This is a genomic window from Chitinophaga sp. ARDCPP14 (assembly GCF_051362515.1).
Classification (GTDB): domain Bacteria; phylum Bacteroidota; class Bacteroidia; order Chitinophagales; family Chitinophagaceae; genus Chitinophaga.
On the sequence record NZ_JBKIXB010000020.1, the window covers coordinates 1 to 54411 of the forward strand.

Consider the following 54411-nt stretch of genomic DNA (forward strand, 5'->3'; position numbering starts at 1 on the left):
TTCGAGAATATATAGAATATTATAATAACGATAGAATCAAATTAAAACTAAATGGCTTGAGTCCAATACAATATCGAACTCAAGCCGCCTAATCAAAAAAGTCTAAACTTTGGGGAGCAGTACATATACTCGCTTTTATCTCCCTTAATTATTATTTTAAGAAAATCTAAAAAATCAAAAAAAAATCCAAAAGTAAAAATCCAGCTAATCAGTATAATCAGCGTAATCCTGAGCCAAGACAAAATCCGCTATTTCCGCTTCAGGAACACGAAGCCGTTCTTCTCACCAATCACCTCCAGGTTAGGGTGGCGCCGGTAAGGCTCACTATCCGTAATACGGCAAATGAAGTAGGCGGGCTTGTCGATCCGGCCATTCAGGAGCCAGTCTTCGTTGTAATAGTTTTTATTGGAATGTGGCAACTCTCTTGAATAGTAATGCTGCGCATAACTGTGGTATCCCAACGCCTTTACATATACGTCTTTCCCTTGCAGGGAAATGAAATAGTCTATGGCAGCGCGCTGTGAATAGGCTTCTATCTTGGGCACAAAATGTACTACTGTTACCTGTATCACCAATATGGAACTGATAAGCAAACACATCAATCCTTTGCTGATCTTCCGGCGTATCAGTAATACACTGCTTATAATAACAAGTATAATATAACCCGCGCCATATCCGGCTTCTGCTACCGACCAGGGCACGGCTGCCTGCAGGTTGGCTACCGCGAATTTATCACCGATGTACGGGATCAGCATGTCTTTGTAAACACCTACCAGTGGCAATACTGCAATTGCCAATCCGAGCACAATACCGATGAAAAGTATCAGGGCAATATTCCAGCCACGCAGCCGCTGCTTTCCTTCAGAGAGCAGGTATACCTGCCAGGCCGCAAGAAAAGACAGTGGGAAATAACACAGCGAAGAATAATGTACAATCTTTGTTTTTACAATAGAGAAAAGGATCAGTACTACCCAGAATAACACCCACATCCATACTTTGAAATCCTTCAGTTCAATGGCGGCAGGAGTGGAGTAGATCGTTTTTTTCCTGCTTTGTAAATAGGTGAAAAGAAACGTGCTCGCCGGAAAACAGCCTATCAGCAATACAATCCAGTGATAATAGAAAGGGCCGCCATGACCGGCATCTTCCGTAGTAAGCAGGCGGATCTGGTAAGCCACAAATTCATTGACAAACCACCAGCCATGCGCTGCAATCTCATATCCAAACCACAACAGCGTGGTAATACAGGCAAACAAGGCAATTAAACCAAGGTGGGAAAACCGGATACTGATCTTTCCTTTATTCCAGATCCAGTATATCAACAGGCACAATAAAGCTACCAGTATGGCTACTGGTCCTTTGGTCAATACAGCCAGTCCGAGGAATAAGCCACTGAGAATGGCCATACGGAAAGGTTTATGGTTATACCCGATGCGATAGGCAAAGTAAATGGAAAGGAAGATGAAGAAATTGAATGTAGGATCTATGATACCTGACTTAAAATAAAAATGCGGTAACCAGGAGCCCGCATATACCAGCGCCCACCAGAAACCGAATCTTTCATCCACTGTTTTTTTACCGATGGCAAATAAACTGATCAGTGTGGCAATGCCGATGATGGCATTAGGAAAACGGGCAGCAAAATCATTTACCCCAAAAAGGTGCATACTTCCCGCCTGCATCCATATAAATAAGGGTGGTTTTTCCCAGAAAGGACGAAAATCGATCTGCACCTGGCTGTAGTTGTGGCTTACAATCATTTCGCGTGCTGCTTCCGCAAAGTTGATTTCATCCCAGTCGAATAAATGTACGGCCCCAAGAAAAGGTATAAATAGTAAAGCGGCCACCAGGGCAATCAATAGGTATTTCATTGAAAGTATTTAAAAAATTGGATTACGAACGGTCAGCTTGTGACCGTTCGTAATGATGCCTTGCTATGTGGTGGCATTGGCCTGTAAAAGCGCCTCTGCACATACTTCCGGCGACGACCTGGTGTCCCGGAAACTGAAAAGTCCATACACGATGACAGTACTTAAAGTTCCCACAATGCTGCCAACATATACATCTATAAAGAAATGCTGCGCCAGGTAAATGCGGGAATAACCGGCGCCAAGCGCCATTATTAATAACAGCAATCCCAGCTTTTTATTGCGCACAATTACGGCCAGAAAACTGAACATGCCAAAAGCCGCTGCGGAGTGACCAGAAGGAAAACTGCAACTGCTGTGCACATTAACCCATCTGACCGTATGCACCAGCGTAGCCGTTTCATCTCCGAAATAGGAGATGGGGCGTGGTGCATTATAATAATGTTTGGCCATCTGTACTACGATGGTGACCAGCAGCAGCACTGCCAGCCCGATAAAGAATAGCCTGAACCGCTGGGTTACCAGCATCAGGAACAGCACTATTCCAAACATAATTCCGTCACCGAGGTAGGTAAGCCCGGTAACAATAACATCGCCCCAGCCGGAATGTTCTCTGTTAATACTGAGAAACAGGTCCCGTTGGCTGTAAGTGGCTAACATCACTCCGCCCACTATTAGCCATAGCAGGAAGGGCAGAAAGAACCAGGAGTTCTTTCTGAACAGTGTAAACAGCGTTTTCAAGTCTGTAGGTTTTAAATTGTAGGTTGCTTTAAATCTCTTTAAGAACTTCTTTCTTTCTAAATCTTTGTAAGAACTTTTTTATTTGTTGAATAACGCGAAAATAGTACTCTTTATTAAAAAGCTGTGAGTCATTCATAGCCTTAACAATAAGGAAACCTGCAATGGGGAGTAACACCATATTTGACAGCCACATGCCCGACCAGGTGAACATCACGCCATTTCTCGCCATCTTTTCACCTATCATGAAAAATACGTTAAAAATCACAAAGAAGATCACGGCAAACACCAGTGGTGTGCCCAATCCTCCTTTTCTGATAATGGACCCCAGCGGGGCGCCTATCAGGAACATCACGATACAGGCAGCAGCAAGCGTGAATTTACGCTGCCATTCTACTTTGTGCATCAGGATTACACCATGCTTGTCTTCAAACTCCTGGGTAGGCTGTTCGAGGGCGCTCTGCGTTTCACGGACATTCTGCTCTGCTCTTTCCAATACGGTACGGAGGCTCTTCTCCGGTATAATATCTTCAAATTCTTTTGCTTTCAACGGCGGGGCGCTGGCAGCCCAGGCGGAATCCTTCCATTTGAAGAAAGGGTAACGTACAGTAACATACGAATTTACGGTCTTACTGTACTGGTTCTCTATTTTCTGCAGGGAATCTATCGCTACATCCAGTTGCCTTACGTTCAGCATTTGCTGGTTGGAGGCAAAAAGATCCATGTTGAGGCGGTTAAAAGCAAATGAACTCAGGTCAAATGCTTTGCTGTATTTTTTAAAGCCCAGCCTGATCATGTCGCCGGGAACCGTGTATCCGCGGTTGTTCCGCTCTTCATAACGCCAGCCATTGTCCAGGATGAAATACAGGAAACGCTTGTTGGCCGTAAGTACCATCTGTCCTTTTTCCGCGAGGATGATGCGGTCGCCGCCACCACTCTGGTGGTCGAAGATCATCACCTGGTGGATGGTTTGGTTGTCTTTATCCTTTTGGGCTACCTTAATGGTATAGCCGGGAATATCTTTATAAAATACGCCTGCCTTGATATTAAAGGCTGGCTTGGAGTTGGTAATGTCGTAGAGCAGTGATTTGGCCTGGAGGTTGGCAACCGGGATCACATAGTTGGCAAACAAAAAGGCCAGGAAAGCGATTACGGAGCACACCAGCAGCAGCGGGCGGATAAAGCGCAACAGGGAAATGCCGGAAGATTTTAACGCTACCAGCTCGAAGCTTTCTCCCAGGTTACCAAAGGTCATAATGGAAGACAGCAACACTGCAAGGGGAAGGGCCAGGGTTACCAGCGTGGCGCTGGTATAGGCAATGAGTTGTATGATCACACCCGTATCCAGGCCTTTACCTACCAGGTCGTCCACGTATTTCCAGAGGAACTGCATTACCAGTACGAATAAGGTAACAAAGAAGGTAGCTACAAAGGGACCCAAAAAGGTTTTTATAATTAGTTTGTCGAGTTTTTTCACTGATAATGCGGTATTAAAAAGATGGAATCCCGATCTTCGTATTCTACTGGCCAGGATACTCCTAAACGGTAAAGTTAGCACGAATTCACAAAGGAGTGTTAGGGAGAACCTGAAAATACCGTTAAAATTTATATGGAAAGTTTTGAATTAACACCGGAAGAAGCAGCCGTTATAGAAAGCACGCACTTTATTCTTCTGAAAAACAGTGCAATAGGGAAGGTAATGGTGTTGATGGGGAAGCTGCAGGAAGCGCTGGCAGCGTACGACCGTAACAGTAGTTTCCCGTTTAAGCCTGAGTGGCTGCTGCAGGGCGGTAAAATTTCAAAGGGGGAGCAGTACAAGGGGCTGCCCTGGGTAATGCTGGACTACCCGCGTTATTTCAGTAAAACGGAAGTTTTTGCGTTTCGCACCATGTTCTGGTGGGGGCATTATTTTAGCGCTACCCTGCACCTGGCAGGTAACGTGAAGCGCTATTACAGTCCTGTTCTTGAAAGCAGTTACACAAAACTGGCGGAAGCCGGATTTCAGGTATATGTTCAGGAAGATCCCTGGGAGCATGATTTCGAAAACGGAAATTACTGTTTCATAAACACCTTAAGTTTAGATGAGTGGAAGACGCTGATTAGCCGGAACGATTTCATCAAAGTGGCTAAACCTTTCGTGATCGGTCATTGGGGCAAAATAATTACTGATGTAGTGGAGGCCTATGCTGCGCTACTCAATATACTTGAAAATAAAGGGGCTTAACTGCCGATGCGGTGGAAGAGATCTTTCACCTGGTATTCCCATAGTTGACTTTGGTCCTTCACTTCTTTCTTCTCTGCGAAATCTTTTACTACCAGGATAGTTTCATTCGTTACTTCAGAAATTTGTATGCGGAACTCAAAATATTCCTCTTTGGGAGCATGCGTCCAGTGCAGCCGGATGTACTCATCCTCTTCCTGTTCCAGTACTTCCGCTTCTTCAGCAGTACCGTTCCATGAAAAGGAAAAAACATTATCCCTGAAATCAACCCTATCGGCGAACCATTCCTGCAAACCGGCAGGGGTCGATAAGAATTCATACAGGATACCGGGTGAGCACCTTACCGGAAATTCTAACTCATAAAGCACTTTCTTAGACATCTCTCAAATAATTAGTAAATCAATATCATCCAGTTGCAATTATAGAAAATATTTTACTCTGTCAAAATAATTTACGGTTTTTTTTTATAGAATACATAAAAACTTTACACGTCTTAATAAAACTATATATATTACATTTATAATAAATATAAAACAGCCACATATGATAGCGCTGTCTGCTTCGCCTCTATAGTGGCGAATTTCCGCGACATTTGCAAGCCCTTAATGATCAATCGATTTTATTTGGAAATGATTTAAAAACAATAGATTTTTTTTGGTGGCTATCTAAAAAAAGTTATTTTTGTCAGGCATTCATCAAATCTTAACTTTTTATTAACCTGTAACTGTTCCGACTCTATGTCAATGCGCCAACTTAAAATCACTAAATCCATTACCAACAGGGAATCACAATCCCTGGAGAAGTATCTGCAGGAGATTGGGAAAGTGGATTTAATTACGCCGGAAGAAGAGGTAAACCTGGCTATCCGGATCAAGCAGGGCGATCAGAGAGCGTTGGAGAAGCTTACAAAAGCAAACCTCCGCTTTGTGGTATCCGTTGCGAAACAGTACCAGAACCAGGGACTGTCGCTCAGTGACCTGATCAACGAGGGGAACCTCGGGTTAATTAAAGCTGCTCAACGTTTTGATGAAACGCGCGGTTTTAAATTCATTTCCTACGCCGTTTGGTGGATCCGTCAGTCTATCCTGCAGGCTTTGGCAGAACAATCCAGGATTGTTCGCCTCCCGCTTAACAAAGTGGGCCTGAGCAACAAGATCAGCAAAGCGTACTCCCAGCTGGAACAGGAATATGAAAGAGAACCATCTCCCGATGAACTGGCTACCATCCTCGAAATCAATACGGAAGAAGTGGAAGCAACCCTCGGTGTTGCTGCCCGCCACGTATCTATGGACGCGCCTTTTATCGACGGGGAAGATAACTCCCTGCTGGATGTACTCGAAAACCCGAATGCCGTTAGCGCAGACGAAGAACTGGATCACCACGATTCCCTCCGCCGCGAAATCGAGCGCTCACTCTCTACTTTAACAGACCGTCAGAAAGATGTGATCATGCTGTACTTCGGCATCGCCGTTGAACATCCCATGTCACTCGAAGATATTGGCGAAAAATTTGGCCTGACCCGCGAACGCGTACGCCAGATCAAAGACAAAGCCATCACCAAATTAAGAACTACCTCCAGGAGCAAGTTGCTGCGCAACTACCTCGGATAACGCGGATGTTGTCTTACTCAGGATTACGCTGATTAGGCTGATTACCTTGAGTTTTTAGTTGATTTTGTAAAGATTTTTAAAGATTAGCGAAGATGGCTGCGGTAAATCCGCAACGGTCTTCGCTAATCTTTTTTAATCCCAAATGATCAAATCCGGGTAATCAGCCTAATCAGTGTAATCCTGAGTAAGACAAACTCCGCGTAAGACAAAATCCGCGAGAATCCGCAAAAAAATATACTTTTGCAGTCCGTTTAAAATACCAACAATGTTTGAATCATTATCAGAGAGACTAGACTCCGCGTTTAAACAGCTTAAAGGGGAAGGCCGGATTTCAGAAATAAATATCGCCTCTACCGTTAAAGAGATCCGTCGTGCATTGGTGGATGCGGATGTGAACTATAAAATTGCCAAGGAATTTACAGATAAAGTAAAGGATAAAGCGCTGGGAGAAAAGGTATTAACAGCTATTTCGCCCGGACAGCTCATGGTGAAGATCGTAAAGGACGAACTGGCCGAACTTATGGGCGGCACCGAAGCAGAATTCGACCTCAAATCCAATCCTACCGTTGTACTGATCGCAGGTTTGCAGGGTTCGGGTAAAACCACCTTCTCCGGTAAACTGGGCAACTTCCTGAAAACAAAGAGAAATAAGAAACCCTTGCTGGTAGCAGCCGATATCTACCGCCCTGCAGCGATAGCCCAGCTGAAAGTACTGGGCGAGCAGATAGGGGTGGAGGTTTACAGCGAACCGGAAAATAAGAATGCCGTTCAGATCGCTGAAAACGCCATCAAACACGCGAAAGCCAATAACTTCAACGTTATCATCATCGATACTGCCGGCCGTTTGGCGGTGGACGAAGTGATGATGAACGAAGTAGCCGCCGTAAAAGCTGCGGTGAAACCACAGGAAATCCTGTTCGTGGTGGATTCCATGACCGGCCAGGATGCGGTAAATACCGCCAAAGCGTTCAACGAACGCCTCGACTTTACCGGCGTAGTGCTCACCAAACTGGATGGCGATACCCGCGGTGGTGCGGCACTGACCATCAAATACACGGTGGAAAAGCCTATTAAGTTCGTAAGTATGGGTGAAAAACTCGATACCCTCGATGTTTTCTACCCCGAACGTATGGCCCAGCGTATCCTCGGAATGGGGGATATCACCACCCTGGTAGAACGCGCCCAGGAACAGTTCAACGAAGAACAGGCCAAAAAGCTGGAAAAGAAAATCCGCCAGAACCAGTTCGATTTCGACGATTTCAAGGAACAACTCCAGCAGATCAAAAAAATGGGTAACCTGAAAGATCTGATGGGCATGATCCCCGGCGTCGGGAAGGCAGTGAAGGACCTGGACATCAGCGATGACGCTTTTAAGGGCATTGAGGCCATGATCAACTCTATGACGAAGGCGGAGCGTGCCGACCCGGATATGATCGACGGAAGCCGCCGCAAACGCATCGCAAAAGGCGCCGGAAAAAACATCCAGGACGTCAACCAGTTCATGAAACAGTTTGAACAGATGCGCCAGATGATGAAAATGATGAATAAATTTGGCGGTGGTGGTAAGGGTTTGAAAGGAATGGTGAGATAAACGGATCAGATTGATATAAATATTTTTTGCAAATACCAACTTACTGATTACATTTGCATCCCTAATTAAACAATATTTCCTAACTCGCAAAAAATAACTCGACTTATTTATGCCAGTAAAAATCAGACTGCAGAGACATGGCGCGAAAAAAAGGCCTTTCTATTTTATCGTAGTAGCCGACGCCCGCGCACCAAGAGATGGTAAATTCATCCAGAAAATTGGTACTTACAATCCTTTAACAGTTCCGGCTTCCATCAACATCGATACCGAAAAGGCATTGCGTTGGTTGCAGAAAGGTGCACAACCTACCGACACTGTTAGAAGAATCTTGTCATTCAAAGGTGTATTGTATTTGAAACACCTGTTAAGAGGTGTTACTTTGAACCTGTTCGACGAGCCTACTGCTTACCAGAAGTTCGCACAATGGCAAGCTGAACACGAACAGAAAGTTTCTGCCCGCCGCGACGGTCACAAGAAAGCAAGGATTGCTGCTCCAATCGTAAGAAAGGTAGAAGACACTCCGGCTGCTCCAGCGACTGAAGCACCAGCAGCAGAAGAAGGTAACGAAGCATAAAACGGCAACGTTTTAACAATACCTGAAAAAGGAAATATTTGCAACTGCAAATGTTTCCTTTTTTAATTTTTGTTAATAGCCTCATCAGCAATCAGTTACCTGATCCGCTAAAGTCCGACAGCAAAAAATTATGAGTAATTATTTCAGTATAGGTAAACTGGCCTCCGCGCACGGTTTGCAGGGCGACCTGGTTTTAAGGCACAGCCTCGGCAAAAGATCCGCGCTGAAAGGTGTAACCGTTATATTCCTGGAAGAGCGGAAAAACAGCTTCATTCCCTACTTTATACAGCAGGTAACCGTAAAGGATACAGAAAGCGTATACATCAAGCTGGAAGGTATAGATACCAAGGAAGCCGCACACAAACTGATGCCCGCTCAGGTATACCTGCAGGAAGAAGACTTCAAACAACAAACCGCTTCCTCTGCACCCCTCGCTTTGCTGGGATTTGCTGTGGAAGACCAGCAATATGGCCCCTTGGGCACTATTGAGGAAGTCATTGAAATGCCTATGCAGGTACTCGTAAAAGTATTCATCAAGGGCAAAGAAGCCCTGCTGCCGGTCAATGAGCAGTCGCTGGTGAAAGTAGACAAGAAGAACCAGACGGTACACCTCAACCTCCCGGATGGTTTGATTGAATTATACACCGGTTGATCTGACGGATTCAACTGTTATAAAGGGCACACAATCATGCGAATAGATATAATCACCGTATTACCGGAATTGCTCGAAAGCCCGCTGTCACACTCTATCATGAAGAGGGCACAGGCAAAAGGCTTACTGGAAGTACACGTACACCCGCTCAGGCAGTACTCCAACCTGAAACACAACCAGGTAGACGACTACCAGTTTGGTGGTGGCGCAGGAATGGTAATGATGCTGGAGCCTATTGTGAATGCGATTGAGTCGCTCCAGGCAAAAGTGCAGTACGATGAGGTGATCTATCTCACCCCCGATGGCGAAACGCTGAACCAGAAAATGGCCAACCAGCTGTCGCTCAAAGGCAATCTGCTCCTGCTTTGCGGGCACTATAAAGGTATCGATCAGCGCATCCGCGATCACTTTATCACCAAAGAGATCTCCATCGGCGATTACGTGCTGAGCGGGGGAGAGTTGGGCGCCGCCGTACTGGTGGATGCCATCGGACGCCTCCTGCCCGGCGTGCTGAATAATGAAACCAGCGCCCTTACAGACTCCTTCCAGGACAATTTACTGGCGCCGCCGGTATACACCCGCCCGGAAGAGTTCCGTGGATGGAAGGTGCCGGAAATCCTCCTGAGCGGAGATCACAAAAAGATCGACGAATGGAGACACCAGGAATCAGTAGAAAGAACAAAACAACGCAGGCCCGACCTGTTATAACGTAATGATACATAGGTCATATAGAGCGCTTTACCATTTGACAGGGATAATTTCTTGATTTTTAATTTGGTAAATGCTATTTCTTGACTTACTTTTGCACTCCCATAAATATTTGAAAGATGAACGCAATTTCGTTTGTTCACGAACAACTGACAGCTAACAAACAGTACCCGAAGTTTAAAGCAGGCGACAACGTCACTGTCAACTATAAAATCGTGGAAGGTAATAAAGAAAGGATTCAGTCCTTTAAAGGTGATGTGTTGAAAATCCAGGGTACGGGATCAACAATGTCTTTCACTGTTAGAAAAATTTCTGATGGCATTGGTGTGGAAAGACTGTTTCCGCTTTACTCTCCTCATATCGATGGTATCGTGTTGAACAAGGTAGGTAAAGTAAGAAGAGCTAAGCTTTACTATCTGCGCGAACGTGCTGGTAAGAAAGCCCGTATCAAAGAAAAAAGGGTTTAGTATAAATACAGGGAAATTTGTTAAAAGCGGGACCATTACCGGTGCCGCTTTTTTCGTGTGCTTAAAATGGTATTAAAACTAGCGCAGGATTGCCCATAACGGTAAAAAAGCCGATTATATCTGCTATCTTTGTTGACTGAACTTTTAAACATTGAGAAGATGACTGCTGTTTTTTTAAATTCATCATTTTTGATCCTTCAGGACATTGGAATGTCCGAGCTGCTGTTGATTGCCGTGGTAGTATTGCTGCTCTTCGGAGGTAAAAAAATTCCCGAATTAATGCGTGGCCTCGGTAAAGGTATCCGCGAGTTTAATGACGCAAAGAACAATGTGCGCCAGGAAATCGAAGAAGGAATGAGGGAAAAGCCCGTTCAGGCTGCAGCACCGGCCACTACAGATGCACCACATACCAGCACTGAAGAAGCTCCACTGCCCAAAGTATAAATTGTAGCCAACTCCCTAAAGGAGTATTTTTCTGTTAATTTAATTTAACTGGTTTAGTCTTGTCTGAATTCAGCAGTATAATCACTTTCCATAAAGCATTATACGCCGGCAGCACAAGCTGTGCGGAGAGGGTGCGTTATTACCTCGACCGTATAGCTCAGTTAAAACACTTGAATGCCTTCCTGGAAGTATATGAAGAGGAAGCCCTGGAGAAAGCGCGCGAGCTTGATACCCGCCTCAAAAACGGGGAAAAATTGGGCGCACTCGCGGGTGTGGTAGTAGGTATTAAAGATGTGATCTGCTATAAAGGCCATAATGTAAGCGCCGCTTCCCGGATACTGGAAGGGTTCAATTCCCTGTTCTCTGCCACCGCCATCGAAAGATTGCTGGCAGAAGATGCTATTATCATCGGTAATCTCAACTGCGATGAATTCGCAATGGGGTCTACCAATGAAAATTCTGCCTATGGCCCCACGCTGAATGCCCTGGATAATACCCGCGTACCAGGCGGCTCCTCCGGGGGCTCTGCCGTAGCAGTCCAGGCAGACTTATGCCAGGTAAGTCTCGGTAGTGATACCGGCGGCTCTGTCCGGCAACCGGCCGACTTCTGCGGCATAGTTGGCCTGAAACCCACCTATGGACGTATTTCGCGCTACGGACTCATCGCTTACGCCTCTTCATTTGACCAAATAGGCATTTTTGGCAAGAATATTGCCGATGTGGCGTCAGTTCTACAGGTGATTGCGGGTCCGGATGAGTTTGATAGTACTGCTTCCCAAAAAGAAGTACCGGATTATAAAGCAGACCTGGAAAACAATAAAACATTCAAATTTGCGTATTTAAGGGATGCACAGTACCACGATGGGCTGGACGCAGAAATGAAGAACGGCTATATTGATTTCTTTGAAAGTTTGCAGTCTTTGGGTCATACGGTATCAGGAAAAAGTTTTGAATACCTCGACCATGTAGTTCCGGCATATTATGTACTGACTACAGCGGAAGCATCCTCCAACTTATCCCGGTTTGATGGGGTGAAATATGGACACAGAACCGCTGAAAAGAACCTGGATCTGACAGAATTTTACAAAAAAAGTAGATCCGAAGGGTTCGGAAAAGAGGTAAAACGTCGTATATTACTGGGGACTTTTGTCTTGAGTGCGGGCTATTATGACGCATATTATACTAAGGCACAACAGGTTAGGCGTCTTGTAACAGAAAAACTCAACGATATATTAGAAGAATACGACGCCATTTTAATGCCAACTGTGCCATCCACAGCATTTAAATTAGGGGAGAAGACTGATGACCCTATAGCTATGTACCTGGCTGATATTTATACGGTACTGGCAAATCTGGCAGGGGTTCCGGCTATATCCGTTCCTTTGTACCGGCATTCAAACGGAATGCCATATGGTGTACAGATCATCACAAAGAAGTTTAGCGAAGCAAACTTGTTACATATAGCGCATCAATTGATGGCTAAGGAGCAGGTTACTGTTGTTTAAAATAAATTGTATGAGAAAAATCTTTTTACTACTGCTGTTGCCAGCAATAAGTTTAGTGAGTGTGAGTGCAATGGGGGGCAATAGCAATCCTAAAGAGATGGCGTATCCGGTATTTTCACCCGATACCTCTGTAGTAAAGCTGAATCACAAGGTACGTTTACCAAAAGATACTGCTTTATTGCCATCGCCAACATCCGTGGCAGTGAAGAAAGCTGCACAGAGCCTGCCTAACACCATTCGCAGTGCGAAAGTGTATGAACAGATCAACAATAACCTGGTTGCCGGTTATGTAAGTAACTATGCCACCCGGTATAGTCAGCATCTGCAAATCATGATCGATAAAGGACAACCCTATTTCAATATGATTGAAAAGGTGTTCCGCGATAATGGTATCCCTGAGGAAATGAAATACCTCGCAGTAATCGAATCCAGCTTTAATACCAATGCCCGTTCCAGGGTAGGAGCAGTAGGGGCCTGGCAGTTTATGGCCGGAACCGCCCGTATCTTTGGTTTGAGCGTAGGTAAGAAAATAGACGAAAGAAAAGATTTCTATAAATCTACCCTGGCCGCTGCCCAGTTCCTTAATCAGCTGTATGCACAGTTCGACGACTGGTTACTGGTAGTTGCCGCTTACAACTGCGGCGCAGGTGGCGTTCAACGCGCTATCAAAGCCAGCGGACGTACCGATTTCTGGGGCATGCAATACTTCCTGCCTGCAGAATCACGTAACCATGTTTACAAATTCATCGCTACCGGTTATATCCTCGATAAGTTCAATAACTTCTTCGGTGTAAGTGAAGATAACACCATCACTGTAAATGTGCCTGTAGCGGATAACCTGTCTGCTCCCGTTGCGAGAGGCCCGTTAACAGAAGAGGAGATCTTCAATACGGTGGAAATCAATGTAACCGGCAAATACCGCCTGGAAGCAATTGCAAAGAAACTGGATATGAACGTGGCCGAATTGGACCGCTTCAACCCGGGCTTCTCCAAAGCAATGGCCAGCGCCGAAAATAACTACGACCTGCGCATCCCTAAAGAAAAGATGAAGCAGTTCATGGCAGAAAAAAATGAAATGCTGAAAGAATCTGTTCAGATGACCCTGGACGATAAAGCAGTAGGTGTAGATAAATCCAAATTCCCGCCGCCGGTGAAAATGGCAGAAAAGAATACCACCGCTAAAAAAGCACCTGCTACCAGCAGCAAAAAACATTATTCTTCCAAAAAGCATCATTATACCGCTAAAAAGAAGACTACTGCTAAAAAGAAAACTACCACAAAGAAATAATCACCCGCAAGGGTATACGAAATAAAAAAGAGACCGGTGATCATCACTGGTCTCTTTTTTTTATTATCAATAATCTCATATCAGATAGTAAGCAGGCCTTTACGTTTTTCACTAAAGGCTACCAGGTCCAGTAACGGTCCGGTCATAAAGGTGGTGGCCAGCGCCATCAGCACCATCATGGCAAATATCTCCGGCGATAAGATCCCCAGGTCAAACCCGATATTCAATACCACCAGCTCCATCAATCCCCGGGTATTCATTAATGCGCCAATAGAAACCGACTGCCGCCAGCTTTGACCCATTAAACGCGCTGTAATGGTACTGCCCCCAAATTTTCCCGCTACAGCCACCAGCATGATCATCCCAAATACTACCCAGAGATCACCCTGGTTCAATAAACCAATATGCGTTCTTAACCCGGTATACACAAAGAAGATAGGAAGCAGTAGTAATACGCTCACATCTTCCAGCTTATCTGTCAATAGCTGCCTGATATTGGTGCCATGCGGCATGATCACACCCGCCAGGAACGCGCCAAACAAGGCATGTATCCCAATCACTTCTGCCACCCATGCAGATATCAGCAGCATAAAAAATATCAGGGATACTGCTGCTTTCTGATGGCCTTTCGCCATTTGTGCCTGCATGGTTCTGTTCAGCCAGGGGCGGACGAGCAGTAACATCACGGCTACAAATGCAATTGCCAGTAAAATGGTCACGAGGGCGCTCACTATCCCGCCAGCGTTCACAATGGCCACCACTACCGCCAGGATACACCAGGCGGTAATATCATCTGCGGCAGCGCAGGTAATGGCCATGATGCCCAGGGGCGTGTTGGTTAGTTTCCGTTCCTGTACAATCCGCGCCAGCACCGGGAAAGCGGTAATGCTCATGGCGATGCCCATAAACAGCGCGAAAGATAAAAAGCTGACATTGGCAGGAGCAAACTGTGTAAAAAGGAAATATGCCAGCCAAACGCCAAGGAAAAAAGGAATAATAATACTGGCATGACTGATCATCACCGCGTCATGCGCTTTATTCCTGATTTTACTGATATCCAGCTCCATCCCAACAATAAACATAAAGAAGGCAAGTCCTATCTGGCTGAGGAACTGGAGGTTTTTCAACGAATCTGCCGGAAATAAAAAGCCGGAAAATGAAGGCGCCACCCAACCCAGCAGGGAAGGACCCAGCAACACACCCGCGATGATTTCACCTACCACTGCCGGTTGCTTCAGTTTATTGGCGATCAGTCCGAATACCCGCGCTGCCAGCATGATCAGGATGATTTGCAACAGCAACAGTCCCAGCGGGTGTTTCAGATTTTCCAGGTAGCGCCACCAGCCGCCGGTGGCCATAGCCGCCGCTGCCGGTGCAGGAGTGATAACCGTGTGCGCATTCACCGGTAAAGATTGTCCCTTCTGAAGGATTACCCATATCAGCGCCGCAAAAATGCCAATAATCACGGGGTACCAGAGAAAGCGTTTAGTCATGACAGGAAATTATTAATGGTTAGCTGCAAGATATAAAAAAGCAAAAAGCTATTACGGGGATAGACCGCTGCAGCAAGTTAAATCTTCGCATACGGTTATCGCTGTAATAGCTTTTTGTGGATATAATTAGCCGGCAGTTTAGCTGATAGCGGCAATTCCCGGCAGTTCTTTTCCTTCAAAGAACTCCAGTAATGCGCCACCACCGGTGGAAACATAACTTACTTTATCTGCAATCCCAAACTGGTTTACTGCAGCAACAGAGTCACCGCCGCCCACCAGGGAGAAAGCTCCTTTGGCAGTAGCCGTTACAATGGCTTCGGCCACGCCTTTGGTACCAGCCTGGAAAGCAGCCATTTCAAATACGCCCATTGGTCCATTCCATAAAATAGTATTGGAGGCAGCAATGGTTTCGCTGAAAAGGGCTACAGACTTAGGACCTATGTCGAGGCCCATCCATCCCGCAGGAATATTATCGTTGGAAACTTCCTGGGTATTTGCATCTGCTGCAAACTTATCCGCTGCAATGGAATCTACCGGCAGTAACAGTTGTACGCCCTTTTCCTTTGCTTTGGCTACCAGTTCATTCGCCAGGTCCAGTTTATCATTTTCGCAGAGGGAGCTGCCAATTTCTTTGCCCTGGGCTTTCAGGAAAGTGTAGGCCATACCGCCGCCAATGATCAGGTTGTTGGCACGGTCCATCAGGGTTTCGATGATCAGGATTTTATCGCTCACTTTAGCGCCGCCCAGGATTGCAGTAAAGGGAGATGCTGCGTCGTTGAGTACTTTTTGTGCGCTGTTTACTTCTGCTTCCATCAGCAAACCGAACATACGGTTCTCTGGTGCAAAGTATTGTGCAATCACTGCCGTGGACGCATGTGCACGGTGAGCGGTACCAAATGCGTCGTTTACGTATACGTCGCCCAGTTTAGAGAGCTGTTCAGCGAATGCGGCATCACCTTTTTCTTCGGCTTTGTGGAAACGCAGGTTTTCCAGCAGCAGTACTTCGCCCATTTGCAGGTCGGCTGCCGCTTTTTCTGCCACAGGACCTACGCAGTCTTCCGCGAATTTCACGGTTGCGCCACCAAGTAAGGAAATGAGGTGGTATACCAGGTGTTTCAAAGAGTATTTATCAGTAGGACCATCTTTTGGGCGACCCAGGTGAGACATCAGGATAACGGCGCCGCCATCTTTCAGGATTTTCTGGATGGTAGGAACTGCTGCGCGCATACGGTTGTCATCCGTGATCTCGAATTTATCATTCAGGGGCACGTTGAAGTCCACGCGGATCAAGGCTTTGCGGCCGTTGAAGTTATAGTCAGAAAATTTGCTCATAATGTATCAATTTAAGATAACGAGAAGGGGTAAATTAAAAAACCGCGGTACCAACAGCGCAAAGCGAGTATATAACCAGGTAATGCTGGCCAATTGCTGCTATGGTGTAGTTCCGCGGAATTTAAAGGCTCCCGGTTTGCACCGGGAGTACCTGTTATAATTATTATTTGCTGATCAAACCGGCGAAGTACTTCACAGTACGCACCAGCTGAGATACATAGCTCATTTCGTTATCGTACCAGGAAACGGTTTTAACCATCTGGTGCTCACCTACAGTCAGTACTCTGGTTTGTGTAGCATCAAACAGGGAACCGAAGTGGATACCGATGATGTCAGAGCTCACAATTTCATCTTCGGTATAACCGAAAGATTCGTTGGAAGCAGCTTTCATAGCAGCGTTAACTTCGTCAACCGTTACTTTTTTATTGAGGATGGTAGTCAGCTCAGTTAAAGAACCGGTGATGGTAGGAACGCGTTGTGCACTACCGTCCAGTTTGCCTTTCAGTTCCGGTAATACCAGGCCGATAGCTTTTGCAGCACCGGTACTGTTAGGTACGATGTTGGCCGCAGCAGCACGGGCACGGCGCAGGTCACCTTTCGGATGCGGCGCATCCAGGGTGTTCTGGTCGTTGGTGTAAGCGTGAACGGTGGTCATTAAACCGGTAGCAATACCGTAGCTGTCCTGCAGTACTTTCGCCATAGGAGCGAGACAGTTGGTGGTGCAGGATGCGCAGGAAATAACTGTTTCGCTGCCGTCCAGGATTTCGTGGTTTACGTTGAAAACAATCGTTTTCAGATCACCTGTAGCAGGAGCAGAAATAACAACACGTTTAGCGCCGGCAGTAAGGTGAGCGGCCGCTTTATCCCTGTCAGCAAAGAAACCGGTACATTCGATCACTACATCGATGTTATGTTCTTTCCAGGGAATTTGAGACGGATCTCTCTGTGCATATATCTTCACATCTTCACCGTTCACATTGATTGCGCTTTCAGAATGCTTAACGTCTGCATCGAATCTACCCTGTGCTGAATCGTATTTCAGCAAATGCGCCAGCACGTTGGGGCTGGTGAGGTCATTGATAGCTACCACATCAATGCCGGGCATTTTGTAAATCTGGCGGTATACCAAACGGCCGATACGACCGAAACCATTAATACCAATTTTGAGAGTAGTTCCCATTTTACATCGTGATTTGAGTATGAAAAAATCGAGAGCGAATTTACAATCAATACCCTTATTAATCAATATAATTTTAGGTTATGAAAATATTTTTTGGAAATTTAGAATAACATCCTACATTTGCAATCCGAAAATGATGCGCCGCGTTGGTCAAGGGGTTAAGACGCCTCCCTTTCACGGAGGAGTCACGGGTTCGATTCCCGTACGTGGTACAAATAAAAAGGGTTCTTCCAAACAGAAGAACCCTTTTTTATTTACGCTTTCTCACTCTTAAAAAAGCTTACGCCTGGTTGAATCCGTCAGCCCATCTTTGTGAAGCAGCACGGAGATTCCTTTCATTTTCATATAAGGAACGCTCAGGTAAATGAATCCCTGTCTCCCTGCTTCAGGTCCCCACGAATTTTTTGCTTTATAATAGATATTGCCGTACTGGTCTTTCAGCTTGCCGGTAATATGCACAAGGTGGTCGTCTGTAGTGCTGAAATCCTCAAAGGAAGATTGCCGCATTTCCTGGGTCACTTTCTTTTCCGGCCGGGCTTCCGTAAGTATCAGCTCCTTATCTTCCTGCTTTTCAGGTAATACAGCTAATTCTGCAGTAAACGTCGGCTCGGTCCCGTCCAGGTCGAGGGCGAGGGAAAACCCTGCTTCGATCGCGTGATCTATGTTTTCCATAAATTCATCGAGGGGCAGGTTGTAAAACCGTTCATTGGCCCAGTTCGCCGGGATACTCAGCACAAAGGGTTTATAGAAAGGAACATGCGTAAAAGATGTAATGGTGAGGTAATTACCCGGGTTTAACTGCGTATAGGCAAGAAAGCTCATAGAGGTGTATGTCTTTCCTTCATACGGGAATTCATCCGGCGCCTTTCCTAAAAAACTATCCAGTTTGGCAGGTACTTCCTTTTTCCATCCGGTGCCCAGCTTATTGGCAGGGTCAGCATATTTTTTTACGGTGCTTTCCAGCTCTTTAAACATCACGGAATGGTTATGTTCCGTATGTCCGTTTAGCAGACCGGTATATACCGTTTGCGGTAATACCCCGAATTCAACTGAGCTGATGATGGGATCATGATTAAGGCCGCCTTCAGTAAAGCGCGCAGTGCCTTGCCGTAGGATATAATTCCTGGCTTTCAGTAAATAGGCGCATCTCACAAAATACATTTCCGAAAGATCAATTTTTTCTCCTTTCAACCGGATGATCTCGGACTCCAGGAAGGAAGTGGTGGAAAAACTCCAACAGGTACCCGAGGCGTTCTGGCTGATAACCGGTAATGCAGGAACCTCCGTTAAAACAGAGAAAACGTAGCTGCTTTTTCGCTGCGGCAACGTAGCAGCCTTTTCAGGTTTACTGTTACAGGCCTGGATAGCGGGCAGCAAAAGCAGGAATAATAAAGCAAGTAGCAGATCTTTTTTCATAACGGGGCTTACCATGTTTCTTTTCTCTTTTTCAGATAATAATAATACCCGGCGAAACCTAACGACAAGCTGAAGGCCAGCATGCCTGCTGAAAGCCATCCGGATGGAAAGCTGTTCACTACTGCGCAACCGATACCGGCACTCAGTAACAGGAAAAAATATTTCGCTGCATAGTCTTTACTTTCCACACCAATCCGCAGCATCTTTTCTACTTCAGTGACATCAATCCCCCGGCTGATCATCTTGCTTTTAAGACGATAATTAAGCAGCATCCGGATCAGCGTTAGCAAAAAAACCGTTACTACATAGAACAGCAGGATGATGATGACGGTACGGATAATTACATCGGGAACATAGGTGCCATTGGCAAGCGTGAAACCGCCATCAGCACTTCCGGAAGCCGTGTGCGCATTTAAAAAACGGACTAAAATTATTTTCCTCATCTGCGTAAATTGTTTAGTAGTGATGAAGCCGGCATGCCCCTGATGCGTTATTTATCATTAGACCTTCATACCGGTTTTCAGGTTGCAGTTTTACTCAAGATTTAATGTCCTGATCTTTTTCCGGTAAGTGTTATATAGTTCCATAAACTGCATGATCAATACGCCGGATAGCAGCAACAATCCCGGTACAAGGCCCACCGCAGCGATGCCCGAAAAGATCCAGCTGATCGTACTCCAACACGCTATTAACCCTGCGGCCACCAGGCCGATGGCGCCAAACAGCAAGCCATATAGATACAAGGCCTCTTTTCTGTCGGGCGCACTAGCTGCAGACAACAGATCAGGAATGAGATGCGCTGTTTCGAAATCCGGTAAGGGAACTTCGCTTTCTTTGATATGGCTATACAGCATTTGGTAAGTCCTGATCTGCATTTGACAGTGGAGGCAATCCGCAATGTGTCTGGCAGCCGCCGGGTCCGCGAACTCTTCAAGTGCATAGCGCTGGAGCTGTTCTTCACTTAAATGTATCTTGCTCATAAATGCTCTTTTGAGTAATAATCAAGTAATCGTTCCTTCAATACTTTTCTTGCGCGGAACAAATAGTTTTTAACTGTTCCGGCAGGAAGTCCTGTGATGTTCATGATCTCATCAATACTGAGCTCTTCTTTATGAAATAAAGTAATAAGTGTACGGTAGACAGGTGGTAACGCAGCACTAAGCTTTTCCAGGATCTCTGCTCTTTCTTTCAGGGAAAGTAGCTGGCTGGCATCTAATGTATCCTTGTTGATTTCCTGCCAGGCGCTTTCGCGTAAAAGCAATTTATCATCATCAGGAATGTCGGTCAGCTCCGGCCTGTATTTTTGCAAATGGTCTAAACAGGTGGTGTAGCTGATTTGCGCAACCCAGGTAGACAGCCGGGATTGAAAACGGAATTTCGGAAGATACCTGAATACCTTGAGATAGATATCCTGCATTATGTCTTTTCTGTCCGACGGGTTACTGATCATCTTAAAGATAATATTTGCTACCAGTTTTTCGGTGCTGCGGAGCAATAGGGTAGCCGCATGAGGGTCGCCCTCCATGATTTTTTTTATCATGTCTTCATCCGAAAGAATAGGAGGGCGCCCTGGGTACATCGTATATATCAGACGTCATAAACAAAAAAAGGTTGCAGGAAGCAGTTGTTTCTAATGCCGGGTTTCTCAGATTTCTTCCAAGTGTTTAACAAAGATCTTACCCGTTCAGTCATTTTATATGCTACGAAATATCTGTTGGATATTATTTTAAGAGAATGGATAATGCCAGGCGAACTTCCTTGCGGCAGGTAAGATGCTCTTATTTTTAGGTATCTTTAGAGATCAAGTTGTCTGCTATGAAAAAAAAGAAAGTCGCTTCCCTGTTGGTGAGTATGCATCCGTTACAACGGGTGCTGGTAAGTTTGGGATTCACGCTCCTGGTGTTTATTGCGTTTTTATTACTGAAGATAACAATGCATCCGTTGGTGCTGACTGCATTGTTATGGAATATCTTCGCCATTTCCTATATCACCACCGGGTGGATTGTTTTTTTCAACCGTACCATTGAAGAGATCCGCACCTGGGCGAGGATAGATGATGGCAGCCGCACTTTCGTTACATTAACAGTGGTAGTAGCATCTGTAGCGAGCCTGGTACTGGTGTTGTTAATGATGTTGTCAAAAGAGCTGACCGGTCTTTCAAAGATCCTGTATCTCCCGGTGGCCGTTTCCGGCATGCTGGCTTCATGGACAATGGTACATACTACGCTCACTTTTCATTATACCCATTTGTATTACGACGATGCAGAAGATGACAATACCAAACAGGCAGAAGGACTGGAGTTTCCCAAAGAAAAAAAACCGGACTATATCGACTTCGCTTATTTCGCTTTCGTGATCGGTATGACCTTCCAGGTTTCCGATGTGGAAATCACCGGCAGAGTGATCCGGCGCACGGCATTGGCGCATGGTTTATTGTCCTTTTTGCTGAACACGTTTGTAGTAGCATTAACGATAAATTTAATTGCAGGATTGAAACAATAAGTCGGCCTGGCTACCGTGTTTTCTTCATAATCTTCTTACCTTTGATAAAGAATCGAAAAAAAGTTTTGGTTTGTAAAACATTTTCCTATCTTTGCAATCCCAAACGAAAATGCCGCGTTGGTCAAGGGGTTAAGACGCCTCCCTTTCACGGAGGAATCACGGGTTCGAATCCCGTACGTGGTACAAAAAAGAAGGACTTCTGCAAAGAAGTCCTTCTTTTATTTCAGACATTTTATGCTCATTCCCCCGCGAAAGTTTTGCTACAAAGTTGCCTCCTGCAACAAATTCACAACAACATTTAGTACATTTATTCCAACAGCACTCCTTTCCCTGAAACTGAAATGATTAATGGTCCTATAAAGGCACACGACCAACGATGGCAAACTGTAGTCAGGTATAGCTTTTACCTGCTGTGGATGATATTGTCCCTCACCAACGCCAATGCCCAGAAACGGGGAAATGCTACCTACAACTTCACCCACCTCGATATCAGCAACGGCCTGGCCAGCAACCACGTTTCCGCAGTAATGCAGGACCGGAAAGGGTTTATTTGGATTGCCAGCACCGCATTACAACGTTACGACGGCACTAACCTGGTAACAGTGGCCAGTTTCGACAGGGTACCCGGCTCTATCTATTACGACGACATTTGCCTTTGTGAAGATAAAAAAGGCCGCATCTGGATGGGAACACCCGATAACATCCGGGTATATGACCCCGCCACCGACCAGGTAAGAGCCCTCCTGGTAGCCGGCAGGGACGTCCGGCCGGAAGGACTGCAATGCAGCCAGATCCTGGAAGATCATGATGGCGTAATATGGGCCACCACGCACGACGGACTGCTACGCTTCGATGAAAAGTTATTTCACTTTCAGAAAGCGTCCATCATCCCTGAAGAAGACCGCATCCAGATGATGGATGCCATCATGGAAGACGAAAGCGGTAACCTCTGGATCAGCGGAAAACACGGTGTATATATCCTTGACCGCCAACGGAAAAATTTATACAATGCCGCCAATAACCCGCAGCAACTGCCGGTACTCAACATCGATAATACCTTCAAGAAAATATTTACCGATCCCTATCACCAGGTATGGCTGGCCGGCAGACACGGACTTTTGTATAACTACGATCCTGCTTCCCGCCAACTCTCGCATTATACCTTCGATGCGCCGGAAGGCAAAAAATATAATGAAGCCTATGATGCCATCTTCGACCTGGTAACCGACAGCGATAAAAACCTCTGGATAGCCACCGAAAAAGGCGGCATATTCCGCTATAACCGCGAACTGAAACGCTTTGATCTGAACATCGCCGCCGACAATGCAGACGAAAAAGGATTTCATTATACCTACGAAGCGAATTGCTTTCTCAGCGACCGCGAAGGCCACCTCTGGATCGGTACCGACCTGGGAATAAATATCCTTAGCCTGCACAACAAAACATTCCGTATCCTCGACAACAGAACCACTTTCGCCAACACCCAACAACACCTGCCGGCAACGGAAGTAACCGGCGTTTTCCAGGCTTCCAACGGCGATGTGTACATAGGATACTGGGGAAAAGGCTTCAGTCGCTTAAATGCCAACCTGGAACTGATCAGCAACTATGTACACGACAATGGCGACCCCGCATACACACTCCCGGAGGAACGCGGACTGGTATGGACTTTCGCAGAACTGAAAGACGGGACCATCCTCGTCGGACAGGAAAATGCATTTGTCTCGCTGTTTAATCCCGCCACCGGGAAATTCATAAAACACCTCACGTCGCCCGTACTCTACGAACAAACAATACTCAACCTGAAACCACAACACGATACCACCGTTTGGATAGGACTATACAAACGCGGACTCGCCAGCTGGAACCCCCAACAAAATACTTTTCAACACTATCATGAAATAACAGATTCCCTGAAAAGACCCGTTTCTGTAATGGATATCGTTCCGGATGGAGATTCCCTCCTGTGGCTCGGCTCCAGCAGTGCAGGTCTTATACAGTTTAATACCCGCTCACGCCGCATTACCCACCGGCAAACATTTGAACTGGATGCAAAAGTATACAGCAATATTACCTCCCTCCGCCGTTTTAACGATACCACATTACTGGCCGGCACCGATCACGGACTCTGGGTTTATAACACGCTGCGCCATACTTATAAACCGCTCCTCATTAACACTAAGCTGTTTGATCAGTGGGTACTGAGCATGGAAGAAGATGGGCCAGGCAAAATATGGTTTACCACCCAATACGGATTTTATCGCTATCATGTGGCAGACAACCGGGTGGAAACCTTCATCGAGGGTGATGATATCATCGATAACACCCGCAAAGTAAGACGCCGCATCGTAAAACTGGATGATGGCAACCTGCTCGTAGGCGCTTCTGATCATATTGTTACCTTCGACCCCACCAGCCTGCGCGTAGCGCCGCCACCACCGGATGTTACTATTGTAAACCTTAAAGCACTCGACAGTATTGTACTGATCCATGCCGCACTGCAGGACAGCGTGCCGGTTACACTCAGCTATAAACAAAACTTTATCAGCATAGAGTTTAAAAGCCTGCAATACCACCAAGAAAAGATCCGGTATTACTATCAGCTGGAAGGCGTAGATGAAAACTGGGTGCTTACTGACAATTTATTGGTAGCAAAATATACCAACCTGCCTCCCGGTAATTATACCTTCCGCGTGCGTGCCGTAAATACCGCGGGCACCTTCTCTGAACATATCACTGCATTACAGATCTTTATTAAACCCGCCTTCTGGCAAACCTCCTGGTTCCGGCTATTATGCCTGCTGCTGGCAGCTTCACTGGTATACCTCTACTACCGCCTTCGCATTGCAGGTATTAAAAGAGAAGCAAAACAACGCGAAGCTATTCAACAACAAATTGCCCAGCTGGAAATGAAAGCGCTGCGCGCCCAGATGAACCCGCACTTTATTTTTAATGCGCTGAACTCTATCCAAACCTTTATGATGAAAAGCGAAACAGAACAGGCCCTGGCCTACCTGAGCCGCTTCGCAAAACTAATCCGCAACGTACTCGATAATTCACAACTCAATAATACCACCGTAGCCCAGGAAATCAGTGTGCTGGAAAATTATATGGAATTGGAGAAACTCCGCTTCAGCGACGAGTTTGAATACGAAATCATCGTCGACCCCACTCTCGACGCCAACATGGTGGATGTACCCACCATGATCATTCAGCCATTCGTGGAAAATGCCATCTGGCACGGGTTACTGCACGATAAAGGGAAAGGCAAAGTAACCATCACCTTTAAAAAGGTAGATGACCGCATTTTATGTACCATAGAAGATAACGGTATCGGAAGAGAAAAATCTGCAGCCATGAAGCGCCTGAGCAAACCCCGTCACCAATCCCGCGGACTGCAAATTACCCGCGACCGCCTCTCTCTGTATAACAGCCGCTTTAATGTGGATGCCAGCTTCGATATAGAAGACCTGACAGATGAAGAAGGGAAAGCACTGGGAACAAGGGTGAACCTGTGGTTCCCGTTTGTGGAAGAATAGCAAATGGGAAAGTAGCAAGCCTTCCCATTTGCCGGAATATTTTAGGCAAGACCGGTTTCATAATGCCGTTCCGGAATTTCAATATCCAGGAAGCCTTTTTTAAACAACCATGCCTTGAAGATTTGCTGCACATCATACTCTCCATGTACCAGGAAAAGTTTTTTCACCTCTTTCGGATGCTGACACGCCAGCCACTGGCTTAGATCTTCATAGTCGCCGTGCGCACTCATAGAACGGATCACGCCTACCGCCGCATTTACATGGAAACGGGTACCATAAATAGATACCTCCTTGGCTCCGCGCATCAGCTTACCACCGAGCGATTGCGGCTCACAATAACCCACAATCAGGATGGTATTACGGGCATTGTCGATGTTGTTGGCGATATGATGCTTCACACGCCCGGCTTCTGCCATGCCAGATGCGGAAATGATCACGCAAGGTTCCTGGCGGAAATTCAACGCTTTGGATTCATCTACCGTTTTAATGTAATGCAGCCCGGGGAAGTCAAACGGATCATCATCCTTTTTCAGAATAGCAGCCACCTCCCTGTTAAATACTTCGGGATGCGCTTTGGTAACCGCAGTTGCTTCTGTCGACAGCGGGCTGTCAACAAAAATGTCAACCTTCGGCAGCTTGCCCGCCAGTTGCGCATTGTTCAACGCGTACAGCAATTCCTGTGTACGGCCTACACTGAAAGCCGGAATGATCAGCTTCCCTCTTTTTTCCATACAGGTTTCCCGGATATGCCGCAGCAGCTCAGCATCAGCGGGAGCGGCGTCTGCATGCAGCGTGCTGCCATAGGTAGATTCTATCAGGATGTAATCTGCCTGTGGAAACACCTCCGGCGATTTCAGTATCGCATCGTTATAGCGGCCAATATCGCCGCTGAAAGAGATCTGCTCTGTTTTACCGTTTTCCGTGATACGCAGGTGTACAGACGCGGCGCCCACAATATGCCCGGCGTCGGTGAACATCAGCTGTATGTCCTTATCAATGTTCGTCCAGGTACGGTAATCCATGGGCTTCAACCGGTCAATGGCCAGTTTGGCATCATCTACACTATACAACGGCTCTATAAAAGGAAGTCCTTCTTTCGCCATTTTTTTATTGGTGTATTTCGCATCATCGCGTTGTATTTCGGCAGAGTCGAGTAACAATATTTCCGCCAGGTCACGGGTGGCCGGTGTGCAGAAAATATCCCCTCTGAATCCAAGTTTCACCAGTCGCGGTATAAGACCGGAATGGTCGATATGTGCATGCGACAACACCATATACGTTACTTCCTGCGGATCAAAACCAAAGTCCCTGTTAAGAGCATCTGTTTCATGACCCATGCCCTGGAACATACCACAATCCAATAAAATCTTTTTGCCATTCTTAAGTGTGATCAGGTGCTTTGATCCCGTAACAGTGCGTGCAGCACCATGAAATGCAATTTTCATATCTGAAATTTAGCGTGAACGGAGTTCAACATTTTACGATTTACATTTAAACGACCAGGTGATCGCGAAGGAGGCAATTAATATGCCGTCTTTATCCCTGCCTTCACTATGCAGGGTTACTGTTTCTGCAGAATTATCATTTAACGCCCGCTCTATAGTAGCCCTCAGCAGCGGCAGTTCGGAGCAGGTAAAGGTGGTAAGGCCAGTCGCCTTTTTTACAAAAGTAGATTCCATGCCGGTAACGAGCATGGATACACGCCGCGGAGCGCTGCGCACATACATCATGGCGGGTAAACCGGTGCTGAGTTCTGCCGCCATCGCCAGGCAGGCAAAGTAGGTAGACCTGAACGGGTTTTGCGACAACCACCGGAAAGGAACCGTGGTTACACAGCTATTGGTTGCCAGTGATTTTAACCGCACCCCTGAAAGCCAGGCTGCCGGCAGCTTCCAGAACAGGTAGGCCGAAAACTTAAACGGATGCTGTGCAAACTTCTGAAAAGATTGCACAGCATCCGTATTAAAAGTGGTAATGCCGTTATCCATGACGATGCTATTCGTTGATATAATGGGAAGGCTGCAACGCAGCGGGTGACCATTGTTTCAGGAACTCCTGCACTTTCTTTTTATCATAGGTATCTGCCGATTCCAGCAAACCGGAATTCTGCGTATGCAGCCGGTTACCTTTCGCATCCAGTATTACCAGCACCGGGAAACCAAAGCGCTGTGGATAACCCAGCTCTTTCAGCACAGGCAGGTTCTTGTTTTCCTTGCTGTAGTTAAGATGATACACTACATAATTATCATTCAGTGCCGCTTTCAGCTCGGCATCATCTTCTATAAATTTATATAATCGTTTACACCAGATACACCAGTTACCACCAATTTGCAGCAACACATGTTTCTGTTCCTTTGCTGCCTTTTTTACCGCAGCTGCCATATCTGCCTTGGCATCAGCAGCAGGATTGTAAATATGCTCCAGGTCATGTGTTTGCGCCTGTGTGGCAGGAATCGCAAATGCCATACTCAATAACAACGTCCAAACAAACTTCTTCATAAAAAACAATTAATCAGGATATCTAATTTACACTATATTTTGCACATACTGCTGGATGGCCAGCTGGGCTTTGGCAGGGTCCTGCAACTGCAAAAGAACAATATCTTTCAGCTGTTGCTGCAACGCCGGATCATATACCGGCACACATACCTCTATCCTGCGATGGAGGTTACGGTTCATCCAGTCGGCCGAACCCATATATACTTCTTCCTGGTTATTATTATGGAAGATGAATACCCGCGCATGTTCCAGGTACCGGTCTACAATACGCGTAATGCGGATATTTTTACTTTCCGGGATATCCGGCACGAGGCAATTGATACTGCGCACAATCAGGTCTATCTGTACGCCTGCTTCGCTGGCTTCATACAGTTTACTGATCATCCCTCTTTCCTGCAGGTTATTTATTTTGATGATGATCCTGCCGGGTTTCCCTTCTTTTACGTGAACAATTTCCCGGTCTATCAACCCGGAAAAACGCGTTGTCATATTAAACTGCGCTACCAGCAAATGCTGGAACTGTAAAAACTGGTAACCGGCTGGTTGCTCCCTGCTTTGAAGATAGAGGAACAGCAGTTCCATCTCCCGGGTAATTTCCTTATGCCCGGTAAACAAAACATGATCAGTATAAAAACGTGCGGTGCTTTCATTAAAATTACCGGTAGCAATAAGGCCGCAATAATCCCACTGGTATCCACGGTTACGTTTTACCAGTGCTGTTTTGGCGTGTACTTTCATGCCCGGAATACTATAAATAAGTTTTACGCCGGCATCCTTCATTTTCTTTGCCCAGCGGATATTATTGGCTTCGTCAAAGCGCGCTTTCAATTCCACAAACACCGTTACCTTTTTCCCGTTCTTAGCCGCGCTGATAAGCGCCTGTGCGATCTGTGAACCGGAAGCAATGCGGTACAGCGTTACATATATTTCCGCTACATCCGGGTCTGCGGCGGCTTCGTTAAAGAAGCGCAGGATGTAATCATATCGCTGATAGGGGAGATGTACCAGCAGGTCCTGTTGTAATACGAGGTCCAGCAACCGGTCGGTAGCCACAATGGCTTTGTTTTCGGCAGGTATTACTTTGGGATAATCCACCTGTTGTAATCCTGCCGGTGCGGGCAGGTTAGCCAGGTCTTTCAGATTATGATAACGTCCGCCCATTACCTGTTCATCCTCCTGTACATCAAACTGGATGGCCAGGAAATGCAGCAGTGACCGGGAAATGGCGGCGTCATACAGGAAACGGGTAGGTACGCCTAACTCACGTTTACGGATCAACGTTTCCACTTCTTCCAGGATATCGCCTTTCATTTCGTCCATATCCATTTCAGCATTGCGGGTAAGCTTCACACTATGACAGCTTTCCACCGTATAGCCCGGGAAAAGGTAGGACAAATGAGCACGGATAATATCGTCGAGAAAAGCAATGTAATGAATACCATCGAGCGACGGCAGCTGCTGAAAACGCGGCAGGTCGGCAGGAATATTCACAATTACAAATTCCTGTATGCCCGTATTATTTTCAGGTACCAGCGTTACCGCCAGGTACAGCTGATTGTTTTCAAGAAATAATTTTTTATGTTTCCCATTGAGCCATACTGGTTGCAAATAGGCCAGTACAGTAGTAAGGAAATAATATTTTGTAAAGGAGAGATGAGCAGTTTGGAAAGGTTGATTATAATACAATTGTACGCCCTGTGCCTGCAGATCGGGTAACACGCTGCCGGTGAAGATCTGGCCGTATTCCTGTTGCTGCCGGTTTATTTCCTGCAGCACCTGTTGTAAGGTATCGCTGCTGATGGATTCATTTTCACCGGCTGCCGGATCATTTTCCAGTACCCGGTTAATTGTAAGTATAGCCGGCATTCTCACCCGGAAAAATTCATCGAGGTTGGAAGAAAAGATGGAAAGGAATTTAATCCTTTCGTATAGTGGTACCTGTTGGTCTGCCGCCATCAACAACACCCGGTAATTAAAGGATAACCAGCTGAGATCGCGGTTATATAAAGGAACACCCATGAATCATTATGCTTTTACCGGGAAGAAAATTGCTGCAATCAGGAAAGCGAATACAGAAATGATAAGACCAAACATGAAAATATTATAGGAAATACGCAGCAGTTTGTATTTATGACCCAGCACTACGCCGAGGTAATAAATGTCTCTTGTCATGCTGCTGTACAGGAATTCAGAGTCATCCATCATCTGTTTTATTCCCCACTGGTATTCTTCCAGGTGCATCTTATAAAAGTTGCCAAAGAACAGGAGGTTGGCATCTTTCTTTTCGATATCCGCTTTGGTGAAGATGCCGCTGGTTACATTCGGGCGGGTGGCCAGCACCGAAAAGATGACCGTGAGTACTGCCGTGAAAAGGAAAATAATAGACGGGATCACCATATTCGGATAATCTTCCAGTCGCCTTACCAGCACGCTCAATATCACCGAAATGATAATGGAATTCACCGAAATCATGATATGCGCTTTGCTGTCGGCCATGGAGCTGAGGCGGATATGATTGGTGGAAGTGGTTCTGAACATCGTTTCCACGCCACGTTCCGATTTGCCGGCTTTGTCCTTGCCCTTGTCTTTTTTCTTTTTTTCAGTGGCGGTAGCAGGCGCCTCGCCGGAAACGTCTGTACCGGGAATGGCGGTGACAGCGGTGATATTATTTTCAGCTGCTTCTTTTGTTTTTTTCTCCAGCTTCTTTTTCAGCTTCTCCAGGTTCTCTTCTTTCTGTTGTTTAAACAAAGTTTGGGCATAGTCGGTCCAGTAATGATGGTCCGTTAAAAAGGTAATATTTGTATTCAGCCATTTGATGGCGGGAATATCGGTTTGGTAGGTGAGCTCCATTTCGTGCCGGAGCAGTTTGTTCCGGTCGGGGAACTCTTTGGACCCCAGGTGAGAGAGGTCGGCGTCACAAACAATCTGTTCCACCAGGTTGTGCGGCGACTGGGGCATTTTGGTAGCCAGGATAGCGCCCTGCACCATCGACTGAACATTTTCAGGCGCCTGTTGTTGCTGTAAGAATTGCAGGGCCTCTTTGGCGCCGTTTTCTTCGTGGGCGCTGCCTTCGCCCAGGAGATACCCGGCGTCATGAAACCAGGCAGCCACATATACTGCCGCTAATTCGTCGTCCTGCAGGCGGTAATGAGCCGCAATTTGCCCGGCAGCCTGTACTACCTGTTGCGTATGTACGAGATTATGATAAACCAGGTTAGGGCGCGGGTGTTGCTGATACTGGGCTAAAACATAGTCCCGGGCTGCATCTATAATAGCATTCTTTTGCATAAGGAAGACGAAAATTAAGATAAGGAACTGCGAAATACGCTGTTTACTTTGTACTTTTTATCGTACTAATAACGGTATGTTCGCTATTTCGCGTATTACAAATCGCAAATTGAGCCTAAGTTACTGCATTTTTGAGTTAAATTTATGCCATAAAGTTACACTATGGATGTCCGCATCGGGTTAATATTTCTCCTTTTCTTACTGTCATGTAATCTGAGCGACAGGGAACAAAAAGTATACGCCTCTCCCCGTGGTTACGATTTAAAAGAGCCGGTACGCTACCGGGTCAGGGAATCTATGCAGGAAATCTCGGGTATAGAATTATTCCCCGATGAGCACAAGATCATGGCCATTAACGATGAGGAAGGCCGCATCTACCAGCTGGATGTATTGGCAAAAGAACCTTATCCCCATTTTAAATTTGCAAAAGACGGGGATTATGAAGATATCTGTCATACAGATAGCGGCTGGTTTGTGTTGAAAAGCAATGGCTCCCTGTTCCAGGTCCACGGCCTGTTCACCGACAGCGTTTACAGCGATCATCACAAAATGCCCAAAACAGGGAAGAAGGAGTTTGAAACCACCTACTACGATTCGGCTCATAACGGGATTGTGATGATCTGTAAGAACTGTGAAGATGATAAACGCCATGGCGTAACCAGCGCCTACCGCTTCGATCTGGCTACCAAAACATTTGATACCACAGCTGTCTATAAATTCAATAACCAGGAAATTGCCCGCCTGGCCGGTTCTGATATGCGGTTCTTCAAACCATCTGCAGCAGCCATTCATCCCATTGAAAAGCGATTGTACATCATCGCCTCAGTAAACGGACTGCTCGTAATTGCCGATCTTCAGGGTCACGTGCAGGAAGCCTACAACCTTAAACACCGCCTGTTCCTTCAACCGGAAGGACTGGCCTTCGCGCCAAACGGCGATATGTATATTTCCAATGAAGGCGGATACGACGGTACCGCCAATATTCTTAAATTTACCTACAAGACCAAATGATCAGATCAACCATCATCTATATTGCCCTGCTAATCTTCACAGGTACTGCCACCTACGCCCAGTCGCCGCAGGTAGTGAAACGTGTAATCCTTATCGGCGACGCCGGGGAATTGCACGACAACGGCAAAAACTCCGTAGTGGATGCCGTACGCAATACCTTCGACCTCCAGGACAGCCGCAATACCATCCTCTTCCTGGGCGATAACGTATATCCGCACGGGTTACCCGACTCCGCCAGCAGCAAGTTCCAGGTGGCCAAAGAAATCATCGACTACCAGATCAACCTGGTACGCGGTACCAAAGCCCAGGGGTATATTATTCCCGGTAACCACGACTGGGACAAAAGCAAACCCGATGGATGGGATATTATCCGCAATCAGCAACAGTATGTGGATTCCCAACACCTCGATAACGTACAGTTTGAACCCAAAGAAGGATGCCCCGGCCCCATAGAAGTAAAGATCTCTGATAATATCACCCTCATCATTATGGATAGCGAATGGTGGGTGTTCCCTTATCAGAAACCCGGACTGGAATCCTCCTGCGATTGTAAAGACAACGACGAGATCCTTACCCGGCTGTCGGAAATAGTGGCTACCAACCGCAACAAACTGATCATATTTGCTACCCATCACCCTTTCCGCAGCTACGGCATCCACGGAGGATATTATACGATCAAGCAACATATTTTCCCGCTAACAGACCTGCGCCCCGCACTGTATGTGCCTCTGCCGGTGATAGGTTCTATCTATCCCATTGCCCGCGGCGTTTTTGGTACCCCGGAAGATATTCCCAATCCAAAGTACCAGCAGATGATCAAAGGAGTGGAAGCTGCCCTGAAGCCACATGGCCCCGTTGTATTTGTGTCCGGTCATGATCACACCCTACAGCTTATAAAAGATCAGCAGAACGCCTATGTGGTAAGTGGCAGCGGCGCAAAAAATAACCGCGTAAAAAAAGGCGCTAAATCCCTTTTTGCCAGTACAGATAACGGTTTTAGCACCATCGAATTAATGTCCGACAGCACTGTGCGCGTCCAGTATTATACGGCTGATAACGGCGCACAACCCGTTTTCAGTAATAACCTGTTCCGCCTGCAGGACATTCCGCAACAGGCGCTTACCTATACTCCGCCGGCATCACTGCCTCCCTTTATCAGGGTAGCTGCCGATACACAGTATGTACAGGTCTCTAACTTTCATAAAAAATTGCTGGGAGAAAATTACCGGAAAGTATGGGCCACCCCGTTGAACTTCCCGGTACTGGACCTTAAAACCGCTAAAGGCGGCCTGAAGATCCTGCAACGCGGCGGTGGAAAACAAACACACTCCCTCCGCCTGGAAGACAGCACCGGCACCGAATGGTCCATGCGCTCCCTGAAAAAGTTCCCGCTGGCAGCTATTCCTGAACAGCTGCGCGAAACCATTGCCCGCGAAGTAGTACAGGACCAGATCTCCGCCGCCAACCCCTACGCCCCGCTGGCAGTAAGCGTATTGGCAGAAGCCGCCGGCGTGCCGCACACCAATCCTACTTTTGTATACCTGCCTGCCGATAGCTCGCTCGGCATCTATGCAAACGACTACGGAAACGAAGTATTCCTCTTTGAAGAAAGGGAACCCGTTACCGGCAGCAACGATAAAACTTACAACACACCAAAGGTACTGGCAAAGATCTGGGGAGATAATGACGAACATATAGATCAGAAATCCGTGCTCCGCGCCCGCATCTTTGATATGTACATCATGGATTTCGATCGCCACGATGACCAGTGGCGCTGGTATAAGGAAAAGCACAAAGGAGAAGAATTTTATTACCCGGTACCCCGTGACCGCGACCAGGCGTTTTTCCTGAACGGAGGTTTTATTCCCCGCCAGGCTGCCCGCCCATGGTTCATGCCGGCTATCCAGGGCTTCCGGAAAAACATCCCGGATATCAATGGCTTCAACTTCAGCACCCGTTACTTCGATCGCTCTTTCCTCAACGAAATGGATGAAGAAGATTGGAAGAAACAAACAGATAAGCTTTTAAGGAAGATGACCGACAGCGTGATCAACGCTGCTGTAAAAGCTTTTCCAGATACTATCCAGTCGCTGGTAGGGCCCATGATGATAGAAAAATTATCTGCCCGCCGTAACATCCTGGAAAAAAATACACTGAAATACTACCGCTTCCTCGCCAAAGGCGTTGACGTGCCGGCCACAGAAAAGAATGAACTCATCTCCGTTGAAAAACAACCGGGTGGTAAAGTAGCACTGGATATATTCAAGATCAGCAAGAAAGGAGCCGTTCAGCAAAACATCTACTCCCGCACCTTCGACCCCACTGTAACCAAAGAGGTAAATGTATATGGCATGGGTGGCAACGATCGCTTTGTGATAAAAGGCGATAACGCAACACCCATACGCATACGTCTCATCGGCGGCAAGGAGGCAGATGCCTATATCGACAGCACCACCAGCAGGGCGGGCAAACGGGTACGTATATACGATCAGCGATCCGGCAAAGATAGTTTCGCCCTCACCGGCAATGAACAACGCCGCCTGTCCAACGATCCTGCTAATATCAAATATAACCGCAGCGCCTTCCAATACGAAAAAACAATGCCGTTACTGGCCGGTGGCTACAACCGCGACGATGGTTTGCTGCTCGGTGTAGGCTTGTCTATTACCCGCCACGCATGGCGCCGGGAGCCGTTCTCCACCAAACACCTGTTCACCGCCACCCACGCAGTAGCCACGCGCGCCTGGAACTTCCGCTATGAAGGAGAATATACAGACGTCATCGGGAAATCAGACCTGCTGCTGTTTGCAAGAGCGAAAGCGCCCAACAATACCATCAACTTCTTCGGATATGGAAATGAAACCGTATTCGATAAGTCGGATAATAAAACCATTTCCTACTATCGCGCACGGTATAACTTTTATACAGCAGAAGCATTACTGCGTACCAGCATAGGAAATCATATGACCATTGCGTATGGTCCTACATTCAATAACTACGCTTTTAATAAGGATGAAAACCACGACCGTTTCATTACCGACTTCAAAGACAACGGCCTGGATTCTGCTGGTATCTACGCCAATAAAGCATATGCCGGTGGTAAAATAGTGGCTACTATCGATACCCGTAACAACAAGATCATTCCTACCCGCGGTATCCTGTGGACTACCACCTACGCAGGTAACTTTGGTGTAAATGATAACAGTCACAATACTACTTCGCTGCAATCGGATCTGAGCTTATACATGAGCTTCCGCATCCCGGCAAATTTTGTAATCGTCAGCCGTTTTGGTGGTGGTAAACTTTGGGGGAACTACGAGTACTTCCAGGCACTCACCGTAGGCGGCGTTCAAAACCTGCGCGGGTACCGCAATTTCCGCTTTGCCGGCGACGCCAGCGTGTATAACAATACAGAAATACGCGTGAAGTTATTCGACCTGAAAACATATCTCCTGCCAGCAGGCGTAGGGCTGATAGCCTTCAATGATATAGGCCGCATATGGCGGGAAAATGAAACCTCCCACGTATGGCACGATGGATATGGCGGCGGCGTTTATATTGCGCCCATCAACGCGCTCATCATCACCGCAGTGGTAGGGCATTCCAAAGAAGAAACAGTACCCTACATAACCTTTGGGTTTAAATTCTAAATAAAAAAAGAGGCCGGCTCATTTGAGCCGGCCTCTTTTTTTGTGTCACCCAACGGGCAACGTATCCTCGCTTCACAGCGGAGCTTCCATATTTACTTTCACGCGGAGCGCTTTCAATCCACTCACACCTTGTAACTCTTCCAGGTCCAGCATTTCAATTTCCGGCAACAGTATTTTCTTGCTTTGCAGGAAAGTGATATACTTTTTCAGTTCTTCCATTTCCCTCACATAAGAGTATACCATTGCAATGGTACCAGGCTGCGTTAACCGCTCGCCGGTATCTTTTATGTGTACTTTATCAATGCGTTTTTTGATGATCTCATAACGCACATTGTAAGCGCCTTCCACATCAAACCGGCGTTCATCGCTGCGGAAGCTGATGGTAATAGGAGCGCTGTGCATCAGGATCATCTGGGTGGTTTGCAGCGGCACTTTTAATTTAGGCCCCAGTTTATGTGTAAGTCTTGCGATATGCGCCATGGAGGAAAGCTGCCACAGGCGCAGGTTGCGCAGGTATAACTGGTCAAACTTCTTTTCCTGGGCAATCGACTGCCCAATATAAATAGTATACTCCACGCCATCGGTACGGTACTTTTCAAAGTAGCAGGGGAAAGAATGCTGGATATACTGGCGTTCTTTCTCCAGGTACTGGCTGATGGCTGTGTTGATGCTGGCTAAACTGTCTTCGTACTCCCTCCGGTGATGATAAACATGTCCTTCTGATTTGTCCATCTGGGCAAAATAGCTGGCCAGTAAGGGTTTCAGATCTTCATTATCTTCACAGAGATGTTCCAGTACAGGCTGTATCTCCTGGTCCATGAATTCATTCACTTTCAGGTCTTCGCCCGCCTGCAGGCTGTTACTGAGATTGTCGAGCAGGTCATTTGTTTTAAACTGCAGCTCTTCCAGTAAAGGCAGGTGAATGGTTTTACCGATGGTTTCAAGGGTATCACGGATCAGTTCCAGCTGTTCCTGCAAATCCTCGCGGATGGCAGTGCCTTGCTGTACAGATGAGTTGCGGATATCCACAGCGCCATAAAGCGGGTATACCTCATCAAAGCTGATGCTTTCAATATCTTTCCTTTCTTCTTCGGGTGTCAGCAGGTAACTCCAGGCAGCGTCTACAAACTTCCATTCTACGGAAGGCTGTAATGCGGTAAACTGGTCTTTGATCACTTCATTCAGCCGGTTCTCGAGGATGTTCATGCTGCGGTTCAGCATGAGCACCAGCAGGGGATAGGTGTTTTGCAGCTTCCACAGCGGGTCAGCCGACAAGCGGTTGGGAGTGGAAGAGGCCAGCTCCAGCACGCCCAGTATTTCCTTTTTATGGGTGATCGGGAGTATCAGAAAACTCCGGATGTTCTTGATCGGCAAATATTTCAGGAATGCGTGGGGCGCAATAGACGCCTCATTTACATCCGGAACAATCAGCGGCGCAGGGTTTTGCTGCGAATGCTCCAGCAGCAGCTGGAAAAAGTGTTGCTGTTGTTTTTTGTTGCCAACCCCCAGGATTGGATCGGTATTGGAAAATTGTTCTTCCAGCACATTCTTGCCATTCACTTTAGGGAAAGGTACCAGGTGGGCGGTTACATCAGGTATGCCCAAAATAACCGGGATCATTTTTTCCAGGGTACGGTAGCTCTCTACCTCGTTGCTGGCGCGCATGTTCATCACCAGGCTCTTGATATTATTGAGCGTTTCCGATTGGGTTACATCTTTCACGGTCCAGATAACAAAGCCTTCCAAAGAAAACATACTGGTAGGCAACAACTCCTGCAGGGCATCCGGCGTGATCTGCTTGGAACAGAACATATCATAGTTCAGATGCGGCAGTTCACCGTTTACCTTTACATCCACAAACCTGGGATCAATATTTACTTTCACATAACGTTTACCACCATCCGGCGTTTCCAGCGTATGGATGATATCGTTCTTATAGTTCATGGGAAAGTGGAATACCTTTTCCAGGATTAGTTTATATAACCAGGTGATCTTGTCTTTTTTTACCTGTGCAATGGAAATGCCGTCCGGAACGGCCGATAACTCGGAGCCGTTTTCTGCAAATAGCTGTTTAAAGAGATCAGAATAATGGAAGATGGCGAACTTAAACGGAACACCTATGCCATAAATGTCTTTGCTGGAATCCGTGGTCACCGGGAAAATGGCGGCTATCAATAGATCCAGGTATTCCTTATAAGCGCTCAGATCACCATTGCCGGGAATGGGTTTAAGTATTTCCGGGTTACTTTCAAATTTATCAATGATCAGTTTATAGAAAGACGAACGGGCTTCTCCTTCATGTGTTACCTTTTCCTTCAGATAATTGAGGAAGGGTACGAATGATATATTGGATTCAATTACTTTATCATCGTTAAATATACCGGGGTGTGCAGTTAAAACTTTCATATTATCGTACAATTATAACCAAAGGCTGTCCTTTTAGTGCCAGTAATAAATTCTTATTACAATTTACAGTAAAACATTGCAGGAATAACAGAGGAGGGTACTAATGTAGACGCAAAGGTAGGGGAAATATTGTATCAATATTGAATTCCGGGATTCAGGTATTTGTCAAATCTGGTATACACCTGATAATCAAATACCTGAATCCGCAGAAATCCGGAAGATTTATTGCAATTCGATCTGGTTTTTGAGCAGATCTTCCAAAGTATCACGCTTGCGGATCAGGTGTGGTTTGCCTTCTTTTACCAGTACTTCCGCCGGTTTCAGGCGGGAGTTAAAGTTAGAGGACATTTCAAAACCATAGGCGCCGGCGTTATAAAACACCAGGTAATCGCCTTCCCTTACCTCATTGATCTTACGGTCCCATCCAAAAGTGTCTGTTTCACAGATATTACCTACCACGGTATAGATCCGCTCCGTGCCCTTCGGGTTGGAAATATTACGGATCAGGTGGAACGCCTCGTAAAACATCGGCCGGATCAGGTGGTTGAAGCCTGAATTCACACCCACAAATACGTTGGCGGTAGTTTGCTTGATCACGTTGGCCTTTACTACAAAGTAACCGCTCTGGCTTACGAGGAATTTTCCTGGTTCAAACCACAGCTGCAGCGGGCGCACGTATGATTTAGCAAAGTTGTTGAACGCTTCGCTCAGTTTTTTGCCGAGCAGGTCGATGTCTGTTTCAGGATCTCCCTGTTGGTAAGCTACCTTAAAGCCGCTGCCCAGGTCAATAGACTCCAGGTCAGGGAAGTGTTGCACCATTTCAAACATCACTTCCACGCCCCGCAGGAACACGTCTACATCCTTGATTTCAGAGCCGGTGTGCATGTGCAGGCCGGTTACTTTCAGTTTAGTAGAATTGATAATGCGTTCGATATGCCGCATCTGGTGGATGGAAATACCAAACTTACTATCGATATGCCCGGTAGAGATCTTAAAGTTTCCGCCCGCCATAATATGTGGGTTCAGGCGGATACAGATCGGATAACTGCCACCGAACTTGTTGCCAAATTGCTCCAGGATGGAGAGGTTGTCTATATTAATGATTACGCCCAGGTCTTTCGCTGCAATAATTTCCTGCAGGTCCACACAGTTAGGCGTAAAGATGATATTCTTCGGATCAAAGCCAGCTCTCAGGCCCAGTTGTACTTCCTGGATCGACACCGTGTCCAGGCCGCAACCAATAGAATTGATGTACTTAAGGATATTGATGTTGGTCAATGCCTTACAGGCGTAGAAAAAGCGGGTGTCAGACTTATGAAAGGCCTTTTGCAGCTTTTCATACTGGGTTTTAATCTTTTCTGCATGGTATATATATACCGGGGTACCAAATTCTTCTGCTACTTTCACAAGGAAATCGGCAGTAAGTACGTCGCTTTGTTTAGGCATTGAAAATCCTTAGTTTAAGAATGAGGATGCAAAATTACTACGCAAAAGTGAGAAATTGTAGAAAAAAGGGAGAATCCCCGGTAGCGGAGGTACTTATAAGCAAATTAACGTCTTTATGGAGCAATACAGATTTGACAGAACAGCCTTCAAAATCAAGACATACGCTGAGTCGGACGCGGATAATGTTGATTTAAGCCTTTCCCTGGAAGAGCGGGTTCGCCAGGCGTGGTATTTAACATCAAAAGCCTATGGTTTTGACCTGAATAACCCACCACGGATGGATAAGACTGTATTTTCATGTAGAAAACAGAAATAATAAGGTGGCGAGTGTTCTCTGATATGGAATATAGTCCTAGGCATTATGCTGGCGCTTTGTATGGTAGCTCTGGTATCTGTGGAATTTATCCACTGCCCTGGTTTTGTTACAAAATGAAGTCAAAACATGGCTTGTTTTGTCACAAATTAAGGATAAATTTGGGCTTGTTTTATGACAAATTTGAAAAAAAACTATTCCTGGTATGTCATTTAAAAGAAATATTGAAAAATACCTTAATGTCTGGAAGTTAAGTGATAATCGAAAACCGCTTATCATCAGAGGAGCACGTCAGGTAGGAAAAACAACACTGATACGAGATTTTGCTAAGACTTATCAGTATAGAATTATACTTAATCTGGAAAAGCCTAATGATCGGAGTTATTTTGAAGATTTTAATGACGTTCAAACTATTCTGGAAGCGTTGTTATTAGCAAATGCTATTCCTTCGTCTGCTATTGCTAATACACTCCTTTTTATTGATGAGATTCAGGAGAGCCCAAAAGTTATCCAGTTGTTACGATATTTCTATGAAGAATTACCGCAACTTCATGTGATTAGTGCCGGTTCTCTTTTAGAATTTGCCATGCAAAAGGTACCAAGCTTTCCAGTAGGTAGAGTAGAGTTTTTATATCTCCATCCATTAAATTTTCAGGAATACCTGGAAGCAATAGGAAAACAAGAGCTGATAGAACATTTACACGCAGTTCCGGTAAGGGCAGTTGCTCATAAGTTGTTAATGGATGCTTTCCATCGCTATGCAATTATTGGTGGAATGCCGGAAGTAATAAAAATGGATGTTAAGCAGCAGAATCTTTCGGATTTACCAAGGATATATGAAAGTATTTGGGGGACCTATAAAAGTGACGTGGAAAAATATACATCTAATGATACCGAAAGAAAAATTATTAAACACTTGATGGATACCGCCCCGTTGTATCTCGACGAACGTGTAAAATTTCAGGGTTTTGGAAATTCCAACTACCGGTCAAGAGAGGTAGGAGAAGCTTTCAGAACACTTGATGATGCAAAAATTATACGATTGATTTATCCAACTACAGATTTGCACCCACCTCTAAAAACAGATCTAAAGAAGTCACCACGTCTACAGTTTCTGGATACTGGTTTGGTCAATTATTCTCTTGGTATCCAATTAGAAATGTTAGCTATGGATGATCTGAATAGCGCGTACAAAGGCGCTGTTATACCTCATTTAATAACACAGGAGCTTATATCTCTTCAAAGTATTTCAGCGCATAAGCCTAATTTTTGGGTTAGGGAAAAAACACAATCAAATGCAGAGGTTGACTTACTTTTTACCTATCAGGATTTGGTTATTCCCATAGAAATAAAATCAGGTAGTACAGGGAGCTTGAAATCACTTCACCAATTCATTGACGCAGCAGATCACTCATATGCTATTCGTATGTATGCTGGTGTTTTTAAGGTAGAACAAGCCATAACCCCTAATAAAAAGCCCTATCTGCTTATGAACTTACCATACTATTTAGGCACAAGTTTGCCACTATATATTGAATGGTTTGTCCAACAGAAACTTTAATGTATTGCCCGATGGTTGAAGTGTAGCCGGTTTTCCTCAGATTAGCTTGATATGTTTTAGCAAGGACTTACACTACTCCTCTTCATCCCCTTCCATAAACCCTTCAATACTCCTCCGGTCTTTCTTCGTGGGCCGGCCAATCTTACTCTGTCGCTTACCTGTCTGAAACACAGACGCAACAAAGGCGGGCGCCAGTTTATCCTCATCAGGAGTGGTATCTATATAATGTTTAATGGCTTCACTATACGGCACCCGGTTGGAGATAACGCTCACCACTTCAATCACCCACTTACGGGCTTCGCTCCTGATCTCAAATTTATCCCCCGGATTTACGGGCTTAGCGGCTTTCACAGAGGAGCCGTTCATCTTCACTTTACCGCCGTCGCAGGCATCTGCAGCCTGGCTGCGGGTTTTAAACACCCTGATAGACCAGAGATATTTATCTACGCGTACTTTTTCGGTATTACTCATATTCAAAAACTTTAAGCCGGCGGCAACCGGAGCTGCCGCCGGTTTGGCTATTTACTCATCTCCGCAAAAAATTTGTGGAAATAAGGAATGGTTTCAATGCCTTTGTAATAATTGGCTAAACCATACTTCTCGTTGGGAGAATGCAGGTTGTCGCTGTCCAATCCAAAGCCCATCAGTACTGTTTTCAGCCCCAGTTCCTTTTCAAACAGTGCCACGATAGGAATACTACCGCCACCGCGCACCGGGATAGGATCTTTGCCAAAAGTAGCGTGGATAGCTTTGTGCGCTGCCTTAAATGCCACCGAGTCGATTGGCGTAACATACGGGCTGCCGCCATGATGCTTGGTTACTTTCACCTTCACACTCTTAGGTGCAATGGCTTCAATATGTTTGGTGAACAGATCTGATATTTCGTGCCAGTCCTGGTTAGGAACAAGGCGCATGGAAATCTTGGCAAATGCTTTTGATGGCAATACGGTCTTGGAACCTTCGCCGGTATAACCACCCCAGATACCATTTACTTCCAGCGTTGGCCGGATACCGGTTCTTTCGATAGTGGTAAATCCTTTCTCTCCCCAAACATCCGCTACACCCAGGTCTTTTTTATATTCTTCTTCATCAAAAGGAGCGGCATTCAGCGCGGTCCTCTCTTCTGTACTTAGTTCCTGCACTTTATCATAGAAGCCGGGAATGGTGATGTGATTATTTTCATCATGCAGGGAAGCAATCATTTTCGCAAGGATAGTAGCCGGGTTAGCTACAGCGCCACCGTATACACCACTGTGCAGGTCGCGGTTAGGACCGGTTACTTCCACTTCCATATAAGCCAGTCCGCGCAGGCCCGTATCAATGGAAGGGTTTTCCAGGCTGATCATGGAAGTATCTGAAATCAATACCACATCCGCTTTCAGGCGCTCTTTGTTATCTTTCAGGAAGATGCCCAGGTTAGCAGAACCTACTTCTTCTTCCCCTTCAATCATAAATTTGATGTTGCAGGGAATCGTGTTGGTTTTGTTCATGGTTTCAAAAGCCTTTACATGCATGTAAAACTGGCCTTTGTCATCTGCACTGCCACGGGCATATATATTGCCATCTTTAATTACGGGTTCAAACGGACCGCTGTGCCACAGCTCCAGCGGATCTGCAGGCTGTACATCATAGTGGCCGTATACCAGTACGGTGGGTAAGGAAGGATCTATGATCTTTTCGCCATAAACGATCGGGTGACCAGCAGTCTGACATACTTCTACTTTATCTGCGCCGGCTTCTTCCAAACGTACTTTTACCGCTTCCGCACATTGCTGGGTATCTTTATTGTGACGGGAATCCGCACTCACAGAAGGAATGCGTAACAGCGCCAGTAATTCATCCAGGAAACGATCTTTGTTCTCTGCCTGGTAATCTTTCCAAACTTGCATGATTCTAGGAAATTAAGTTCACAATGTGGTGCAAGTTAAAGGAAAATCAACATTTACAGATTTAGATAGTTTCGAATGGTAGTCCATGCCGTTTTAGAGAGAAGTGAACCGTTATCACTTCCCGTTTGAATAACATCCAATACACGATACTCTCCCGTTTGTCAATCTCAAAATTCTGACCGGATACCCTGCTAAGCTTTTATCTTATTTTCAGTAAAAAAATTAATCTATTATGGGAAAACAAGTCGGAATAATCAGCTTCACGGGCAAGCTGGGTAACCTGATCGGTTACCGGAGGAACGGGCAATACTTTGTCCGCACCATGCCCGAAACGGTGCGGCAAACCGCCGCTACCCGGCATGCATCGCGGGATTTCGGGATCGCCAGCAGGAAAGGAAAACTGATCCGCCAGGCTGTCACTCCTCACCTGGATATCACCCGCGATGGCTCATTGGTGAACCGCCTGAACAAAACGCTGATCTCAGCAGGAGAAGACCAATTGCAAATGTTAACCGGCTTCCGGTTCAACCGGCACGCCGGCGTGGAGCAATTCTTCTGCCAGCAGCCGGTGATCTCACCCGCCGGGGTGGTAACCATACCTGGGCAAACCTTGCGGCCGGAAGGCACAGCCACCCACCTGGAAGTGAAGGCCATTGCCGTTCGCATCAGTTTCCTGGAGCGACGCATAACAGGCAGCCGTACTGCCACTGTAATGATCGGTATGGACACGCATTTCCGGGATATGGAGCTGGATGTAACGTTGCCGGGAAAAGGAACATTGCTGGTAATACTACAGGTAAGAAGCTTCAACGGGTCGCTGGCATCGGCCAACCGCCGGTTCATAGCGGCAAACATACTCGGGGTGGTCACACCGGCAGTCACAAAACAGCGGGCGACCATTATACCGGATATAAGGAAAGTACCCCGTTATAAAGAAGCGCGCGGGAAGAAGTACAATACTACCTTGCGTATACCTCATATGGTGACGGTACACCAAAGGGAATGAGCAGATGTTTTCCTGATCAAGTCCACCTTGCGTGCAAGGCAAAAGTAAGGCATAAGCAGGCCTGTCCCCATTTTCCAGGAACGCCTCGTTATCTTCACTGCCTCTAATAATGATCAGGAAATTAGTTTCTGTCTTACCAGGAACTCCAGTTTCTGGTTTACATCGAGCAATTTGGCGGTTAACTCTTTATTCTCTTTGCGGAGGGCGTACACTTCATATGCCTTTTCGATATTGTGTTTCAACTCCTCTTCATTCCAGGGTTTGGAGAAATATTTATAAACCTGTCCTTTGTTAATGGCATCTACTACCGCGTTGATATCGGCATAGCCGGTCAGCAGCATGCGTATAGGCTCGGGGTACTTTTCCAGTATTGATTCAAAAAACTCTATCCCGGTTGTCTTTGGCATCCGCTGGTCCGAGATAATGATGTGAAATTCCTGTTCTGCCAGCAGCTTTTCCGCGTCCTCCGCAGAACTGGCTGTAACCACGTTGTACAGCCTTCTGAATGAAGCTTTGAAAGCATTCAGATTGTGTATTTCATCATCAATATAGAGAATATGGATGTGTTGTGCACTCATTTAAGCAGACTTAGTTCCAAGTTATTGATAATAAATGAGTTAGAAACAATGAAACTTTCGATATCGATTTTGTATCCATTCTGCCCCATTCACCTTAAATCTTACGGTAAAACGTTCAATGTTTTACGCTCAACAAAGGTACATATAAACATACTGTTTTATGATGAATATTTCAAGGATGAATGAACTTTTTTAAAAAATAGCCGTTTCCTTATCCAATAGCGATTTAGTGGGGGAGTTTCCATATTTTCGTGTAGTTATGAAAAGCGCGCGTTAACCGCTTTTTTTATAGCGTTCACCGGTGAAAAAACTACTTACACCGGCAAGCGTAAAATCGGGAATACCTTTTGCACATTTGCCGGCACTTAAAACTTAAATTTAAATTCAGATGAAAACAGGAATTATTGTTATTGTAGTACTCGCGTTGTTGGTCATGTTAGGTTGTGGTAAATACAACGGCCTCGTTACTAAAGACGAAAATGTGAAAAATAAATGGGGAGTGGTACAAAGTAGCTATCAACGCCGTGCTGATCTGATCCCTAACCTGGTGGCCACCGTGAAAGGCGCCGCTAATTTCGAAACTGAAACCCTCGAAAAAGTGATCCAGGCACGCGCCAGCGCTACCCAGATCAAAGTAGACGTGAATGATCTCAGCCCTGAGAAAATTCAACAATACCAGGCTGCACAAGGACAGTTAAGCCAGGCACTGGGCCGCTTACTCGCCGTATCTGAAGCCTACCCCGACCTGAAAGCAAATGCTAATTTCCAGAACCTCCAGGCTCAACTTGAAGGAACGGAAAACAGGATTAACGTAGCCCGAAATGACTTCAACGAAGCGGTAAATGCTTACAACAGCTCCGTTCGTACTTTCCCAAACAACATTATAGCCGGTATCACTGGCTTTAAACAAAAAGGTTATTTCGAAGCAGCCGCAGGTGCCCAAAATGCTCCCGAGGTTAAATTCTAAAACAACCCTTACAAGATAAGCTGTCTCCGGGATGCTGGTGTAATACCGGCATCCCCCGGAACAGCAATCCAAAAATTATATTCAGCATGCGCATTTTCCCTTTTAAACGAAAAGAGATTTTTTCAGAAACGGAGAAAGAAAGACTCGTGCAGGCTATCCGGGTAGCAGAACGGCTTACTTCCGGAGAAATCAGGTTGTTTGTAGAAAGCCATTGCAGCTATGTGGATCCTATGGACAGGGCGAAAGAAGCTTTCGTGTCACTCGATATGGGAAAAACAAAATTGCGCAACGGCGTTTTGGTATATGTGGCCATCAAAGACCGGCAGTTTGCTATCCTGGGCGACCAGGGCATACATGAAAAAGTAGGCGACGAATTCTGGGTGAAGGAAGCAGCATTGTTAATCGACCACTTTCAGCGCAATCGTATTATCGATGGCATCGAAGCATGTATAGCGGAAATAGGCGCCTCACTCCGTACCTTTTTCCCGCATGAAGCCGGTAATGATGCGAATGAACTGCCCGACGATATCGTCTTCGGCAAATAAAAGCCACTCTTTTTAAAACGATTTTAGCTTTGATACAATGAGGATACTACGCTGGTTTTTACCGGGATTATTAATGATGGCGGGTTTGCTGGCAAATGCCCAGAATATACCGCCCCGGCCTAATCCTCCCACTTTAGTCAATGACTTTGCAGGCGTGTTGCTGAAAACGGAAGATGATGCCCTCGAACAAAAAGTAGTGGCCTATTTCGACAGCACCTCCACGCAAATAGCAATTGTTACACTCAAGTCCATCGGTGACTACGATATCAGTCAGGTATCATTAAAAATATTGCGCGACTGGGGAATAGGTACCAAAGGCAAGAACAATGGTATACTTATTCTTGTTTCAGTGGAAGACAGGAAGATCAGGATTGAAACAGGCTATGGCATGGAAGGCGTAGTACCCGATGCTACCGCCAACCAGATCATTTCACAGATCATAAAGCCAGCTTTCCGTGAAGGACACTACTACCAGGGCCTCGACGGCGCTGTGGAAGCCATTCAGAAAGCAGCCGCCGGCGAGTACCGTGCAGACCCGCGGCAAAGCAAACCCGGCGTCAGCCCGGGAGCCGTTTTCCTGATCATCATGGTAATTGTGATTATTGTTTCCATCATCGGCCGTGGCGGTGGCGGAGGCAGAGGTGGCGGTACCACCTATAACAGACGGGGCGGATGGATATGGCCGGTAATCGGCGGTATGGGAGGCTTCGGCAGTGGCAGCAGCGGAGGCGGATGGTCCGGTGGTGGAGGAGGTGGCGGCTTCGGTGGCTTCGGAGGAGGTTCCGGTGGTGGCGGTGGCGCCAGTGGCAGCTGGTAAGAGCAGGAAAACTATTTTATGTCATATTTGCATGTGTTAAATGGAGATGCTACCCTTGCCCTGTTCCGGCAAAGCAAGGTACCGGGAGAGATAGTGGTGTGCCGGGAAATGATGTGCGAAGGCAAAGTAAAATATACAAAAGACCTCACAGAATTCTTTGAAAGCCGCGCCAAGCATCTCGAATTCCATTACGGAATCGATAAGCAAACCTATTATACCAATGTGGTACAGGAGCTGGAGAAATTAGCACTCTCCGGCTCCGCTGCAGATGAAATCGTATTGTGGTTTGAATATGATCTGTTTTGCCAGATCAATATGCTGTTCATCCTTTACTATCTCAGCAGCCGGCTTACTATCCTTCCCCCCATTACCCTGGTAGACCTGCACCATCACCCCACTGCGGATGAATTCCCGCAGATATTTGAACAACGGACACAGCTTCAAGCTGAAGACCTGCTTTGGGCCGCCGACGTATGGGACGCCTGGTGCCTTAGCACCCCACAAGCGCTGGAAACCATCAGTAAGCTGCCCGCCGGAAATCTTAAATACCTGCCCGAAGCTATCACTGCACATCTCAAACGCTTCCCCGATATCAATACCGGCCTGAACACCATTGAAAACTATTTCCTGCTCCGCCTCGTGCTCGGAAGCTACCGCTGGTACGACCTCTACATGCTTTTCTGGAACGAACTCGAAATATACGGCTTCACCAACTTCCAGCTCGATGTTCTCATCCACCGCATGGCCAATGCCGGCGTCATCGAAGAACACGACCAAATGCTGAAAATCACCAGCCTGGGAAAGGAAATACTGGAAGAAGAAGAAAACTACCTCGACTACATATCACTCGAACACCGCTGGCTCGGAGGCGTAAAACTCGCCAACACCCCCTGGCGCTGGGACCCACAACTCAACGCCCTCGTGGAGATTGAAGCGTAGATTGTCGCGGATTTTGTCTTTCCCGCTGATTACGCTGATTTTACTGATTTTACTTTTTTTGATTTTTTTTAGATTAAAAGATAGTGGGAGATAAAAGCGATGTTCTGCTTCTATCTCCCATTATCAATTATAAAAAACAAATCAATTAAAAATCAAAAAGTAAAATCAAAAAAGTAAAATCAGTAAAATCAGCGTAATCAGCGGGAAAGACAAAATCCGCGCACGCATTATTTAATACCCGCTTTGATCTCCTCCGACGCCTTACGCAGATAGTCCGCCTGTTTCAGCAGCTCGTCGCGGTTAGCGCCGGTTACGGCAGTGGCTTCCTGCGATTTGCTTTTGCTGATTTCCTGCATCCAGTTACTGATGTAGGTGCTTACCTGTGAGTTATTAAATTGGGCGGTCATGGCTTTTACCTGGTCCACACCTTTTGTTACAGCAGGGGTGTTGTTGATCTTGGATAAGAAGCCCAGGTAGTCGAAAGCTGCATTCAGCTTGTCCTGGCCGGAGGTTTCATCAAATTTTGTTGCCACAAAAGTAACATCGGAAGCGTTGCCTTTCCTGGCATATACACCTGCGATAGCATTTACCAGCTTGCCTTTGGTATCACTTTCCAGCTGTTTGGCGATGTTGTATGCTTTTTCCAGATCCAGGGTGGCTAAGCCTTCCAGGCCGGCGGCTTCTACAGCATAGGATTTGTCTTTTGTTGCTGCTTCAAACAAAGCGGCGTACTGCGGATCTTTTAGTTCACCCAGTTGCAGCAGTGCTGCTGCACGTACCAGGGAGCTGGGATCTTGTTTGGCAAGGTTCGCCAAAACAGGCAGGGCGGCTGTTTTCACAGCTGCATTGCTCAGGTTCAGCTTTCCGATGGCATACGTTCTTAAGCCGTGATATTTATCTTTCAACGCCAGCTGCAACAGTTTCACTGCTTCAGGATTGGTGGCCTGTGCATCTGCTGCTTCATCTATAGCAATATGGCGGTCCATATAATTAGGCGCGTGGGCATATTGATAAGCATAAGTGCTAAACGCCCGGTGGTCGTCTATCTTGGCTAAAACTACCTTATCTGCATCTACATTTACCAGGTCTGGTTTAGCCGTGTAAGAGAAGGTAAAGGAATCAACCCGGTGTTCCATGAAGATGTTATGCCTGTTTGCTTTGCCGCCTTCATAGATGTCAATGGCCATGGGGATGTGCCATACTTTATCTTCTTTCTGGATCTGCTGTAATATAACGGTCACCGTGTTGGCGGCATCATTATACTTATAGCTGATATCCAGCTGTGGGAAGCCTTTACCAAAATACCATTCGTTGAAGAACCAGTTCATATCCCTGCCGGTTACTTCTTCTACAGCTAAACGCAGCTGATGCGCTTCGGTAGCTTTAAAGGCGTTTGTTTTCAGGTAAACGTTCAGGGATTTGAAGAAGGCAGAATCTCCTATGGCATTGCGGAGCATGTGCAGGATACGGCCACCTTTCTGATAGGTGATCTGGTCAAACATATCTTCCTTGTCGTGATAATGGAAGCGTACCAGGTCTTTATCGCCGGCATACTGCACCATCGACATATACGACTGTGCCGCTTCCAGGCTGTGTTCATCGGCAGCGTCCTTACCATATTTATGTTCCAGCCACAGGTATTCGCTGTAGTCTGCGAAGGATTCATTCACAGTAAGATTGCTCCACGACTCTGCGGTGGCCAGGTCGCCAAACCAGTGGTGGAACAGTTCATGCGCAATTACGCCTTCATTGTAGTTGTTATTGTCCAGCAGCTCCCGGTCCGTTTTCTGTATAAACTCCCCGTGAAGAGTGGCGGTGGTGTTTTCCATAGCGCCGGAAACGTAGTCGCGGCCGGTGATCTGGGAGTATTTCACCCAGGGATAATCATATCCCAGTATTTTAGAGTAGAAGGTGAGCATTTCAGGCGTATTACCAAAAATGTTTCTGGCATATTTCTCAAAAGGCTTTTCCACATAATAGCTTACTTCTTTGCCGCGCCAGGTATCTTTTACAATGGCATATTCACCTACCGCCATCATAAACAGGTAAGGGGAGTGGGGGAGATCCATCTTCCAGGTATCTGTACGGGTACCGTCGGCATTATTTTTCTGGCTTACCAGCTTACCATTGGAAAGGGTAACATATTTCTTTTCAACGGTCATGCTGATTTCCTCGGTGCACTTCTGGTTGGTTTTATCGATAGTAGGAAACCAGGCAGAAGAGCTTTCTGTTTCGCCCTGCGTCCATATCTGGGTGGGCTTTTTAGGATCTTTGCCATCGGGATTGATAAAATAGAGTCCTTTGGCATCAGAAATAGCGGCGCTTCCCTTTACTTTGAGTTCATCGGGTTTTGCTGTATAGCTGATATAGATGATATATGATTCGGTGGCTTTGTAGCTTTTATCCAAAGCGATGTGCAGTTGGAGGTCGTCGTAGCTGTATTTCAGCGGACTGCTTTTACCTGCTTTAACTACGGCCACTTCTTTAATATCCATGCCTTTGGCGTCCAGGGTGAGGGAGTCGGTGGCATAAAAATGCGGTTTGAGGGTTATCCAGGCTTTGCCATAGAGGTACCGCTTGGCGTAGTCGAAACGTACGTCCAGCTTAGTGTGTACCAGATCGTTCACTTTAGTGGCGGATGCGCGGTAGATCTTTAGTGCGGGGTCTTCCTGGGCAGCTTTGTCAGATTGGGCCATCAGGGAAGTGCTCATCCCGAGTCCGGCTATTCCTCCGATCAGCATCCCCATCAGGGATTGCTTCAGATGTAGATTCATGTAAAAGACTGTTTTAAACAAATGTATCGGCTTGCGCCAATTAAAAAGAGTCAAATTTAAACAAATGGGCCAAATATGAGGTAAGTGGTTAAAAATGCTATTTTTGTTGAGCTTACAGGCCAATAAAACAGCATTATGATCAAAGCAATAGTGAATGGTAAATCTACATTTGCCGTTAATAACGATTCCAAACTTACCTGCGATAACCAGGAAGTGGACTGGTCGGCAGTAAAGCTGCCTACCGGCGATTACAGCGTTATAATGGACGGCCGCAGCTACCAGGCGCAGGTGTTGAGGATAGAGAAAGATACTAAAACCGTGGTATTACAGGTAAATCAGCAACAGTTTGAAGTGGTGATAGAAGAACCGATCGACCAGCTGCTGGCCTCCATGGGGATCAAGGATGCGATGACCAAAAAGGTGAATGACATCAAGGCACCGATGCCCGGACTGGTGCTGAAAGTGCTGGTAACCGCAGGTCAGGCCATCAAAAAGGGCGACCCGGTGCTGATCCTGGAAGCCATGAAAATGGAGAACGTGTTCAAGGCCGCCTCAGATGCTATCGTAAAGGAAATCAAGGTAAAAGAGCGCACCGCCGTGGAAAAAGGTGAGGTGCTGATCGTGCTGGAATAATATTTGCACAAGGACAGTTTTATACCAATATATAGTATGCATCTCAAATACAGGACAGTAATATTCGTATGGGCATGTCTGTTACTATGCGGCCGGCTGTGGGCGCAGGAACAACTCCACTACGTGTATATTCAGAGCGAGAAGGGACAGCCGTTTTATGTAAAACATAACGGCAAAGTGCTGAGTTCCACCGAAAGGGGCTACATCATTATCCCCCGGTTGGAAACAGGTACGGCGCCCATTACGGTGGGTTTTCCAAACAAAGAATCCAGGGAAGCACAGTTTAACCTTAGAATAACAAAAGGTGATCAGGGCTTTCTGCTGAAACAGTCCGGCGAAGCCGGTTATTCTTTATATAACCTTCAAACTTTCCGGGAACTGAAATCGGATGCCGGCGAAACGGCACTGGCAGCAGCGCCTCCCGCCGCAGATTCCATTGTGCCGGAGCTGGACACGGCCAAAAAGGAAATGATGACCAACCTGCAGAAAGACCTGGAAACTACTTTTGCCGATAAAGCAATTGTAACCGGTCCTGCTAAAACAGCTCCCGCTAAATCAGGCAATCCTTTTGCTTCTGCGCTGGATAAGGTAGTGGTAGGCGGCGACGACAGGAATGAGCCGGAGCCAGAGCCGGAAGTAAAAAAAGAGGCAGCTCCTGCGGAAGTGGCGCCGGTGGCTGCCGAAGCAGAGGTGAAGAAACCCCGGAAGAAGCGTAATAAAGGAGAAAGAGAGCCTTTAACAGAAGAGGAACAGGCGATTTTGAGCAATGTATTGGCAGAAGAAGGTAAAACCGCCGCCAGCGAAGCTGCTGTGGCAGCTGAATCCACCACCGCTCCTGCCGGAGAACCGGTGAAAAAGAGATCCAAGAAACATAAAGCAAAAGAAGGAGATCCTGACTTTATAGAATTCCAGGATGATGCGGCACCTGCAGCAGCAGCTGCTGCTACTACGGAAGCTGCTGCGCCGGTAGTGGTGGAAGTGCCGGTAACCGCTACAGAAGAAGCGCCGGTGCGCGCCAAAAAGAAGAAGAAAAAGATCTTTGATGATACAGAGCATCCGGCAAATATCATCACCGATTCCAGTGGCTATGGCATTGCTGTTACAGAAGAAGAACCGGTAAGAAGCAAAAAGAAGAAGAAACGTAATGAAGAAGAAGTGGCGACTGCAGATGCAGCAGGAGCACCGGTGGGAGCAGAAGTGGCGCCGGAAATGACGACCGCTGAAAAGAAGAAAGCCGATGCACGCCTGATCAACTCAGATTGCACCAATGTAATGGACGATGATACTTTCCGCAAGGTGTTACGCAAATTCGTAGCTGCCAGAACGGATAACAGTATGATCGAAGTATTTAAGAAACAAACCCGCAACTATTGCCTGCAAACAGTTCAGGTGAAAACCCTGGTACAGTTGCTCACGGCGGATGATACGCGCTATCGCCTGCTGGATACAGCCTATTCCAAAACAGTGGATACCGAGAAATATGGCTCCCTGGAAACCCTTTTAATAGATGACTATTACAGGGGCCGGTTCAAAGCCATGTTGCATAAATAATATAACCTTCATTATTACGGAGTTATAGGAAGATGGATCACAGGATCATCTGACTATAACTCCGTAATTCATTCCGGATAGTCCGTAATTCTTTATTTTCGCCCCCATATGAACAGGTACTTTATTGAAGTTGGATATAAAGGGGCGCAGTACAGCGGTTTCCAGGTACAGGAAAATGCACATACCGTGCAGGCGGAAATAGACCACGCGCTGAGTACATTATTCCGGGAAAAGATGGAGAGTACTGGCTCCAGCAGAACCGATGCCGGCGTAAACGCGCAACAGAACTTCCTGCATTTTGATACGGAATTGCCCCTGCATCCGCAGTTCCTGTATAAGATCAACGCCATTTTGCCCGATGATATCGTGCTGCGGGCCATCTACCAGGTACCGCCGGATGCCAACAGCCGGTTTGCCGCATTGGCCCGCTCCTATGAATATACCTTATATACCCGCAAAGATCCTTTCCTGAAAGACCGGGGCTACTTTTTTCCTTATAAGATGGATATCGCTGCATTGCAGGAGGCAGCAGAAGTGATTAAGGGTTATAGCGACTTTACCACTTTCTCGAAGCGCAATACACAGGTGAAGACTTATATCTGCAATATTACCGAGTCGTACTGGACGGTAGATGGAGAACGTATAGTCTATAACGTTACAGCCAACCGTTTCCTGCGTGGTATGGTACGCGGCCTGGTGGGAACGATGCTGAGAGTGGGGCGCGGTAAGCTTTCTATGGAACAGTTTAAGGAAGCGATAGAGAGCCTCGATTGTACAAATGCTGACTTTGCAGTTCCTCCGCAGGGTTTGTTTTTAATGAAAGTAAGATATCCTGATGGGTTGCTGCAGCCAATAAGCTTTGATCGTCAATAATTCTTTGTCTCTGTAATCCTTTGCAGCAGAGGGTTACAGAGAAAGATAAAAAATAGTCGGGCTAAAAAGTTGGAAGTGTAAAAATTCCGCCTACCTTTGCGCTCCGCTTTGATAGAAAGCGCGCATACAAAAGCTCTTTCCGACACTATATTTCTACACTTATTTCATCATGGCGGTACAGCCGTAATACCTGGTATCAGTGCTTCTGCGATCAGCCACCATGAAAAAATAAAATTTGAAAAAATCTTTAAAAAGATTTGGTAGAAAACAAAAGTTGATTACCTTTGCAACCCCAACAACAACGGGGCAACAAACGGAAAGCGAAAGTTGCAGAAAAAATTGAAAAAGATGTATGGCAAAAGAGCCACGGAGATCGGATCTCAGACATCAGCAATGATCATATAAGATGGTCAAAAGTTCTTTGAAAGATTGGAAACAACAGCACGAATCTAAGTAGTGATGCTTAGGTTCAAACAGGTAATGTACAGCTAAACATAATTAATAAAGATCCGATTGATTTCGAGAGAAATTAGTCAG

At 46.3% G+C, this 54411-nt stretch carries 47 protein-coding genes and 2 tRNA genes; 27 read left to right on the forward strand and 22 right to left on the reverse strand.

Going from position 1 to position 54411, the window contains the following annotated elements; all coding sequences use genetic code 11:
- A partial coding sequence (locus ACLHR0_RS31095) for an IS3 family transposase (RefSeq protein ID WP_436491133.1) occupies positions 1–92 on the forward strand: 92 nt, incomplete at its 5' end.
- Positions 93–248: 156 nt separating this feature from the next.
- Here ACLHR0_RS31095 and ACLHR0_RS31100 read toward each other — a convergent pair.
- The 3 genes from ACLHR0_RS31100 to ACLHR0_RS31110 form a co-directional block, all read right to left on the reverse strand.
- Positions 249–1871 carry an ArnT family glycosyltransferase gene (locus ACLHR0_RS31100; RefSeq protein WP_436491645.1) on the reverse strand — a complete coding sequence of 541 codons (1623 nt, stop codon included), beginning with the start codon at positions 1869–1871 and terminating at the stop codon, positions 249–251.
- Positions 1872–1934: 63 nt separating this feature from the next.
- Positions 1935–2609, reverse strand: coding sequence for a phosphatase PAP2 family protein (locus tag ACLHR0_RS31105; protein WP_429062669.1), 675 nt, complete (start codon positions 2607–2609; stop codon positions 1935–1937).
- Positions 2610–2637: 28 nt separating this feature from the next.
- Positions 2638–4083 carry an LptF/LptG family permease gene (locus ACLHR0_RS31110; protein ID WP_370913342.1) on the reverse strand — a complete coding sequence of 482 codons (1446 nt, stop codon included), beginning with the start codon at positions 4081–4083 and terminating at the stop codon, positions 2638–2640.
- A gap of 132 nt (positions 4084–4215) precedes the next feature.
- Between ACLHR0_RS31110 and ACLHR0_RS31115 the strand changes: the two genes are divergently transcribed.
- On the forward strand, positions 4216–4830 hold the full coding sequence (locus ACLHR0_RS31115) for a hypothetical protein (RefSeq protein WP_370913341.1): 615 nt from the start codon (positions 4216–4218) through the stop codon (positions 4828–4830).
- Here the strand turns inward: ACLHR0_RS31115 and ACLHR0_RS31120 are convergent.
- Positions 4827–5207 carry an START-like domain-containing protein gene (locus tag ACLHR0_RS31120; protein WP_079473597.1) on the reverse strand — a complete coding sequence of 127 codons (381 nt, stop codon included), beginning with the start codon at positions 5205–5207 and terminating at the stop codon, positions 4827–4829. The two genes, ACLHR0_RS31115 and ACLHR0_RS31120, sit on opposite strands and share 4 nt — an antisense overlap.
- 357 nt (positions 5208–5564) lie before the next feature.
- Between ACLHR0_RS31120 and ACLHR0_RS31125 the strand changes: the two genes are divergently transcribed.
- The 9 genes from ACLHR0_RS31125 to ACLHR0_RS31165 all read left to right on the forward strand — a co-directional run bounded on the left by ACLHR0_RS31125 (position 5565) and on the right by ACLHR0_RS31165 (position 13666).
- Complete coding sequence (locus ACLHR0_RS31125; RefSeq protein WP_209857032.1) at positions 5565–6437, forward strand: sigma-70 family RNA polymerase sigma factor; 873 nt, start codon at positions 5565–5567, stop codon at positions 6435–6437.
- A 265-nt stretch (positions 6438–6702) separates the two neighbouring features.
- Complete coding sequence (ffh, locus tag ACLHR0_RS31130) at positions 6703–8028, forward strand: signal recognition particle protein (RefSeq protein WP_436491646.1); 1326 nt, start codon at positions 6703–6705, stop codon at positions 8026–8028.
- A gap of 109 nt (positions 8029–8137) precedes the next feature.
- Entirely contained in the window at positions 8138–8602 is a 465-nt protein-coding gene (gene rpsP, locus ACLHR0_RS31135) for a 30S ribosomal protein S16 (RefSeq protein ID WP_370913339.1), read from the forward strand.
- 130 nt (positions 8603–8732) lie between these two features.
- Positions 8733–9254, forward strand: coding sequence for a ribosome maturation factor RimM (gene rimM / locus ACLHR0_RS31140; protein ID WP_079473601.1), 522 nt, complete (start codon positions 8733–8735; stop codon positions 9252–9254).
- Between the two features lie 36 nt (positions 9255–9290).
- Positions 9291–9962: a tRNA (guanosine(37)-N1)-methyltransferase TrmD gene (trmD, locus tag ACLHR0_RS31145; protein ID WP_436491647.1), complete on the forward strand. Its 672-nt coding sequence runs from the start codon at positions 9291–9293 to the stop codon at positions 9960–9962.
- Positions 9963–10081: 119 nt separating this feature from the next.
- Complete coding sequence (gene rplS / locus ACLHR0_RS31150) at positions 10082–10429, forward strand: 50S ribosomal protein L19 (protein WP_079473603.1); 348 nt, start codon at positions 10082–10084, stop codon at positions 10427–10429.
- A 189-nt stretch (positions 10430–10618) separates the two neighbouring features.
- Positions 10619–10873 carry a Sec-independent protein translocase subunit TatA/TatB gene (locus ACLHR0_RS31155; RefSeq protein WP_370913336.1) on the forward strand — a complete coding sequence of 85 codons (255 nt, stop codon included), beginning with the start codon at positions 10619–10621 and terminating at the stop codon, positions 10871–10873.
- Between the two features lie 59 nt (positions 10874–10932).
- Complete coding sequence (gene gatA / locus ACLHR0_RS31160; protein WP_370913335.1) at positions 10933–12378, forward strand: Asp-tRNA(Asn)/Glu-tRNA(Gln) amidotransferase subunit GatA; 1446 nt, start codon at positions 10933–10935, stop codon at positions 12376–12378.
- Between the two features lie 10 nt (positions 12379–12388).
- Positions 12389–13666 carry a lytic transglycosylase domain-containing protein gene (locus tag ACLHR0_RS31165; protein WP_436491648.1) on the forward strand — a complete coding sequence of 426 codons (1278 nt, stop codon included), beginning with the start codon at positions 12389–12391 and terminating at the stop codon, positions 13664–13666.
- An 80-nt stretch (positions 13667–13746) separates the two neighbouring features.
- On the opposite strand, the gene ACLHR0_RS31170 is transcribed toward ACLHR0_RS31165, so the two are convergent.
- The 3 genes from ACLHR0_RS31170 to gap all read right to left on the reverse strand — a co-directional run bounded on the left by ACLHR0_RS31170 (position 13747) and on the right by gap (position 17671).
- Positions 13747–15159, reverse strand: coding sequence for a cation:proton antiporter domain-containing protein (locus tag ACLHR0_RS31170; protein ID WP_436491649.1), 1413 nt, complete (start codon positions 15157–15159; stop codon positions 13747–13749).
- A 138-nt stretch (positions 15160–15297) separates the two neighbouring features.
- The gene (locus ACLHR0_RS31175; protein ID WP_429042047.1) at positions 15298–16491 is read right to left on the reverse strand and encodes a phosphoglycerate kinase; all 1194 of its coding nucleotides are present in this window, start codon (positions 16489–16491) and stop codon (positions 15298–15300) included.
- Positions 16492–16654: 163 nt separating this feature from the next.
- Complete coding sequence (gene gap, locus ACLHR0_RS31180) at positions 16655–17671, reverse strand: type I glyceraldehyde-3-phosphate dehydrogenase (RefSeq protein ID WP_370913331.1); 1017 nt, start codon at positions 17669–17671, stop codon at positions 16655–16657.
- Positions 17672–17811: 140 nt separating this feature from the next.
- Here gap and ACLHR0_RS31185 point away from each other — a divergent pair.
- Positions 17812–17883: transfer RNA gene (locus ACLHR0_RS31185), tRNA-Glu, on the forward strand.
- 58 nt (positions 17884–17941) lie between these two features.
- Here the strand turns inward: ACLHR0_RS31185 and ACLHR0_RS31190 are convergent.
- From ACLHR0_RS31190 to ACLHR0_RS31205, 4 genes are all read right to left on the reverse strand, one after another.
- A complete protein-coding gene (locus ACLHR0_RS31190) occupies positions 17942–19087 on the reverse strand; it encodes a C1 family peptidase (protein ID WP_436491650.1) in 1146 nt (381 codons plus the stop codon).
- An 8-nt stretch (positions 19088–19095) separates the two neighbouring features.
- Positions 19096–19530: a hypothetical protein gene (locus ACLHR0_RS31195; RefSeq protein ID WP_436491651.1), complete on the reverse strand. Its 435-nt coding sequence runs from the start codon at positions 19528–19530 to the stop codon at positions 19096–19098.
- A 90-nt stretch (positions 19531–19620) separates the two neighbouring features.
- Positions 19621–20067, reverse strand: coding sequence for a hypothetical protein (locus ACLHR0_RS31200; protein ID WP_436491652.1), 447 nt, complete (start codon positions 20065–20067; stop codon positions 19621–19623).
- The gene (locus ACLHR0_RS31205; protein ID WP_429042037.1) at positions 20064–20627 is read right to left on the reverse strand and encodes an RNA polymerase sigma factor; all 564 of its coding nucleotides are present in this window, start codon (positions 20625–20627) and stop codon (positions 20064–20066) included. Before ACLHR0_RS31205 ends, ACLHR0_RS31200 begins: the two co-directional genes overlap by 4 nt.
- 275 nt (positions 20628–20902) lie before the next feature.
- Between ACLHR0_RS31205 and ACLHR0_RS31210 the strand changes: the two genes are divergently transcribed.
- The 3 genes from ACLHR0_RS31210 to ACLHR0_RS31220 all read left to right on the forward strand — a co-directional run bounded on the left by ACLHR0_RS31210 (position 20903) and on the right by ACLHR0_RS31220 (position 25128).
- Positions 20903–21589, forward strand: coding sequence for a DUF1345 domain-containing protein (locus ACLHR0_RS31210; protein ID WP_429042035.1), 687 nt, complete (start codon positions 20903–20905; stop codon positions 21587–21589).
- A gap of 111 nt (positions 21590–21700) precedes the next feature.
- A tRNA-Glu gene (locus ACLHR0_RS31215) sits at positions 21701–21772 on the forward strand.
- Positions 21773–21930: 158 nt separating this feature from the next.
- On the forward strand, positions 21931–25128 hold the full coding sequence (locus tag ACLHR0_RS31220; RefSeq protein ID WP_436491653.1) for a two-component regulator propeller domain-containing protein: 3198 nt from the start codon (positions 21931–21933) through the stop codon (positions 25126–25128).
- 41 nt (positions 25129–25169) lie between these two features.
- Here ACLHR0_RS31220 and ACLHR0_RS31225 read toward each other — a convergent pair whose 3' ends face one another.
- The 5 genes from ACLHR0_RS31225 to ACLHR0_RS31245 are packed head-to-tail and all read right to left on the reverse strand — an operon-like array spanning position 25170 to position 30915.
- Positions 25170–26573, reverse strand: a complete 1404-nt coding sequence (locus tag ACLHR0_RS31225; protein WP_436491654.1) for an MBL fold metallo-hydrolase RNA specificity domain-containing protein — start codon at positions 26571–26573, stop codon at positions 25170–25172.
- Positions 26574–26606: 33 nt separating this feature from the next.
- A complete protein-coding gene (locus ACLHR0_RS31230) occupies positions 26607–27116 on the reverse strand; it encodes a DUF4442 domain-containing protein (RefSeq protein ID WP_436491655.1) in 510 nt (169 codons plus the stop codon).
- A 7-nt stretch (positions 27117–27123) separates the two neighbouring features.
- Entirely contained in the window at positions 27124–27627 is a 504-nt protein-coding gene (locus ACLHR0_RS31235; RefSeq protein ID WP_429042026.1) for a thioredoxin family protein, read from the reverse strand.
- A gap of 27 nt (positions 27628–27654) precedes the next feature.
- A complete protein-coding gene (gene ppk1 / locus ACLHR0_RS31240; protein ID WP_429062684.1) occupies positions 27655–29646 on the reverse strand; it encodes a polyphosphate kinase 1 in 1992 nt (663 codons plus the stop codon).
- A gap of 6 nt (positions 29647–29652) precedes the next feature.
- Positions 29653–30915, reverse strand: coding sequence for a Pycsar system effector family protein (locus ACLHR0_RS31245; RefSeq protein WP_436491656.1), 1263 nt, complete (start codon positions 30913–30915; stop codon positions 29653–29655).
- Between the two features lie 162 nt (positions 30916–31077).
- On the opposite strand from ACLHR0_RS31245, the gene ACLHR0_RS31250 reads away from it, so the two are divergent.
- Positions 31078–31926: a hypothetical protein gene (locus ACLHR0_RS31250; protein WP_436491657.1), complete on the forward strand. Its 849-nt coding sequence runs from the start codon at positions 31078–31080 to the stop codon at positions 31924–31926.
- A complete protein-coding gene (locus ACLHR0_RS31255; protein WP_436491658.1) occupies positions 31923–35576 on the forward strand; it encodes a BamA/TamA family outer membrane protein in 3654 nt (1217 codons plus the stop codon). The genes ACLHR0_RS31250 and ACLHR0_RS31255 overlap by 4 nt, the downstream gene beginning before the upstream one ends.
- A 72-nt stretch (positions 35577–35648) precedes the next feature.
- Here the strand turns inward: ACLHR0_RS31255 and ACLHR0_RS31260 are convergent, their stop codons facing one another.
- Together ACLHR0_RS31260 and lysA are read right to left on the reverse strand one after the other, a co-directional pair.
- Positions 35649–37982, reverse strand: coding sequence for a GAF domain-containing protein (locus ACLHR0_RS31260; RefSeq protein WP_429042013.1), 2334 nt, complete (start codon positions 37980–37982; stop codon positions 35649–35651).
- Between the two features lie 222 nt (positions 37983–38204).
- A complete protein-coding gene (lysA, locus tag ACLHR0_RS31265) occupies positions 38205–39428 on the reverse strand; it encodes a diaminopimelate decarboxylase (protein ID WP_370913316.1) in 1224 nt (407 codons plus the stop codon).
- A 115-nt stretch (positions 39429–39543) separates the two neighbouring features.
- On the opposite strand from lysA, the gene ACLHR0_RS31270 reads away from it, so the two are divergent.
- Together ACLHR0_RS31270 and ACLHR0_RS31275 are read left to right on the forward strand one after the other, a co-directional pair.
- On the forward strand, positions 39544–39744 hold the full coding sequence (locus tag ACLHR0_RS31270; RefSeq protein WP_436491659.1) for a hypothetical protein: 201 nt from the start codon (positions 39544–39546) through the stop codon (positions 39742–39744).
- 202 nt (positions 39745–39946) lie between these two features.
- Positions 39947–41302 carry an ATP-binding protein gene (locus tag ACLHR0_RS31275; protein WP_436491660.1) on the forward strand — a complete coding sequence of 452 codons (1356 nt, stop codon included), beginning with the start codon at positions 39947–39949 and terminating at the stop codon, positions 41300–41302.
- A 72-nt stretch (positions 41303–41374) separates the two neighbouring features.
- Here the strand turns inward: ACLHR0_RS31275 and ACLHR0_RS31280 are convergent, their stop codons facing one another.
- Together ACLHR0_RS31280 and ACLHR0_RS31285 are read right to left on the reverse strand one after the other, a co-directional pair.
- Positions 41375–41773 carry an RNA-binding S4 domain-containing protein gene (locus ACLHR0_RS31280; protein WP_429041997.1) on the reverse strand — a complete coding sequence of 133 codons (399 nt, stop codon included), beginning with the start codon at positions 41771–41773 and terminating at the stop codon, positions 41375–41377.
- Positions 41774–41820: 47 nt separating this feature from the next.
- Positions 41821–43191: a dipeptidase gene (locus ACLHR0_RS31285; protein ID WP_429062691.1), complete on the reverse strand. Its 1371-nt coding sequence runs from the start codon at positions 43189–43191 to the stop codon at positions 41821–41823.
- Between the two features lie 232 nt (positions 43192–43423).
- Between ACLHR0_RS31285 and ACLHR0_RS31290 the strand changes: the two genes are divergently transcribed.
- A complete protein-coding gene (locus ACLHR0_RS31290; protein WP_436491661.1) occupies positions 43424–44197 on the forward strand; it encodes a hypothetical protein in 774 nt (257 codons plus the stop codon).
- Between the two features lie 113 nt (positions 44198–44310).
- On the opposite strand, the gene ACLHR0_RS31295 is transcribed toward ACLHR0_RS31290, so the two are convergent.
- Positions 44311–44775: a response regulator gene (locus tag ACLHR0_RS31295; RefSeq protein ID WP_429041990.1), complete on the reverse strand. Its 465-nt coding sequence runs from the start codon at positions 44773–44775 to the stop codon at positions 44311–44313.
- A gap of 388 nt (positions 44776–45163) precedes the next feature.
- Between ACLHR0_RS31295 and ACLHR0_RS31300 the strand changes: the two genes are divergently transcribed.
- The 4 genes from ACLHR0_RS31300 to ACLHR0_RS31315 all read left to right on the forward strand — a co-directional run bounded on the left by ACLHR0_RS31300 (position 45164) and on the right by ACLHR0_RS31315 (position 48043).
- Positions 45164–45742, forward strand: coding sequence for a LemA family protein (locus ACLHR0_RS31300; RefSeq protein ID WP_429041989.1), 579 nt, complete (start codon positions 45164–45166; stop codon positions 45740–45742).
- An 86-nt stretch (positions 45743–45828) separates the two neighbouring features.
- Positions 45829–46287, forward strand: a complete 459-nt coding sequence (locus tag ACLHR0_RS31305; protein ID WP_429041986.1) for a TPM domain-containing protein — start codon at positions 45829–45831, stop codon at positions 46285–46287.
- A gap of 37 nt (positions 46288–46324) precedes the next feature.
- On the forward strand, positions 46325–47104 hold the full coding sequence (locus tag ACLHR0_RS31310) for a TPM domain-containing protein (protein WP_429041983.1): 780 nt from the start codon (positions 46325–46327) through the stop codon (positions 47102–47104).
- Between the two features lie 18 nt (positions 47105–47122).
- Entirely contained in the window at positions 47123–48043 is a 921-nt protein-coding gene (locus ACLHR0_RS31315; protein ID WP_436491662.1) for a hypothetical protein, read from the forward strand.
- 227 nt (positions 48044–48270) lie between these two features.
- Here ACLHR0_RS31315 and ACLHR0_RS31320 read toward each other — a convergent pair whose 3' ends face one another.
- Positions 48271–50817: a M1 family aminopeptidase gene (locus tag ACLHR0_RS31320; protein WP_436491663.1), complete on the reverse strand. Its 2547-nt coding sequence runs from the start codon at positions 50815–50817 to the stop codon at positions 48271–48273.
- 135 nt (positions 50818–50952) lie between these two features.
- Here ACLHR0_RS31320 and ACLHR0_RS31325 point away from each other — a divergent pair, with 135 nt between their 5' ends.
- The 3 genes from ACLHR0_RS31325 to truA all read left to right on the forward strand — a co-directional run bounded on the left by ACLHR0_RS31325 (position 50953) and on the right by truA (position 53874).
- Positions 50953–51450 (forward strand): biotin/lipoyl-containing protein, encoded by a 498-nt coding sequence (locus ACLHR0_RS31325; protein ID WP_436491664.1) that lies wholly within the window; start codon positions 50953–50955, stop codon positions 51448–51450.
- Positions 51451–51486: 36 nt separating this feature from the next.
- The gene (locus ACLHR0_RS31330) at positions 51487–53001 is read left to right on the forward strand and encodes a DUF4476 domain-containing protein (RefSeq protein WP_436491665.1); all 1515 of its coding nucleotides are present in this window, start codon (positions 51487–51489) and stop codon (positions 52999–53001) included.
- Positions 53002–53109: 108 nt separating this feature from the next.
- Positions 53110–53874, forward strand: a complete 765-nt coding sequence (truA, locus tag ACLHR0_RS31335) for a tRNA pseudouridine(38-40) synthase TruA (RefSeq protein WP_436491666.1) — start codon at positions 53110–53112, stop codon at positions 53872–53874.
- Positions 53875–54411: the final 537 nt, after the last annotated feature.

What these genes read in the sequence shown, in the direction of transcription:
- lysA (WP_370913316.1), bottom strand. Translation starts at nt 39,428, where the DNA reads ATGCCTAAACAAAGCGACGTACTTACTGCCGATTTCCTTGTGAAAGTA.
- ACLHR0_RS31300 (WP_429041989.1), top strand. Translation starts at nt 45,164, where the DNA reads ATGAAAACAGGAATTATTGTTATTGTAGTACTCGCGTTGTTGGTCATG.
- ACLHR0_RS31220 (WP_436491653.1), top strand. Translation starts at nt 21,931, where the DNA reads ATGATTAATGGTCCTATAAAGGCACACGACCAACGATGGCAAACTGTA.
- ACLHR0_RS31285 (WP_429062691.1), bottom strand. Translation starts at nt 43,191, where the DNA reads ATGCAAGTTTGGAAAGATTACCAGGCAGAGAACAAAGATCGTTTCCTG.
- ACLHR0_RS31210 (WP_429042035.1), top strand. Translation starts at nt 20,903, where the DNA reads ATGAAAAAAAAGAAAGTCGCTTCCCTGTTGGTGAGTATGCATCCGTTA.
- ACLHR0_RS31230 (WP_436491655.1), bottom strand. Translation starts at nt 27,116, where the DNA reads ATGGATAACGGCATTACCACTTTTAATACGGATGCTGTGCAATCTTTT.
- trmD (WP_436491647.1), top strand. Translation starts at nt 9,291, where the DNA reads ATGCGAATAGATATAATCACCGTATTACCGGAATTGCTCGAAAGCCCG.
- ACLHR0_RS31195 (WP_436491651.1), bottom strand. Translation starts at nt 19,530, where the DNA reads ATGAGGAAAATAATTTTAGTCCGTTTTTTAAATGCGCACACGGCTTCC.
- ACLHR0_RS31280 (WP_429041997.1), bottom strand. Translation starts at nt 41,773, where the DNA reads ATGAGTAATACCGAAAAAGTACGCGTAGATAAATATCTCTGGTCTATC.
- ACLHR0_RS31125 (WP_209857032.1), top strand. Translation starts at nt 5,565, where the DNA reads ATGTCAATGCGCCAACTTAAAATCACTAAATCCATTACCAACAGGGAA.
- ACLHR0_RS31275 (WP_436491660.1), top strand. Translation starts at nt 39,947, where the DNA reads ATGTCATTTAAAAGAAATATTGAAAAATACCTTAATGTCTGGAAGTTA.
- ACLHR0_RS31200 (WP_436491652.1), bottom strand. Translation starts at nt 20,067, where the DNA reads ATGAGCAAGATACATTTAAGTGAAGAACAGCTCCAGCGCTATGCACTT.
- ACLHR0_RS31295 (WP_429041990.1), bottom strand. Translation starts at nt 44,775, where the DNA reads ATGAGTGCACAACACATCCATATTCTCTATATTGATGATGAAATACAC.
- ACLHR0_RS31235 (WP_429042026.1), bottom strand. Translation starts at nt 27,627, where the DNA reads ATGAAGAAGTTTGTTTGGACGTTGTTATTGAGTATGGCATTTGCGATT.
- rplS (WP_079473603.1), top strand. Translation starts at nt 10,082, where the DNA reads ATGAACGCAATTTCGTTTGTTCACGAACAACTGACAGCTAACAAACAG.
- ACLHR0_RS31260 (WP_429042013.1), bottom strand. Translation starts at nt 37,982, where the DNA reads ATGAAAGTTTTAACTGCACACCCCGGTATATTTAACGATGATAAAGTA.
- ACLHR0_RS31165 (WP_436491648.1), top strand. Translation starts at nt 12,389, where the DNA reads ATGAGAAAAATCTTTTTACTACTGCTGTTGCCAGCAATAAGTTTAGTG.
- ACLHR0_RS31320 (WP_436491663.1), bottom strand. Translation starts at nt 50,817, where the DNA reads ATGAATCTACATCTGAAGCAATCCCTGATGGGGATGCTGATCGGAGGA.
- ACLHR0_RS31330 (WP_436491665.1), top strand. Translation starts at nt 51,487, where the DNA reads ATGCATCTCAAATACAGGACAGTAATATTCGTATGGGCATGTCTGTTA.
- ACLHR0_RS31315 (WP_436491662.1), top strand. Translation starts at nt 47,123, where the DNA reads ATGTCATATTTGCATGTGTTAAATGGAGATGCTACCCTTGCCCTGTTC.
- ppk1 (WP_429062684.1), bottom strand. Translation starts at nt 29,646, where the DNA reads ATGGGTGTTCCTTTATATAACCGCGATCTCAGCTGGTTATCCTTTAAT.
- rimM (WP_079473601.1), top strand. Translation starts at nt 8,733, where the DNA reads ATGAGTAATTATTTCAGTATAGGTAAACTGGCCTCCGCGCACGGTTTG.
- ACLHR0_RS31120 (WP_079473597.1), bottom strand. Translation starts at nt 5,207, where the DNA reads ATGTCTAAGAAAGTGCTTTATGAGTTAGAATTTCCGGTAAGGTGCTCA.
- ACLHR0_RS31100 (WP_436491645.1), bottom strand. Translation starts at nt 1,871, where the DNA reads ATGAAATACCTATTGATTGCCCTGGTGGCCGCTTTACTATTTATACCT.
- ACLHR0_RS31175 (WP_429042047.1), bottom strand. Translation starts at nt 16,491, where the DNA reads ATGAGCAAATTTTCTGACTATAACTTCAACGGCCGCAAAGCCTTGATC.
- ACLHR0_RS31245 (WP_436491656.1), bottom strand. Translation starts at nt 30,915, where the DNA reads ATGCAAAAGAATGCTATTATAGATGCAGCCCGGGACTATGTTTTAGCC.
- truA (WP_436491666.1), top strand. Translation starts at nt 53,110, where the DNA reads ATGAACAGGTACTTTATTGAAGTTGGATATAAAGGGGCGCAGTACAGC.
- ACLHR0_RS31205 (WP_429042037.1), bottom strand. Translation starts at nt 20,627, where the DNA reads ATGATAAAAAAAATCATGGAGGGCGACCCTCATGCGGCTACCCTATTG.
- ACLHR0_RS31225 (WP_436491654.1), bottom strand. Translation starts at nt 26,573, where the DNA reads ATGAAAATTGCATTTCATGGTGCTGCACGCACTGTTACGGGATCAAAG.
- ACLHR0_RS31250 (WP_436491657.1), top strand. Translation starts at nt 31,078, where the DNA reads ATGGATGTCCGCATCGGGTTAATATTTCTCCTTTTCTTACTGTCATGT.
- gap (WP_370913331.1), bottom strand. Translation starts at nt 17,671, where the DNA reads ATGGGAACTACTCTCAAAATTGGTATTAATGGTTTCGGTCGTATCGGC.
- ACLHR0_RS31170 (WP_436491649.1), bottom strand. Translation starts at nt 15,159, where the DNA reads ATGACTAAACGCTTTCTCTGGTACCCCGTGATTATTGGCATTTTTGCG.
- ACLHR0_RS31190 (WP_436491650.1), bottom strand. Translation starts at nt 19,087, where the DNA reads ATGAAAAAAGATCTGCTACTTGCTTTATTATTCCTGCTTTTGCTGCCC.
- ffh (WP_436491646.1), top strand. Translation starts at nt 6,703, where the DNA reads ATGTTTGAATCATTATCAGAGAGACTAGACTCCGCGTTTAAACAGCTT.
- ACLHR0_RS31290 (WP_436491661.1), top strand. Translation starts at nt 43,424, where the DNA reads ATGGGAAAACAAGTCGGAATAATCAGCTTCACGGGCAAGCTGGGTAAC.
- ACLHR0_RS31305 (WP_429041986.1), top strand. Translation starts at nt 45,829, where the DNA reads ATGCGCATTTTCCCTTTTAAACGAAAAGAGATTTTTTCAGAAACGGAG.
- ACLHR0_RS31255 (WP_436491658.1), top strand. Translation starts at nt 31,923, where the DNA reads ATGATCAGATCAACCATCATCTATATTGCCCTGCTAATCTTCACAGGT.
- ACLHR0_RS31270 (WP_436491659.1), top strand. Translation starts at nt 39,544, where the DNA reads ATGGAGCAATACAGATTTGACAGAACAGCCTTCAAAATCAAGACATAC.
- ACLHR0_RS31310 (WP_429041983.1), top strand. Translation starts at nt 46,325, where the DNA reads ATGAGGATACTACGCTGGTTTTTACCGGGATTATTAATGATGGCGGGT.
- ACLHR0_RS31115 (WP_370913341.1), top strand. Translation starts at nt 4,216, where the DNA reads ATGGAAAGTTTTGAATTAACACCGGAAGAAGCAGCCGTTATAGAAAGC.
- ACLHR0_RS31325 (WP_436491664.1), top strand. Translation starts at nt 50,953, where the DNA reads ATGATCAAAGCAATAGTGAATGGTAAATCTACATTTGCCGTTAATAAC.
- rpsP (WP_370913339.1), top strand. Translation starts at nt 8,138, where the DNA reads ATGCCAGTAAAAATCAGACTGCAGAGACATGGCGCGAAAAAAAGGCCT.